This is a genomic window from Devosia epidermidihirudinis (genome assembly GCF_000971295.1).
In the GTDB taxonomy this organism is placed as follows: domain Bacteria; phylum Pseudomonadota; class Alphaproteobacteria; order Rhizobiales; family Devosiaceae; genus Devosia; species Devosia epidermidihirudinis.
Genome location: NZ_LANJ01000044.1, coordinates 170,811 through 228,481 on the forward strand (window position 1 = coordinate 170,811; position 57,671 = coordinate 228,481).

The 57,671-nt window shown below is 62.4% G+C and carries 49 protein-coding genes (1 of these 49 only partly in view); 19 read left to right on the forward strand and 30 right to left on the reverse strand.

Annotation, left to right across the window (positions count from 1 at the left end; translation table 11 throughout):
- Together WH87_RS15270 and adh are read right to left on the reverse strand one after the other, a co-directional pair.
- Positions 1–308: the 5' portion of a DUF779 domain-containing protein gene (locus tag WH87_RS15270; RefSeq protein ID WP_046140722.1), read on the reverse strand. 67 nt of this gene lie to the left of the window's left edge; the window shows 308 of its 375 coding nt (coding positions 1–308); its start codon is at positions 306–308; the stop codon falls past the left edge of the window.
- A 153-nt stretch (positions 309–461) separates the two neighbouring features.
- Positions 462–1,982 (reverse strand): aldehyde dehydrogenase, encoded by a 1,521-nt coding sequence (adh, locus tag WH87_RS15275; protein ID WP_046140721.1) that lies wholly within the window; start codon positions 1,980–1,982, stop codon positions 462–464.
- A gap of 201 nt (positions 1,983–2,183) precedes the next feature.
- Between adh and WH87_RS15280 the strand changes: the two genes are divergently transcribed.
- Entirely contained in the window at positions 2,184–4,019 is a 1,836-nt protein-coding gene (locus WH87_RS15280; protein WP_046140720.1) for a sigma-54-dependent Fis family transcriptional regulator, read from the forward strand.
- A gap of 21 nt (positions 4,020–4,040) precedes the next feature.
- Here the strand turns inward: WH87_RS15280 and WH87_RS15285 are convergent, their stop codons facing one another.
- Positions 4,041–5,513 carry a sensor histidine kinase gene (locus tag WH87_RS15285; protein ID WP_245622439.1) on the reverse strand — a complete coding sequence of 491 codons (1,473 nt, stop codon included), beginning with the start codon at positions 5,511–5,513 and terminating at the stop codon, positions 4,041–4,043.
- Positions 5,514–5,799: 286 nt separating this feature from the next.
- Positions 5,800–6,948 carry a GGDEF domain-containing protein gene (locus WH87_RS19110; protein ID WP_156458252.1) on the reverse strand — a complete coding sequence of 383 codons (1,149 nt, stop codon included), beginning with the start codon at positions 6,946–6,948 and terminating at the stop codon, positions 5,800–5,802.
- 360 nt (positions 6,949–7,308) lie between these two features.
- On the opposite strand from WH87_RS19110, the gene gnd reads away from it, so the two are divergent.
- The 3 genes from gnd to WH87_RS15305 are packed head-to-tail and all read left to right on the forward strand — an operon-like array spanning position 7,309 to position 10,470.
- Positions 7,309–8,379: a phosphogluconate dehydrogenase (NAD(+)-dependent, decarboxylating) gene (gene gnd / locus WH87_RS15295; protein WP_245622440.1), complete on the forward strand. Its 1,071-nt coding sequence runs from the start codon at positions 7,309–7,311 to the stop codon at positions 8,377–8,379.
- 14 nt (positions 8,380–8,393) lie between these two features.
- A complete protein-coding gene (gene zwf / locus WH87_RS15300; protein WP_046140717.1) occupies positions 8,394–9,770 on the forward strand; it encodes a glucose-6-phosphate dehydrogenase in 1,377 nt (458 codons plus the stop codon).
- Positions 9,771–9,783: 13 nt separating this feature from the next.
- Complete coding sequence (locus tag WH87_RS15305) at positions 9,784–10,470, forward strand: ROK family protein (protein ID WP_046140716.1); 687 nt, start codon at positions 9,784–9,786, stop codon at positions 10,468–10,470.
- Positions 10,471–10,475: 5 nt separating this feature from the next.
- Here WH87_RS15305 and WH87_RS15310 read toward each other — a convergent pair whose 3' ends face one another.
- The 6 genes from WH87_RS15310 to WH87_RS15335 form a co-directional block, all read right to left on the reverse strand.
- Positions 10,476–11,531 (reverse strand): dipeptidase, encoded by a 1,056-nt coding sequence (locus WH87_RS15310; RefSeq protein ID WP_046140715.1) that lies wholly within the window; start codon positions 11,529–11,531, stop codon positions 10,476–10,478.
- A gap of 25 nt (positions 11,532–11,556) precedes the next feature.
- Positions 11,557–12,264 carry an amino acid ABC transporter ATP-binding protein gene (locus WH87_RS15315; protein ID WP_245622441.1) on the reverse strand — a complete coding sequence of 236 codons (708 nt, stop codon included), beginning with the start codon at positions 12,262–12,264 and terminating at the stop codon, positions 11,557–11,559.
- An 80-nt stretch (positions 12,265–12,344) separates the two neighbouring features.
- The gene (locus WH87_RS15320; RefSeq protein ID WP_082092729.1) at positions 12,345–13,745 is read right to left on the reverse strand and encodes an LLM class flavin-dependent oxidoreductase; all 1,401 of its coding nucleotides are present in this window, start codon (positions 13,743–13,745) and stop codon (positions 12,345–12,347) included.
- Between the two features lie 8 nt (positions 13,746–13,753).
- Positions 13,754–15,367, reverse strand: coding sequence for an acyl-CoA dehydrogenase family protein (locus WH87_RS15325; RefSeq protein WP_052726655.1), 1,614 nt, complete (start codon positions 15,365–15,367; stop codon positions 13,754–13,756).
- Positions 15,364–16,410 (reverse strand): ABC transporter substrate-binding protein, encoded by a 1,047-nt coding sequence (locus WH87_RS15330; protein WP_046140713.1) that lies wholly within the window; start codon positions 16,408–16,410, stop codon positions 15,364–15,366. The genes WH87_RS15325 and WH87_RS15330 overlap by 4 nt, the downstream gene beginning before the upstream one ends.
- A 2-nt stretch (positions 16,411–16,412) precedes the next feature.
- Positions 16,413–17,498 carry a hypothetical protein gene (locus tag WH87_RS15335; protein ID WP_046140712.1) on the reverse strand — a complete coding sequence of 362 codons (1,086 nt, stop codon included), beginning with the start codon at positions 17,496–17,498 and terminating at the stop codon, positions 16,413–16,415.
- Between the two features lie 221 nt (positions 17,499–17,719).
- Between WH87_RS15335 and WH87_RS15340 the strand changes: the two genes are divergently transcribed.
- Genes WH87_RS15340 through WH87_RS15355 form a run of 4 tightly spaced genes read left to right on the forward strand, consistent with a single transcriptional unit; the run spans position 17,720 to position 21,470 of the window.
- Positions 17,720–18,571: an amino acid ABC transporter permease gene (locus WH87_RS15340; protein ID WP_082092740.1), complete on the forward strand. Its 852-nt coding sequence runs from the start codon at positions 17,720–17,722 to the stop codon at positions 18,569–18,571.
- A gap of 47 nt (positions 18,572–18,618) precedes the next feature.
- The gene (locus WH87_RS15345) at positions 18,619–19,410 is read left to right on the forward strand and encodes a transporter substrate-binding domain-containing protein (protein ID WP_046140711.1); all 792 of its coding nucleotides are present in this window, start codon (positions 18,619–18,621) and stop codon (positions 19,408–19,410) included.
- Between the two features lie 56 nt (positions 19,411–19,466).
- Complete coding sequence (locus WH87_RS15350; protein WP_052726654.1) at positions 19,467–20,360, forward strand: amino acid ABC transporter permease; 894 nt, start codon at positions 19,467–19,469, stop codon at positions 20,358–20,360.
- A gap of 9 nt (positions 20,361–20,369) precedes the next feature.
- The gene (locus WH87_RS15355; RefSeq protein ID WP_046140710.1) at positions 20,370–21,470 is read left to right on the forward strand and encodes an ADP-ribosylglycohydrolase family protein; all 1,101 of its coding nucleotides are present in this window, start codon (positions 20,370–20,372) and stop codon (positions 21,468–21,470) included.
- A 19-nt stretch (positions 21,471–21,489) separates the two neighbouring features.
- Here WH87_RS15355 and WH87_RS15360 read toward each other — a convergent pair whose 3' ends face one another.
- The 3 genes from WH87_RS15360 to WH87_RS15370 form a co-directional block, all read right to left on the reverse strand.
- On the reverse strand, positions 21,490–22,383 hold the full coding sequence (locus tag WH87_RS15360) for an aldo/keto reductase (protein ID WP_245622433.1): 894 nt from the start codon (positions 22,381–22,383) through the stop codon (positions 21,490–21,492).
- 232 nt (positions 22,384–22,615) lie between these two features.
- Positions 22,616–23,629: a P1 family peptidase gene (locus tag WH87_RS15365; RefSeq protein WP_046140708.1), complete on the reverse strand. Its 1,014-nt coding sequence runs from the start codon at positions 23,627–23,629 to the stop codon at positions 22,616–22,618.
- A gap of 32 nt (positions 23,630–23,661) precedes the next feature.
- The gene (locus WH87_RS15370) at positions 23,662–24,852 is read right to left on the reverse strand and encodes an LLM class flavin-dependent oxidoreductase (protein WP_197410824.1); all 1,191 of its coding nucleotides are present in this window, start codon (positions 24,850–24,852) and stop codon (positions 23,662–23,664) included.
- A 186-nt stretch (positions 24,853–25,038) separates the two neighbouring features.
- Here WH87_RS15370 and WH87_RS15375 point away from each other — a divergent pair, with 186 nt between their 5' ends.
- The 7 genes from WH87_RS15375 (at position 25,039) to WH87_RS15405 (ending at position 32,337) form a co-directional block, all read left to right on the forward strand.
- On the forward strand, positions 25,039–25,527 hold the full coding sequence (locus tag WH87_RS15375) for a GFA family protein (protein WP_046140706.1): 489 nt from the start codon (positions 25,039–25,041) through the stop codon (positions 25,525–25,527).
- A 7-nt stretch (positions 25,528–25,534) separates the two neighbouring features.
- The gene (locus tag WH87_RS15380; RefSeq protein WP_197410825.1) at positions 25,535–27,112 is read left to right on the forward strand and encodes an ABC transporter substrate-binding protein; all 1,578 of its coding nucleotides are present in this window, start codon (positions 25,535–25,537) and stop codon (positions 27,110–27,112) included.
- A gap of 52 nt (positions 27,113–27,164) precedes the next feature.
- Positions 27,165–28,121, forward strand: coding sequence for an ABC transporter permease (locus WH87_RS15385; protein ID WP_046140704.1), 957 nt, complete (start codon positions 27,165–27,167; stop codon positions 28,119–28,121).
- Positions 28,122–28,129: 8 nt separating this feature from the next.
- Positions 28,130–28,951: an ABC transporter permease gene (locus WH87_RS15390; RefSeq protein WP_197410826.1), complete on the forward strand. Its 822-nt coding sequence runs from the start codon at positions 28,130–28,132 to the stop codon at positions 28,949–28,951.
- Complete coding sequence (locus WH87_RS15395) at positions 28,951–30,639, forward strand: ATP-binding cassette domain-containing protein (protein WP_052726653.1); 1,689 nt, start codon at positions 28,951–28,953, stop codon at positions 30,637–30,639. Before WH87_RS15390 ends, WH87_RS15395 begins: the two co-directional genes overlap by 1 nt.
- A 118-nt stretch (positions 30,640–30,757) precedes the next feature.
- Positions 30,758–31,498 carry a FadR/GntR family transcriptional regulator gene (locus WH87_RS15400; RefSeq protein ID WP_046140702.1) on the forward strand — a complete coding sequence of 247 codons (741 nt, stop codon included), beginning with the start codon at positions 30,758–30,760 and terminating at the stop codon, positions 31,496–31,498.
- A gap of 113 nt (positions 31,499–31,611) precedes the next feature.
- Positions 31,612–32,337, forward strand: a complete 726-nt coding sequence (locus WH87_RS15405) for a FadR/GntR family transcriptional regulator (protein ID WP_052726652.1) — start codon at positions 31,612–31,614, stop codon at positions 32,335–32,337.
- 16 nt (positions 32,338–32,353) lie between these two features.
- Here WH87_RS15405 and WH87_RS15410 read toward each other — a convergent pair whose 3' ends face one another.
- The 3 genes from WH87_RS15410 to WH87_RS15420 form a co-directional block, all read right to left on the reverse strand.
- Positions 32,354–33,085, reverse strand: coding sequence for an SDR family oxidoreductase (locus WH87_RS15410; protein WP_046139016.1), 732 nt, complete (start codon positions 33,083–33,085; stop codon positions 32,354–32,356).
- A 120-nt stretch (positions 33,086–33,205) separates the two neighbouring features.
- Complete coding sequence (locus WH87_RS15415; protein WP_046140701.1) at positions 33,206–34,039, reverse strand: amidohydrolase family protein; 834 nt, start codon at positions 34,037–34,039, stop codon at positions 33,206–33,208.
- Positions 34,040–34,099: 60 nt separating this feature from the next.
- Positions 34,100–35,215: a mandelate racemase/muconate lactonizing enzyme family protein gene (locus WH87_RS15420; RefSeq protein ID WP_046140700.1), complete on the reverse strand. Its 1,116-nt coding sequence runs from the start codon at positions 35,213–35,215 to the stop codon at positions 34,100–34,102.
- Positions 35,216–35,496: 281 nt separating this feature from the next.
- On the opposite strand from WH87_RS15420, the gene dld reads away from it, so the two are divergent.
- On the forward strand, positions 35,497–37,218 hold the full coding sequence (gene dld, locus WH87_RS15425; RefSeq protein WP_046140699.1) for a D-lactate dehydrogenase: 1,722 nt from the start codon (positions 35,497–35,499) through the stop codon (positions 37,216–37,218).
- Positions 37,219–37,270: 52 nt separating this feature from the next.
- Here the strand turns inward: dld and WH87_RS15430 are convergent, their stop codons facing one another.
- The 14 genes from WH87_RS15430 to WH87_RS15495 all read right to left on the reverse strand — a co-directional run bounded on the left by WH87_RS15430 (position 37,271) and on the right by WH87_RS15495 (position 52,480).
- On the reverse strand, positions 37,271–38,767 hold the full coding sequence (locus tag WH87_RS15430) for a sugar ABC transporter ATP-binding protein (protein WP_046140698.1): 1,497 nt from the start codon (positions 38,765–38,767) through the stop codon (positions 37,271–37,273).
- Between the two features lie 2 nt (positions 38,768–38,769).
- Entirely contained in the window at positions 38,770–39,804 is a 1,035-nt protein-coding gene (locus tag WH87_RS15435) for a sugar ABC transporter substrate-binding protein (protein ID WP_082092734.1), read from the reverse strand.
- 55 nt (positions 39,805–39,859) lie between these two features.
- The gene (locus WH87_RS15440; RefSeq protein ID WP_052726651.1) at positions 39,860–40,855 is read right to left on the reverse strand and encodes an ABC transporter permease; all 996 of its coding nucleotides are present in this window, start codon (positions 40,853–40,855) and stop codon (positions 39,860–39,862) included.
- Between the two features lie 79 nt (positions 40,856–40,934).
- A complete protein-coding gene (locus tag WH87_RS15445; RefSeq protein WP_197410827.1) occupies positions 40,935–41,795 on the reverse strand; it encodes a cyclase family protein in 861 nt (286 codons plus the stop codon).
- Between the two features lie 396 nt (positions 41,796–42,191).
- The gene (locus WH87_RS15450) at positions 42,192–43,163 is read right to left on the reverse strand and encodes an acetamidase/formamidase family protein (RefSeq protein ID WP_046140695.1); all 972 of its coding nucleotides are present in this window, start codon (positions 43,161–43,163) and stop codon (positions 42,192–42,194) included.
- A gap of 5 nt (positions 43,164–43,168) precedes the next feature.
- Positions 43,169–43,918 (reverse strand): alpha/beta fold hydrolase, encoded by a 750-nt coding sequence (locus WH87_RS15455; RefSeq protein ID WP_082092736.1) that lies wholly within the window; start codon positions 43,916–43,918, stop codon positions 43,169–43,171.
- Positions 43,919–43,920: 2 nt separating this feature from the next.
- Positions 43,921–44,676, reverse strand: a complete 756-nt coding sequence (locus WH87_RS15460; protein WP_046140693.1) for a glutamine amidotransferase — start codon at positions 44,674–44,676, stop codon at positions 43,921–43,923.
- A gap of 23 nt (positions 44,677–44,699) precedes the next feature.
- Entirely contained in the window at positions 44,700–45,638 is a 939-nt protein-coding gene (locus WH87_RS15465) for a nucleoside hydrolase (RefSeq protein WP_046140692.1), read from the reverse strand.
- A gap of 3 nt (positions 45,639–45,641) precedes the next feature.
- The gene (locus WH87_RS15470) at positions 45,642–46,550 is read right to left on the reverse strand and encodes an ABC transporter permease (RefSeq protein ID WP_046140691.1); all 909 of its coding nucleotides are present in this window, start codon (positions 46,548–46,550) and stop codon (positions 45,642–45,644) included.
- 9 nt (positions 46,551–46,559) lie between these two features.
- Positions 46,560–47,585 carry an ABC transporter permease gene (locus WH87_RS15475; protein ID WP_046140690.1) on the reverse strand — a complete coding sequence of 342 codons (1,026 nt, stop codon included), beginning with the start codon at positions 47,583–47,585 and terminating at the stop codon, positions 46,560–46,562.
- A gap of 2 nt (positions 47,586–47,587) precedes the next feature.
- Positions 47,588–49,123: an ABC transporter ATP-binding protein gene (locus WH87_RS15480; protein WP_046140689.1), complete on the reverse strand. Its 1,536-nt coding sequence runs from the start codon at positions 49,121–49,123 to the stop codon at positions 47,588–47,590.
- A gap of 152 nt (positions 49,124–49,275) precedes the next feature.
- Positions 49,276–50,277 (reverse strand): BMP family lipoprotein, encoded by a 1,002-nt coding sequence (locus tag WH87_RS15485; RefSeq protein ID WP_046140688.1) that lies wholly within the window; start codon positions 50,275–50,277, stop codon positions 49,276–49,278.
- Between the two features lie 22 nt (positions 50,278–50,299).
- A complete protein-coding gene (locus WH87_RS15490) occupies positions 50,300–51,304 on the reverse strand; it encodes a LacI family DNA-binding transcriptional regulator (protein ID WP_156458253.1) in 1,005 nt (334 codons plus the stop codon).
- A gap of 255 nt (positions 51,305–51,559) precedes the next feature.
- Positions 51,560–52,480, reverse strand: a complete 921-nt coding sequence (locus WH87_RS15495; protein WP_046140686.1) for a LysR family transcriptional regulator — start codon at positions 52,478–52,480, stop codon at positions 51,560–51,562.
- Positions 52,481–52,663: 183 nt separating this feature from the next.
- Here WH87_RS15495 and WH87_RS15500 point away from each other — a divergent pair, with 183 nt between their 5' ends.
- The 3 genes from WH87_RS15500 (at position 52,664) to WH87_RS15510 (ending at position 57,645) form a co-directional block, all read left to right on the forward strand.
- A complete protein-coding gene (locus tag WH87_RS15500) occupies positions 52,664–55,399 on the forward strand; it encodes an FAD-binding and (Fe-S)-binding domain-containing protein (protein WP_245622435.1) in 2,736 nt (911 codons plus the stop codon).
- A 10-nt stretch (positions 55,400–55,409) separates the two neighbouring features.
- On the forward strand, positions 55,410–56,612 hold the full coding sequence (gene lhgO / locus WH87_RS15505) for an L-2-hydroxyglutarate oxidase (protein ID WP_046140685.1): 1,203 nt from the start codon (positions 55,410–55,412) through the stop codon (positions 56,610–56,612).
- Positions 56,613–56,694: 82 nt separating this feature from the next.
- On the forward strand, positions 56,695–57,645 hold the full coding sequence (locus WH87_RS15510) for an ornithine cyclodeaminase family protein (protein ID WP_046140684.1): 951 nt from the start codon (positions 56,695–56,697) through the stop codon (positions 57,643–57,645).
- Positions 57,646–57,671 lie beyond the last annotated feature (26 nt).

Below are 57,671 nucleotides of genomic sequence, written 5' to 3' on the forward strand. Positions count from 1 at the left end.
CGACGCTCGGTACCATTATCCAGACTAAACATGCCCCCGCGCCCCGGAATGGCATCGATAATGAGCTGAGTGTGCTGCCAATACTCAAATTGGCTGGGCGACATGTAAAACGGCGCGCCGCCGATTTCGCCCATCTTCACGTCGCGATCCCCGACGATGAAATCGCCCTCCGGATAGCACATTGGCGATGAACCATCGCAACACCCGCCCGACTGATGGAACATCACCTTGCCATGGCGTTTTTCAATGCTGGCAAGCAGGTCCAGCGCGGCCGGGGTGACGACAACGCGTTCAACGAAATCGGTCATGTTGCCTCGCCTCCTGTCATGCCCTTGCGACCGCAGCGTCATTCCGGTGGGCCCCGCCGGGGAGGAGATGGGGTTGAGGTCGGTGACCCACCGGAATGAAGGATTGTGGATGGGGGCGGCCACGATCCGCCCCCATCCTGGCAGTGAAGAAACTCAGAAAAAGCCGAGTTTCTTCGGGGAGTAGGACACCAGCATGTTCTTGGTCTGCTGGTAATGATCGAGCATCATGCGGTGGTTTTCCCGACCGATACCGGACTGCTTGTAGCCACCAAAGGCCGCGTGGGCTGGATAGGCATGGTAGCAATTGGTCCAGACACGCCCGGCCTGAATGCCACGACCAAAGCGGTAAGCGCGATTGGCGTCACGCGTCCACACACCGGCGCCGAGGCCATAGAGCGTGTCATTGGCAATCTCGAGCGCTTCGGCATCGTCCTTAAAGGTGGTGACCGAAACCACCGGCCCGAAGATTTCTTCCTGAAAGATGCGCATCTTGTTGGTGCCGGCGAACACCGTCGGCTTGACGTAATAGCCGCCCGACAATTCGCCTTCGAGATTGTTGCGCTCGCCACCGGTCAGCACCCTTGCGCCTTCCTGCTTGCCGATATCGAGATAGCTGAGAATTTTTTCGAGCTGCTCGGACGAAGCTTGCGCACCAATCATGGTGCTCATTTCAAACGGCGAACCCGCCTTGATGGCTTCGACGCGCTTGATGGCCCTCTCCATGAAGCGATCATAAGCCGACTCCTGGATCAGCGCGCGACTTGGGCAGGTACACACTTCGCCCTGGTTGAGCGCGAACATGGCAAAGCCTTCGAGCGCCTTGTCGAAGAAGTCGTCGTCTTCGGCGAGTACGTCAGCAAAGAAGATGTTTGGCGATTTGCCACCCAGCTCCAGCGTCACTGGGATGAGGTTCTGGCTGGCGTACTGCATGATGAGGCGACCGGTCGTCGTCTCGCCGGTGAAAGCAATCTTGGCGATACGGTTGGACGAGGCAAGTGGCTTGCCCGCTTCAAGGCCAAAGCCGTTGACGATGTTGAGGACGCCGGGGGGAAGAATGTCTTCGATCAGTTCCATCAAGTACAGGATCGAGGCCGGGGTCTGTTCGGCTGGTTTCAGCACCACGGCATTACCGGCTGCGAGCGCCGGGGCCAGCTTCCACACCGCCATCAGGATCGGGAAGTTCCACGGAATGATCTGCCCGACCACGCCGAGCGGTTCATGGAAGTGATAGGCGACGGTGTCGTTGTCGATCTCGGAAATCCCGCCTTCCTGCGCGCGAATGGCACCGGCGAAATAGCGGAAGTGATCGATAGCGAGCGGAATATCAGCGGCTGTCGTTTCGCGGATCGGCTTGCCGTTGTCCCAGGTTTCAGCCAGCGCGATCAGATCGAGGTTTTCCTCCATGCGGTCGGCGATCTTGTTGAGCATCACGGCGCGCTGCGCCACCGAGGTCTTGCCCCAGGCAGGTGCAGCCTTGTGCGCTGCGTCGAGCGCCTTTTCGACATCCGCGGCTTTCGAGCGCGCCACTTCGCAGATCACCTGGCCGGTGACGGGCGAGGTGTTTTCAAAGGTCTCGCCGTCCACAGCGTCGACCCACTGGCCACCAATGTAATTGCCATATTTGGCCTTATACGGAGACTTGGTCCGCTGGCCGACGAATTCTGGTTTGTTCATGGCATCCTCCCATTTTTGATGCCAACTCCATTGCAACGGCCGTGCCAGAACGCGCCAAGTACTTGATCGCAATGGCGAAGATTTTGTGATCCGCAAGACGCTGGACGCGCGCCGAGATCGGATGCAACACTTTGCAACAACCAGAAGCGATGGCCGGTGCAACACCTGTTGCAAACTGCCACAACTGGGAGGGATGGAGAGATGCAACCGGTGTCCGTGGCCGCCCTGGCCGCAGCGCGCGAAAAATTCTTCTCTGGTCAGTCATTGCCGGACGGGCTCGTTCCCGCACCGATTCTGCGGTCATGGCAACGCTGCGCCGAACAGGGCCTCGACGCCGGAAGTTCCATCCGCGCCGAGCCCATGACGGCGAGTGAGCTGCGCGCGCTGCACGAGCAGAACGAAGCCCTCCGCCTGCTGTCGCGATCCGAGCTGGTGTCATTGCGCACCGAGGCCCGGCTGACCGACAGCGTGGTTATCCTCACCGACGCGAAAGGATTGGTGCTCGACACGGTTGGCAGCCCGGAATTTGCTGGACAGGCGGCCGAGGTCTCGCTGCGCCCCGGCGTCGCGTGGTCAGAAACTTCTACCGGCACCAATGCCATCGGCACCGCACTGGCAGAGCGTCGCGCCATCGAGGTGCATGGCGGCGAGCACTTCTTCGAGCAGGACGGCATCCTGCATTGCGCGGCGAGCCCGATCTTTGACCCCTACGGCAAGCTGGCGGGTGTGCTCGACATGTCCGGCCATGCCTCCACCGAACATACGCACGCCATGGGGCTGGTGCGGCTGGCAGTAGAGCAAATCGAGCACCGCTTCTTTAATCGCGCCTTCGATGAAATGACCGTGGTGCGCTTTCACCGCAGCGCCGACCTGTTGGGCACGACGCGCGAGGGCATTCTGGTGTTCGACGGGGCGCGGCTGGTGGCTGGCAATCGCCGCGCCATGCATCTGGTGGGGCTTGATCGGAAGGCCCTGCGCCAATCGAGCATGGATGCGATCTTTGAGAATGTGGGGCTGGCGGTCGATCATGGTGAGCTGCGTGCCCGCAATGGCGAGCGCTACTTTGCCTCGGTCAGCGCCCCGCGCGCCACAACGCCCACTGTCATTGGCACCCTGCCCCGCGCGCCCAAGCCGCGACGGGATGGCCCTTATTTCACGGCTGAAACGCAAGCCGACCTGGCCAAGGCCATCCGATTGGTCAATGCCGAAATCCCACTGCTCATTACCGGGGAAACCGGCGCGGGCAAGGAAGTGTTCGCGCGCCATCTCCATGGCCAAACGGGACGCGCGGGAAAACCCTTCATCGCCATCAACTGCGCGGCGCTGCCCGAAAGCCTGATAGAAGCTGAACTGTTCGGCTATGAGCCCGGTGCCTTTACCGGTGCCCGCAAATCGGGGGCCAAGGGACTGGTGCAACAGGCCGAGGGTGGCATTCTGTTCCTCGACGAGATCGGAGACATGCCGCTACTGCTGCAATCGCGCTTGCTGCGGGTTCTGCAGGACAAAGAGGTCTCGCCCCTCGGCGGCGGTACGCCAAGCAAGACCGATTTCGTTGTGATCTGCGCCACCAACCGCGAGCTGACCGCCATGGTGGACGCTGGCACCTTCCGCGCCGACCTGTACTTCCGCATCGCGCAATTCACCATCAATCTGCCAACGCTATCGGATATGCCCGACCGCAGCGCAGTGGTGGAAGTGCTGTGGTCACAATTGGGCGGCAGCCACGGACAACTACCGCCGACGACGGTCAATCAATTGGCCGATCGGCCATGGCCCGGCAATTTCAGGGAAATGGCGGGCGCGTTGCGGGCCCTAGCCGCCCTGCATGATCCCGGCGAAACGATCACGCTCCAATCACTCGCGCCTGTTGCGCCCAGCGTGGGGCCGACACCGACGCTCACTGGAGATCTGGGCACGCTGACCGAAACGGCGATGCGTCGAACAGTCGAGCAGCATAGCGGCAATCTCTCGGCGGCAGCGCGAGCGCTGGGCATCGATCGGTCAACGCTGTATCGCCGACTGGTTTGGAAAAACTGAACCCGGCTTTCGGGCCATCGCTCATTCCTCAGGCAGCGGGAACCGCACCTCGACGGTGACACCATCATCGCTGGAAACCATGTCTACCGTGCCATTCAGCTGGGCGGCGAACGCCTTCATCAGCCGTGAGCCCATGCCGGTGCCGGGCGTCGGTGGCAGGGGATTGCCGTTATCGTGGATGACCAGCAGCGCATTTCGGTCGTCATCCAGCGTCAGCAGAATGGTGATGGCGCCAGGACGACCGTCGGGGAAACCATATTTGAGCGCATTGATCACCGCTTCGGTGATCAGCTGACCCAGCGGCATCACGGATCTGTTGGGTATCGTGACCGCCGCAATATTGGTCTGCAGCGTCACGTTTTCCGAGGAGGCATCAACGATCTGCTGCGCAATCGAATTGATATAGTCCGGCGCCGACACGTCGACATAGCTATCGGTGCGATAGATATGTTCATGCACCGCCACCATGCCCTGAATGCGGGGCTGGATTTCTGCAACCGGGTCCGCGCTTTTGGCGTGCAACCGCACCAGCGACAACACCGACTGCAGGTTGTTCTTCACCCGATGGTGGATTTCGAGGAACAGGATTTCATTGCGTTGCAGCGACGTGGCGAGATCGGCAGAGACCTGCTCATGCCGCCGAATAAGCCGACTGTTACGCAGCGCCGCATAGCCCAAAAGGCCCGAAATCGGCAGCAGCACCGCCAGGGTGAACAACACCTTGGCCCAGTACGAATTCAGCATATCATCCGTGCTGATGCCGATTGCGGCAACCAGAGGCGCTCCATCCACCCGCGCAAAGCCGATCGCGCGCTGCACGCCATCAATCGGCGACTTTCCGGCCGAGTAGGCGCCCGTCTCTGCAGAGAAATAGATCGCGACAAAGTCTTCGGGAAGCGGAGTATCATAGACCGCCGTTGGCACTTCGGGCAGACGTGCCGACAACCAGCCATCCTCATGCACGAGGTAGGCATTGGAATCCTTGCCGCCCACACTCAGCCAGGTTTTATTGAACACCTGCATGGGCGCGTAGGCCACCGCCGCACCGACGAATTGATCGCCGCGACGCAGCGCCTGCCCCACCGCAAAGGTCATCTGACCGGTAACGCGGTCCGCGATCAGGTGCGACACGACCCAGTCGGCACCCCCCTTGAGTTCCTGGAAATAGCTGCGATCGCTGATATCGACGACATCAGCATCAACCGCCAGGAACTGCTGCGATACGCCACTGGCGTCATAAAGCACAATGGCGACACCATCAGGCAAATCGTCAATGACGTCGCCCAGTACGACGCCTGTGTTGCCCGCAGCTTGAAGTTCGCTGCTTTGCCGCTCAACGCGCTTCAACACCTGCCGCGCCACATCGAGATACCAGCGCACGTCAGTGGCCATCGAGAGCGCATAAGCGCGGGCGCGATCCTCGCCCTCGCTGGTTACGCTGCGATAATCGGAGATGAATTGCGTCAATGCGAGACCGAAGGTCACAACAATCATGGCCACGGCAATCACCGTCGCTACATGCGAATTGGAGCGCGTACCGGTTGGGCTTGGCGTGGCGTCCGGCTGTCCGCCGGTATTGCTTGTGGTAACTACGTCGGCCTCCTTCAAGCGGCTAGGAAGCCATTTGGAAATACAGAAGTCAAACGCCTTCCCGCACCTTGAAAAAATAGATCAGGCAGCGAGAGGCATGCAAAGATACAAATCGAATGGCCATGATCTAGCATCTTTTGTGCACCAAGCCCAACCATTTCCAAGTTTGGCAAGCGCGGGGCGGCCATGGCTATTGTTCCGCAAAGTAGAGGCTGTCACGCCCCGTCGTTTTACTGTGGTACAGCGCATCATCCGCACGGCGATAAAGCGTATCGAGCGACTCCGTCCCATCAAATACAGCGGCCCCCATGCTGACAGTCATGATCCCGCGCGGAGCCGTGTCATGTGTCAGCGCCAGCTCGCGCACTCCGTTCAGTATTCCTTCGAGCGGAACCTTGGCCCGTGTCACGTCGACATCGAACAGGAAAATGCAGAACTCCTCGCCGCCGACGCGCGCAGTAATGTCGAGTGGGCGACGAGCGGAGTGACGGATAACGTCGGCCACTTTCTGCAGCGCGACATCGCCGCCCGCGTGACCATAGTGATCGTTGAACAGCTTGAAGTGATCCACATCGACCACCGCCAGGATGGCAGGACGCTGCTCGCGTGCGCAATGACGCAAGCCGCTTTCCACCCGCCAGCGAAAGGCCCGACGATTGGGCAGGCCGGTAAGCGGATCGATCGAAGCCTGGGTGGCCAAAAGCTTGCGCAACAGGAATTGTTTGCGTTCCGAGCGTTCGCGCAGATAGCCGCCCATGGCAGCCAGCGGCAGCGCCACCAAAATCGTCAGGAAGAGTTGCAGGCTTTCGTGCAGCAGGGCCGGTGAGAGCACCAGAATCGTGGTGACAATTGACATGACCGCGACGGCCACGGCCAGAAACAGCGCCTGCCTAAAGCGGAGACCGATGGGGAGAAACGCCGCCATCACCACCGCCACCTGCGCACTATCGACGGCAAATGTCCCCATGGTTTTGGCCATGTTTGCCGTCAGGCTCACTGCCAGCCCAAGCAGCAGGTAGATAACCACAACAAGGCGATCATACCGCACAAAGCCGCGCCGGACTTCGATCGCAACCGCGACAAGCCCGCCAAGCACGATGGCTCGGCTGATGAACAGCATGGCCACTTCGAGGCGCCAATCGCCCGGTGGCAGGCCAAGCACCCGGACAATGTCGAAGACAGCAAAGCAGGACCAGATCGCAATGGCGCTGGCCGCGCAGATCAGCGTCGAATTGCGTTGGTCACGAAGCAGCGTGCCGCGGAATTCCTGCTCCGTCTCGGCATCAAATGAGGGCTCAAGATCTTCCTCGCCACCGAAGGAAAAAGGCGCGCCGTTCACAAAAAACACTTTCCCAACATAAATTTAGCATCACTCTGCCTCACGACATCTAACTTTGCGTTACCGCCCACCTACGCATTCGCGGGCGCGACGGAACCGTCTGTCGTTCACGCAAAAAACAACTCCTGGGCAGTGAACCTTTTGCCCCCACGCCAATTCTACTCTTGGACAGTGACGCTCATTCGTGGGCAGGGGACTGTCAGACAGTGGCCAAAAGACATGATGTGCAAGATTTGCTTAAGCGCAGCGAACCATTCCCAGAGTGGTTCAAGTTCTCTTTTCGCGATGCGAGTGCCATAACAGGCAGAGAGAAAACATAAGGCGAAACGCACATCAGGAATACTCTCACGTCATCAATCTATCCCTTCCCATAATCTTGCGAGCAAAACGGGCGCAGCGCCAAGGCGCAGGCGTCATATGGAGGCTGGAATGCAATTAGGTATGGTCGGCTTGGGCCGCATGGGCGCCAACATGGTGCGGCGTCTGATCAAAGCGGGACACCAATGCGTGGTTTATGACGTGAACCCGCAAAGCGTTGCCGATCTGGTTGCAGAAGGGGCGATTGGGGCTGCGACGCTTCCCGAATTTCTGGGCAAGCTCGACACACCCCGCGCCGTCTGGCTGATGTTGCCTGCGGCCATCACCACCCGTATCGCGCTGGAACTGGCCGACCAAATGCAGCCCGGCGATACGCTCATCGATGGCGGCAATTCTTACTATCGCGACGCGGTAGATCTCGCTGCCCAGCTCTCACCCAAGGGCATCAATGTCGTCGATGTCGGCACCAGCGGCGGCGTCTGGGGTCTGCAGCGCGGCTATAGCCTGATGATCGGCGGCAACAAGGACGCCGTGCAGCGCCTCGATCCAATCCTTGCAGCGCTGGCGCCCGGTCAGGACGGCAGCGGCGCGACGCCCGGCACGACCGACACCGCCTCGCAGGGCTATCTCCACTGCGGCCCAACCGGCTCCGGACACTTCGTCAAAATGGTCCACAACGGCATCGAATATGGCCTGATGGCCGCCTATGCCGAGGGTATCAACATTCTCAAGGCCGCCAATGCGGGCGAACACGCGCGCGACGCCGACGCTGAAACTGCGCCGCTGCATGACCCACAATATTACCAGTTCGATATCGACCTGGCCGGGGTCGCCGAAGTCTGGCGGCACGGCAGCGTCATCAGCTCATGGCTGCTCGATCTGACAGCGGGCGCACTCCGGGGCGATCCGACGCTGGCCAATTTCGGCGGCAAGGTGTCCGACTCCGGTGAAGGCCGCTGGACGCTGCGTGCGGCGGTCGAAACCGGCGTACCGGCGCCGGTGCTCTCGTCGGCGCTGTTTGCCCGCTTCTCCTCGCGCGACAATGACGAGTTTGCCAACAAGCTGATGTCGGCCATGCGCTTCGCCTTTGGCGGCCACCACGAAAAATCCTGATCGCGAGAACCGCCATGACCAAGACCCGCGCCGACGCCCTGGTGATCTTTGGGGTCACCGGCGATCTCGCCCACAAGATGATCCTGCCCTCGCTGTACCAGATGGTGCGGCGAGGCCATCTGACCGAACCCGTCATCGGGGTGGCGCTGGATGATTGGACCAAGGACCGGCTTTCTGCCCGCGCCCGCGACGCCGTGACCAACCAGTTTGGCAACGTTGACGAGGCGGTCTTTGCCAAGCTCGAAAGCCTGCTGCATTATGTGTCGGGTGATTACAAATCGGCCGACACCTTCGAGCGCCTGAAGCAAGCGCTGGGCGGTGCGCAACAGCCGCTCTACTACCTCGCCATTCCGCCGTCCCTCTTCGGCGTCGTTATCGATGCGCTTCAGACTGCCGGCATTGCCCGCAATGCAAGGCTGATGGTCGAAAAGCCCTTTGGGCACGATGTGGCGTCAGCCCAGGCGCTTAACGCAGTCCTTCATGCCGTGTTCGAGGAAGATGCGGTGTTCCGCATCGACCATTTCCTCGGCAAGGAGGCCATTCAGAACCTGCTGTATTTCCGCTTCGCCAATGCGATCGTCGAGCCACTGTGGAACCGCACCTATGTCGAGAGCGTGCAGATCACCATGGCGGAAAACTTCGGCGTCACCGGGCGCGGCAAGTTCTATGACGAAGTCGGCTGCATCCGCGACGTCATCCAGAACCATCTGCTGAACGTGCTGCTGTTGTTGACCATGGAACCACCGATCACCAGCGCCTCGGACGATCAGAGCGACGAAAAAGTGCAGGTGCTCAAGGCTATTCGGCAACTGACCCCTGCCGATGTGGTACGCGGCCAGTTCAACGGCTATCGCGATGAGCCGGGTGTTGCTCAGGCCTCGACGGTTGAAACCTTCGCCGCCATTCGCCTCTTCGTCGACACCTGGCGCTGGAAGGATGTGCCCTTCTATATCCGCGCCGGCAAGAACCTACCGGTGCGCGCCACCGAAGTCGTCGTGCGCTTCCGTCGGCCACCCATCGCGCTATTCGACGACGTCTCCGCCGCCGACGCCAATTATCTCCGCCTCCGTGTCGGCCCCGAAGTGATGATCGCCCTCGGGGCGCGTCGCAAAGCACCCGGCGGCGAGATGGTAGGCGAGGACGTGGAGCTGACCGCGGTTGATGACACTGTCGACGACATGATGCCCTATGAACGCCTCATCGGCGATGCCATGGACGGCAAACGGCAGCTATTCACCCGCCAGGATGCGTCGGAACTGGGCTGGCGCGTGTTCGATCAGGTCCTCGACCAAAAAGACCAGCCCGCACCGTATGCGCCCGGCACTTGGGGTCCGGCCGATGCCATGAAGGACTTTACTCCCCTCGGCGGCTGGGTGGATCCCAAGCCTTGATCCGGAGCGCACCATGACTGACCAACAAAATCAACCCGTCGTGCTCGCCGTCGACATCGGCGGCTCCCATGTCAAGGTCTTGAGCAGCGCCGGTGGCGCAGAGCGCAAGGCCGTTTCCGGGCCCAAGATGGATGCCGCCGTTATGGCGGAGGCCGTTGAAAAACTGGCTGACGGCCTGCAATTTGACGTGTTGGCCCTCGGCTATCCTGGCCCCGTCATTCACAACAAGATTCTGTCGGAACCGCACAACCTCGCCACAGGCTGGATCGGCTTCGATTTTGAAAAGCGCTTCGGCAAACCCGTCAAAATCGTCAATGATGCGCTGATGCAGGCCATCGGCAGCTATGATGGCGGACGCATGCTGTTCCTCGGCCTCGGCACAGGTCTGGGCGCCGCCATGATCGTCGACAATGTCGCCCAACCCATGGAAATCGCCCATCTGCCCTATCGAAAAGGGCGCACCTTCGAGGACTATCTGGGAGAGGCCAGCCTCGAAAAACGTGGTTTAGAGAAGTGGACCAAGCACGTCTTCGATGCCACCGAACAACTCACCGCCGCCTTGGAGCCCGATTACGTGGTGATCGGAGGCGGCAATGTCACCCGCCTCAAGACGCTGCCTCCAAACGCCCGCCGTGGCGACAACACCAACGCCTTCAAGGGTGGCTTCGCCCTATGGCTCGACGAGAGTCTGAAGGTCTAGCCGTGCTACCCAATGGTGCGTTCGAGTACCGATAGCCAGTTGGAATAACCAATGCGTTCCAGCAGCGGCTCATCATAGCCATGGCGGCGGAGCAGATCGAACAGCACGGGCAATCCGGCTGCTGACCCGATCGCATCAGGGATCTTGGTGCCGTCGAAATCGGACCCAAGGCCGATCCGGCTCTCACCGACGATCGAAATCAGATGATCGAGGTGCCGCACCAGCAATTCTGGGTCGGATGATGTGTCGAGACGACCATCAAGCCGGAGAAAACCGGTGCCGAAATTTAGACCAACCAGGCCGTCACTATCCCGGATGGCGCGCAACTGTTCGTCGGTCAGATTGCGCGGGGACGGCGAGAGCGCGTAGGCGTTGGAATGCGTCGCGACTAGCGGCGCATCCGAGATTTTGGCCACATCCCAGAACCCCTGCTCGGTGATATGCGAGAGGTCCACAAGGACACGCATGCGATTGCAGGCAGCAACGAGGCGGCGACCAGCATCGGTCAGGCCCGGCCCGGTGTCGGGCAGCCCGGGAAAGCGGAACGGCACGCCATAGCCAAAGATATTGGTGCGGCTCCACACCGGTCCGACCGAGCGCAGCCCGGCAGCGTAGAGCACGTCGAGAAAGTACAGGTCCGGATCAATCGCCTCGGCGCCTTCAATATGCAGCACGGCGGCGAGAGCGCCGCGCGCATTGGCCGCTCGGATCTCCGCCGTCGACCGGCATAGCGCAACCGCGCCATTCGAAGCGTTCGCCAGACGCTGCAGGATGGCGACCTGCGCAATGGTCAGTCGCTGCGCTGCTTCAAGGCTGAGCTCGTTGGGCAGTGGCAGATCATAGGCGTCGGCCTGCATCGCGGCACGATCGATCTCGCCGGGCGATGGACAGAATACCGCGAACAATCCGCCGACCAGCCCGCCAGCCTGTGCCTTGGGCAGGTCGAGATGGGCAGGCGCCTCGCCCGTCAAAAAGCTCTGAACGGGATCAGCCGATGGCTGCTCCAGCAGTCGCAGCAATGCATCGTTGTGGCCGTCGAAAACGGGGATCAGCTTGTTCACGGGCGCGCTCTCGTTTGGGACTGGTTCAATGCAGCACCCGGCTGAGGAACAGCCGCGTCCGCTCATGCTGGGCATTGGTGAAGAAGGCTTCGGGCTTATCTTCTTCGATGATCTGGCCCTGATCCATGAAGATCACACGATCGGCAACCTGACGGGCGAACCCCATTTCGTGGGTGACGCAGAGCATGGTCATGCCGCTATCGGCTAGTGAGATCATCACGTCGAGCACTTCCTTGACCATTTCAGGATCAAGCGAGGACGTTGGCTCATCGAACAGCATGATCTTGGGGTTCATGCAGAGCGAGCGCGCAATGGCGACCCGCTGCTGCTGGCCACCTGAAAGCTGGCCGGGGAATTTCTGCGCCTGCTCGGGGATCTTGACGCGCTCAAGGTAGTGCATGGCGGTCTCTTCCGCCTCGGCCTTGGAGAGCTTGCGCACATAGATCTGCGCCAGCGTCAGGTTCTGCAGGATGGTCAGATGCGGGAACAGGTTGAAGTGCTGAAATACCATGCCGACTTCACGGCGGATTTCGTCGATCCGTTTGAGGTCATTGGTCAGCTCGACGCCGTTGACGATGACCTTGCCGTCCTGATGCTCTTCGAGACGATTGATGCAACGGATCAGAGTCGACTTGCCTGACCCCGACGGCCCGGCAATGACAATGCGCTCGCCGCGCCCAACGCGCAGATTGATGTCCTGAAGGACGTGAAAATCTCCAAACCACTTCTGCATGCCGATGATTTCGACAGCGGTTTCATCGAGAGGTCGTGTGGCTGTGGTCGACGTCAAGGTCTCAATGCTCCTGTTCGTGCTCATACTGTTGCCTCACCAGCGGGTGCGGCCTTCTGCCAGATTTCGGGTTCGACATGACGCTCGGGCTGCGCCACGAAGAGGTTCTCCGGGCGGCTGAGGCCGAGGTTTTCTCGAAGGGTCGTGCCTTCATACTCAGTGCGGAACAGCCCGCGCTCGCGCAGGATCGGCACCACGTCGGCAATGAATTCGTCCAGACCACCCGGCAGGTAGGGCGGCGAAACGACAAAGCCATCGGCCGCGCCTTCCTCGAACTGGTGCTGCAGGATATCGGCGATCTCCGTCGCCGTGCCGACGAAGCGTTCGCCAAGGCGCGTTGCCGCAACATGGGTCGCGATCTGGCGAATGGTCAGATCAAACCGCTTGGCCCGATCGATGACGCCCTGGCGCAGCGAATGCCCGCCCTTTGTGGGCGGAATTTCGGGCAGCGGGCCATCAAGCGGATAGCCCGACAGATCCACGCCACCCAGCGACATTTGGAGCCATGACAACGCCAAGTCGGGATGGACGAGATTGTCGAGATAGGCCGCCTTTTCGGCCGCTTCCTTGGCGGTCGCGCCGATCACCACCTGGATGCTAGGCATGATCTTGAGGTCATCGGCCTTTCGGCCATGCGCGACCACACGCTGCTTCATGTCGGCGTAGAACGCCTTGGCCACGTCGAGCGGTGGGTTGACGGTGAAAATGGCGTCGGCAGTTCGTGCGCCGAGCTCTCGCCCCGCCGGGGAACCGCCAGCCTGTACCAACAGGGGATGGCCCTGGGGCGCGCGACCGACATTGAGCGGGCCATGCACAAAGAAGTTGGGGCCATCATGGCCAAGCGCATGCAGCTTGTCCGGATCGAAATAGCGCCCGGACTCCTTGTCTAGCAGGAAGGCGTCGTCCTCCCAGCTATCCCAAAGCCCGCGCACTACGTCGATGAATTCCTCTGCGCGCTGGTAGCGGGTGTCGTGGTCGTTCAACGTGCGCTGATTGAAATTGTGCGCCTCGTTTTCGCCGGTCGAAGTGACGGCGTTCCACCCTGCCCGCCCCTTGCTGATATGATCGAGCGAGGCGAACTTGCGGGCGATGTTGTAGGGCTCGTTGAACGAGGTTGAAGCAGTGGCGATCAGGCCAATATGACTGGTGCCCATGGCGAGCGCCGCCAGCATGGTGATAGGTTCGAGCTTGCCCACATCCATGCGCGAAAACGCATCCTTGCCCTCGACACGGCGGAACCCCGGGCCATCGGCAAAGAACACCGCATCAAACTTGGCCACTTCGGCGCTGCGGGCCATGGAGAGGAAGTAGTCGATATCGTGCAGCCCGCCCGCATGGGCATCGGGATGGCGCCAGCCACCCATCTGATTGCCGGTGTTCAGCAGATGCGCGAAGAGCTTTATCTGTCGCTTGGGAGCGGTCATGGATGGTCTCAATTGGTCCGGTTGCGGGGCGGCAGGCGCCCGTTGAGCGCGTGATCGCCAATGCGCAAATAGCGCCAGCGACTGGGATCATGCAGGGTATGGGTGCGGGCATTGCGCCAGTGGCGATCGAGCCCGACATGCTCGGGCCGCGCGAACTCGGCGGCAATGTCGACTAGGCCTGCCGCAATGTCGATGGCCAGCTCGCCCGCATGGACTTTGACGATGCTGACTTGGAGCGAAAAGCGCTGCGTGATCTCTTCGGTCAACGTCTGGGTAGCGAGCACACGAAGCGAGGCCAGCGCTTCGGCAAACAGCACTTCGCTGGCCGAAAGCCGCGCCGAGAACACGCCGATAGTTCCGAGGACGTCGTTAGGAACCGGACCATCGATGCTCGCCAGCAGATCCACCGCATCGTTCAGCGCGGCGCGGGCAATGCCGAGATCGATGCCGACATGGGCCAGGTTGGCGGCGGCGTTGCCGGTGCTGGGCAGGTCGGAATTAAGCCAGCGTGGCAGGATTTCATCGGCGGCGACCACGACATCGTCGAGTATGGTCGTCCCGCTGCCCGTGCCGCGTTGTCCGAGGCCGCGCCAGTCATCGAGCAGCGTTAATCCAGCACTGCCCGCCGCGACCACCGCGATGGATGGTTGTCCATCATCGCCAATGGCCAAAATCGAGATGAACTCCGCGCCTGTTGCGCCCGTCGAATAGAACTTGCGGCCATTGAGCCGATAGCCGCCATCGGGCTGCGATGTGAGGCGCGTCGCGGTGACCTTGGCATGGGCAACACCCCGCTCGGCGGCCGCATTGCCGAAGCGCGCACCTTGCACCACCTGCGGCAACCAGCGCTCCAGTTGCGCGTCGGTCGCGGTGCGGATCAGAGATTCCAGCATGGCGTAGTGGATAGTCATGATCTGGCCGACCGAGCCATCGCCGATCGACAGGCGGCGCGACACTTCGAGTGCGTCAGCAAATCCAAGGCCCGCGCCACCGAAGGCGGTCGGGACCGTGACAGCCAACAGGCCACTGCGCGCGATCGCCTCAAGTTCAGCTTTTGGCGTGGCGCGGTCGATATCGCGCTGGGCAGCGCCACGCGCAAATTGCTGGCTCAAAGCATCGGCGCGCCGATAGGCGTCTGCGCGATCAACCGGGACACCGAGGGGAACGGGGTGGACCTCAATGGACGGTCGCTCCAGCGCAGCACGTCCGGCAGCGACCTTTGCAAGCCGGAGCGGTTCTCGGGAGGCAGTCTCCAGAAGCGCGCGGTGGTGACGGCCGAAATCAAGGGGATCGTCGGTCGTGCTGGTGCCGCCAGCTTCAAACAGGAACCGCACGGCACGCTTGGCAACGTCGCCCGCCAGCAGGCGCGCTTCGGCCTGACCAATTGTTTCTGAACGGCGCGCAGCCTGCGCGGCACTCACCTCAACGGCGAGGGCACCAGCGGCGTGCACAATCGTTGGCTCTTCGCGAACCGGCAGGCCATCGGCTTCAAACCATGGCCGTGCGGACGTTGCGAGGAAGGCGACCGCGTCGGCAAAGGCCGCCTCTGCAATCGCGAGATCGGCATCAGTCGCATCGGCGACATCTTCGCTATGCGGCTGGGCTGCGGTATCCGCACTCATGCGGCCACCTCGCCGCGCGCAACCAGAGCCGCTTCAAGCGGACCGGCGTCGATGAAAGCATCAAAGTCGAACGGCGCGATGAACTTCTCATCGCGCAGATGCTCATACTTGGCCTTGAGCAGCGCCACCCGCGAGGCACTCAGCGAGAGATCGGCCTGGGTGTGCAGGCGCGGTGAATAGGCCTTTTCCAGCAGGTCTTCGGGCAGCCCCGTCTCGCGCGCGAACAGGCGCCGTGTCTCATCTGCGTGATGAATGGCCCAATGCTGCGCATCGAGCAGCCGCCCGACCCAGCGGGCCACGAGATCAGGGCGCTCCGCCAAAAGTGGCGCCGACACGGTCAGGATGCAGGGGGTGCCGAAACCATCGCTGTCATTTTCATTGCCGCGCAGGGTGACCACGGGGCGTGCGCCGGTCGTGCCAGCGAGGATCGCGGTCAGAGCCCCATCGCTGTAGATCGCATCGACCTTGCCGCGATAGAGCGCTGCTACCTCGTCGCGCTGCACGGCGAACTGGCTATTGGCGCCCCAAAGCGACTGTCCCGCCGCCGAACCCGCAGTGGCATCAGCCACATATTCGCGGCTGACGGGGATTTCGACTAGTTCGACATCGCTGCGATCAATCACACCGCTGGCAAAGAGCGCCTTGTAGCCACCAAGGACCGAAGCGCGCCACCAATCCACATCGTCATTGAGTCGCACCGGCACGCCGAGCCGCTTGCCCTTGAGATCGGCGGCGGTTGCGATGCCGGAATCCGGCAGGGCATAAATACCGTGCACCCGATCATGCCAGGCAATGCCGATGACCTTGATATCGGCACCGCGCGACTGCGAAATCAGCGGCGGCACATAGCCGCCGAAACGGAATGAATTGGGCTGCGAATGGCGATAGTGTGATAGGTGCACCTGCCGATCGGTGGACGATGCCAGCGAACGCACCTCAATGCCGTCACCGGCAAATTCGGTATCGAGCCAACCCTCGCGGATCGCGATGGTGGCTGCCGTTGGCGCAGGGCAGCGCGTGTACCAGAGAGTATCGATAGCCATGTTTATGCCTCCACGCCGATGGATTGCTGAATAGCCAATGCATCCCGCGCCAGCCCATGCTTTGCCAAAAGGTCTGCGACTTCCGGGCGCTCAAGGAACACAAAACGCCCCCGATCCCAGAGGATTTCGTCGTCGAAACGGATGGTCGCATTGAACAGCGAGCCGCAGATTTCGCCGGGATCGGACCCGACAATATGGAAGTGGGTGTAGCTGGGGCTTCCAAAGGCGACCGAACCCCAACGCCCGAGATCGTCAATGGCGCGACCGGCAAAGAAGGTCGCGGGATTGATGCCGGTGTGCCAGGAATTGAGCGCGCGCGCGTCTGCATCAAACAGCGCCGCGACGCGGTCGAAATGCGCTTCGGCCCGTGCCGCCTGAACCGGTTCGCCGCCGAACTGGGTGATCTTGCCGTCTGCGATATCGAGCAGCAGCGGGCTATCGAGCGGCACGATCGGGTCGTCATATTGATGGATCGATGTCGATAGCAGCGCCAACGTCAAAGCGAGCCGTCCATTGGCGCGGGCGCTCGAAATCGGCGGGAAGATCATCACCGGAAAATTGCGTACCGCAAAGGGCGTGAGTTCTGCTGGCTTGCCGGTGTCAGCAGGCTCCAGCGCCATGCGGAGGTCGCTGCCATTGGGGCAGGTGAGGTGATAGCTGCGCGCCGCGCCGATCCGCTGGACCACAAGATCATGCAATTCGGCGACAAAGGCATAGGGCAGACTGCCGAACGGGGCCGCGAGGCTCTCGGCGTCGAGCACATAGGACACGGTCTTGGTGCCCGGCCCCGGCAATTTCAAAAAGCGCGCCTGCGACCCCAAACGACTAAAGAACAGCGTGTGATCGGACGCTGCGATTTGCTCAAGCACATGGGCAGGGAAGTGTTCGGGGCCAATCGGGACTGGTTCAATGATCAGCTTGGCATCGAGCCCGCGCGCCTGCGCGGCGTCCACGACATGGCGACCCAGCGCGCCACGATAGAAGGTCTGATCTTCGGGCTCGGCCACAACCAGAAGTGACTGCCCGGCGACGATGCCGATGCAGCCGTCGAGCACGTTGGCGATGCCTGCAGCGAGTTCTGCGCTCATCTCAAACCCTTCCAAACCAGCTTTGCGCCGCACGTCTCGTGATCGATTTCGTGGGATTTTCGATAACGCCGTTTCGATTCAGCCCAATTTGACAGCAGCCATTTGGCGCGAAATGCGTCGTCATCAGAATTTCCTTGCGAAGATAAAACCATTGAATTTCAATGACTTGCCATTTCTATATAGAATTCATAGACATTATCAAGCTTCTCATGGACCAGCAGATGACCCTCGCAACCTTGCAGTTGGACGCGCCGAACGGCACCGCGATTTCATCGCTGTCGCGCCGGCTTTCCATTGCGCGCAGCAGCACGGTCAAATCGGTCGGCACCTATGGTCTGGTAACGGGCGCGCTGCTCTACGCCATCTGGGCGGGCGCGACGGCCATGCCTTACAAATGGCAGTGGGAGCGCGTGCCGCAGTTCCTGTTTGTCATCGACGAAAATGGGTTTCGCTGGGGCACGCTATCGCTTGGCCTCGTCGAGACGCTGCGCATTTCGGCGCTGGCCATGGTCATAGCCGCGCTGCTCGGCCTCGTCCTCGCGCTGCTGCGCCTCTCCCCCTCATGGTCGGGTCGGGCGGTCGCGAGTGGCTTTGTCGAGCTGGTACGCACCACACCGCTGATCGTTCAGGTCAGCATGTTCTATTTCGTGCTGGCGCCGACCATCGGCACCGACCGGTTTTGGACCGGCGTGCTGGCGCTGGCGCTGTTTGAAGCGGCTTTTGTCGCTGAAATCATCCGCTCGGGCATTTTGTCAGTGCCACAGAGCCAGTGGGAAGCGGGCACCAGCCTCGGGCTCTCGCGCTTTGATCTTTACCGACACATCGCCCTGCCGCAGGCGCTCCGCCTGATGCTGCCACCACTGACCGGCGCGGCGATTTCGCTGATCAAGGACAGCTCAATCGTCAGCGTCATCGCGCTGTTCGAGCTGACCACCGCAGGCCGCGACGCCATCTCGCTCACTTACATGAGCTTTGAGATTTGGCTGACCGTCGCCGCGATCTACCTCGCCATCACCCTTCTGCTTTCCCTCGCTGCGCGTCGTTTCGAGCGGCGTCTGAAAATTCGTGCCTGACGCCTGAACGCATTCAAAAACCAACAACAACACCTGAAAGAGCTGACATGAAAAAATCCCTCTTCGCCAGCGTTCTGGCGCTCGCCCTGAGTGCTTCCACGCTTGCCTATGCCGCGCCCGTCATCGAGGAAATCAAGACTGCTGGCGTCATCCGCGTTGGTCTGGGCACCTTCGTGCCATGGGCCTTCCCGAACAAGGATGGCGAGCTGATCGGCTTTGAAGTCGATGTTGCCAACAAGCTGGCCGAAGACCTGGGCGTGAAGCTGGAACTGGTGCCGACCGCATGGGACGCGATCATTCCATCGCTGGTGTCGGGCCAGTTCGACGCCATCATCGGCGGCCTGACCATCACTGCAGAGCGCGCCAAGACCGTCGACTTCACCATCCCTTACGAGCACTCGCAGGTCTATGCAGTGGTCAACAGGAAGGTCGCTCCAGATATCACAACGCTTGAGCAGCTGAACAATGCCGACGTGACCTTCGCCAAGCGTCGCGGCTCGGCTGCAGCTGCGGTCGATCTGTTCCCGCTGTCCAAAACCGTGCTGTTTGACGACGAGAACACCCAGCAGCAGGAATTCTTCAACGGCAACGTGACCGCGCTGACCGTCGCCACGCCGACCCAGGCCATTTTGGCCGAACAGTATCCAGAAATCGTGCGCGTCATCGAGCCTGCCACCGAGCAGACCGACGAAGGCATCGCCATCCGCAAGGATGACCCGACCTCGCTCGCTGCGTTCAACGAGTGGATCCAGAAGCGCACCGACGACGGCTGGCTGCAGGAGCGTTTTGACTATTGGTTCAAGGGTCGCGCCTGGGCCGATCAGGTCGCCTCGAACTAAATCTTCCCTCTGTGGTATCCCGGCCTCGGCCGGGATACCGAACCGGACATTGCCCCTTGCTTCCAGGCTCCCGCAAACCGCGCTTCGGCTGGCTAGACGCCCTGATCCTCGCCCTTGTGGCGGGCGGCATTGGCTATGTTTTTTTGCAGGTTGGGGAAGTGCTCAACTACCAGTGGAAGTGGTCAGCGCTGCCGCGCTTCGTGCTGCGTTATGACGAAGCGACCGCCAGCTGGATTCCAAACCTCTTGTTGCTCGGCGTCCTGACGACATTGCGCCTGTCGATCTGGGGCAGCCTGATCGGGCTGGTGCTGGGCGTGCTGGTCGGGCTGTTGCGGGTGTCGCCAAATCTGGCGCTGCGCATGTTCGGCACCAGCTATGTCGAGACCATTCGCAACATCCCGCCGCTGGTTTTCCTCTTCATCTTCTTTTTCTTCTTTGCCAGCCAGCTCATCCCGCTGACCGGTATTGCGCCAGCTGTTCGCAGCGCCAGCCCGGAAACGCTGGCCGTGCTCAATGTCCTGTTTGGCGAACCGCGCCAACTCACCTCGTTTCTGTCAGCCGCGATTGCGCTCGGCATGTTTGGCGCCTCCTACGTGGCCGAGATCATCCGTGGCGGCATCGAATCCATCGAGCCCGGTCAATGGGAAGCCGCCAAGGCGCTGGGGCTGCGGCGCGGCGTTACCTTGCGCAAGATCATCCTGCCGCAAGCGCTGGCGCGGGTCTGGCCACCGCTGGCCAATGAAGTGATCCTGCTCGTCAAATTCTCGTCGCTGGCCTCGCTGGTTTCGGTGCCCGACCTCACCTTTCAGGCCAATCAGGTCGGCGTCACCACGCGCGGCATGTTCGAGGTCTGGCTGGTCGTCGCAGCCATTTACTTCGTCATCTGCTTTGGCCTCGCCTCGACGTTTTCGGCGCTGGAAAAGCGCTCCAATCGCCACCTAGCCCGCTGAGACCCATTCATGACCTCGACTACGCTTGCCGACCGTGCCGCTGGAGCTGTGCTTGGTGCCCTGATCGGCGACGCCCTCGGCGTTGGCCCGCACTGGTATTATGACCTCGACGAACTGCGCCGCGAATACGGCCCGTGGATCGACGGCTACACCGCCCCGCGCCCCGGCCGTTACCATGATGGCCTCAAGCCCGGTGATCTGTCGCAGGCCGGGATCATCGCCGAGCTGTTGCTCGACGCAGTACTGGAAAGCGGCGGCTATGATGCGGCGGCCTTCACCGCAAAACTCGATGGCGATCTCTTCCCGCAGCTGGATGGCATCCCAACCCACGGTCCGGGCGGCTATACCAGCCAGTCTATCCGCGAGACTTGGCGCAAACGCGTGCTCGACAAGCGGGAATGGGGCGATGTGGCCGGACTTGCTGACACCACCGAAGCCGCCGAGCGCATCTTCGTTGTTGCATCGCTCTACGCGACAGACCCATGGCGCGCCGCTACCGCCAGCCGCGATAACACCCTACTGACGCAAAACGACACGACTGTTGCCGCCCTCACCACCGCCTTTGGCAGCGTGATTGCAGCCTTGGTGCGCGGAGAGGCCCTCGACGCCGATATCAGCAGCCGGCTCTTCGCCCTGGTGCATCAAGGTCGACTGCCCTTCCACCATGTGACGCGCCCCGGCAGTACACCACCGCTGGCTGGGAGTGTCGAACTGGCGGTCGGCGCGAACTTTCCTTCGCCCGATGCACTCTCTGGCGTGTCGACCGCCGTCCGTAGTGCGCTTGACCCTGCAATCACCATCGAGCCAGCCTCAAAGATCGCGCAGGTCTATGGCCTGCCCTGCGCCATCTATTACCAGCTGCCCGCCGCCTATTACCTCGCGGCGCGCTTCCCCAATTCCTTTGAAAACGCCGTGCTGCACGCCATCAATGGCGGCGGGCAAAATCAGGCGCGGGCAATTTTGACGGGGGCGCTGGCGGGCGCGCAATTGGGCATTGATGCCATCCCAAGACGCTTCATTACCGGGCTGAGTAGCGGCGCTGAGCTGGAGCGCAAAGCGCGAGCACTTGGTCGTCTGGCAGAAAATCTAGCAGGCGCTGCAGCGGCTTAACCGCAGCGCCTGATCGGGATCAAGGCAGCGTGTGGCCGGCGGCGCGGAACAGGCGATACCATTCCTGACGCGTCAGGGTGACGTCGGTGCCGGCGGCGGCATCGGCGACGCGGCCTGGATTGGTGGTGCCGAGCACGACCTGAATATTGGCCGGATGGCGGGTGATCCAGGCCACGGCAATACCGGTCGGGGTCACGCCATACTGCTCGGCCAGCTCATCGAGCGCGTCATTCAGATCAGCGAAATTCTCGCGATCGCCGAGGAAAACCCCGTCGAAAAACGCCTTCTGGAACGGTGACCAGGCCTGCAGCGTCATCTTGTTGATGCGGGAGTAATCCAGCAGCCCGTTGTCACGGGAAATCGATTGATCGAGCCCAGCCATATTGGCCGCGACGCCCTGTGCGAAGAGCGGAGCGTGGGTGATGCTGAGTTGGACCTGATTGAACGACAGCGGCACCGTAACGGCCGTTTTGAGCAGGTCGATCTGGCCCGGCGTGTGGTTGGACACGCCGAATTCGCGAACCTTTCCAGCAGCTTGCAGCTGATTGAAGGCTTCGGCGACTTCCTCGGGTTCGACCAGTGTGTCGGGGCGGTGCAACAGCAGCAGATCGAGGTAATCGGTCTTGAGCGCGGCCAGAGATTTGTCGACCGTCGCCAGGATGTGCTCCTTGGAGAAGTCGAAATAGCCGGGGCGAATGCCGACCTTGGACTGGATGGAAATGGCTTCGCGCTCGGCGGCGGAGAGCACGATGGCCTCGCCAAAACGCTTCTCGCAGAGATGGTATTCCCCGCCGTAAATATCGGCATGGTCTACAACATTCACGCCGGCTTCACGGGCCGCGCCGAACAGGCGCTGGATCTCGCCATCGCTCATCTTGGCAATGCGCATGAGACCCAGAACGATACTGGACACGGAACGCCCCGACTGGGGCAGAGTGAGGTTTTTCATCTTGGTACCGGCTTGCTGAACTGAGGAAATCGACACGACAGACACGTTTGGCGGACCACAAACCGGTAGCACCACGGTGCATTCGGTTAGCAGACTGTCACCCTAGCGGTTCACCAATAGGGTCGAAAAGGTGAATGTTTTGCAGGCCCGGTCAAAACAGGCCACCGCCACTACTTTCGAGTGTCTAGCGACGCGTTCAGCCCTGCGATGACCCCCAGCGCTCGGACCATGTCGGCACCTTGTCGCCGGGTGCGGGTTGGGCGAGATAAATGGCGCGCGCGATGGCGCGGGAAAGACAGACGGCGGCAGCATGACCGAGGCGGATGCTGTCGACGGCATCGGGGCCAAGGGGCCGCGCGCGGGTCGAGACCGAGAAGATCAGATCGCCATCGACGGGGGTATGGGCCGGGCTGGCGCCACGGGCAATGCCATCCTGCGCGGCGACGGCAAAGCGCTTGAGCTGGGCTTTGGTCAAGATCGCGTCGGTAGCGACAATGGCGATTGTCGTATTGGCAATCGCCTTGGTGCCATCGCGCTTGGAGCGGGCGGTGTCCTCAAAGCTGAGGGGACCGGGATAGGACCCGAGCCCACCAAACTCATCGTCGACCTCAAAGGGTGCGGCCCAGAAATGGGGATTGTCGCCCATGGTGACGCTGCCGGTGGGGTTGGCCACTACAACAGCACCAACCGTGTGACCGCTGGGGAGAACCAGCGACGCCGAACCGAGACCGCCCTTGAGATTGGCGGTCAGAGCGCCAGTGCCGGCGCCATGGGTGCCCAGAGCGAAATCAGGACCGGCCGCTTCTAGCGCCAGACGGCCGAGTTCGGCATAGGGATTGCGGGTCCAGCTCTTGTCGCCGCCATTGGAGAGGTCAAACACAATCGCGGCGGGCACGATGGGCACGGTGGTGCCATTGACGGCAAAGCCGCGCCCTTGCAGGCGCAACGCATCGACGACGCCAGAGGCTGAATCGAGCCCGAAAGCCGAGCCACCAGACAGCACCAGTGCGTCGATATCCTCGACGAGTTTATCGGGCGCCAGAAGCTCGGTTTCACGCGCGCCGGGGGAGCCACCCATCACATCGACCGAGGCCAGAAACGGGCGATCGGCGGTGAGCACGGTCGCGCCGGTCTTGATGTGATGATCGGCGGCATTGCCCACCAAAAGACCGGGGACGTCGGTGATGAGATTTCGGGGGCCAGCACGCATGGATTGAACTCGGTTGGAGACGGCGGGGGAAACTAAAGATCGGACGAAAACTCAAAACGCAGACCCGCTTCTACCATCAGCGGCAGGACCCGTTCGCCAAAGAATGCCAGATCGGGCACGAAGTCGTAAAAGGCGATGTGGAAGCCATCGACACCGGCATCACGCAGCCGCACCATCTGTTCGACAATGGTCTGGGGCGAGCCGATCAATTGCAGATTGCCGCCGATGACGGCGCTGGCATCGGGCTTGTAGTTGCGCCAGGCGTGGGCATCGCTGCTGAACTTCTGCCCGCCCGCCAAGGTTTCGAGATCGGCATGGGCAACAATAGCATCGGCATAGGCGCGCGCCTCGCTGTCGGTCTCACGCGCGATCACCATGGGATTGATCAGGGTGCGAATGCTGCGGCCCTGTTCGCGCGCAGCCTGCTTGATGCGACTGGTGTGCGCGGGGAGGCTTTCGATGGCAGCCTCGATATCAGCCCCGGCCGGGCTGGCGATGAACACCACATCGGCGTGCCGGGCAGCAAAGCCGATGCCGGCCGCAGAGCCCGTCGCCGTCATCAGCACCGGGCGATGGTGCAGCGCCTTGGGTGAGACATAGGCATCCTTAAAGCGCCAGCTGGTGTTGCTGTCATAACTGAACGGCTGATCGTCGTGCCACAGCTGGCGCAGCACCGAGACCGCCTCATCGGCCAGCACATAGCGCTGATCATGCTCGATCTGGGTGCGCCCGAACAGTTCGTGCTCGGCGGCGCGGTGCCCGGTGACGATGTTGAAGCCCCAACGCCCCTTGGAGATATGATCGAGCGTGGCGCCAAACTTGGCCAGGTGCAGCGGATGCCAGGGGCCATAGAGCAGGTGGACCGTGCCAACGATGATGATGCGGTTGGTCAAGGCGCTGAGCGCTGCCGCACTGGTCAGCGATTCCAGCCCAAGATCGGTGCGCGTGGGCCCCTCGCCGCCCTTGGGCAGCCAGAGCGAATAGCCAAAGGCGAGATCAAAACCCAGCGCTTCGGCAGACTGCACCAGAGCGGCATTGTAGTCGAATGACCAGTCGGTGCCGCGCGGCAGGGTCGAAGCACTCCAACCACCGTGGAAGGTGGGCAGGAACAGGCCCAGGAGCGTCGGCTGCGCCAGCGCCCGCGCCCAGGGACTGGTGGGATCATCGGCCGGACCGGGCAGGTTTGCAGCGGTTTTCAGCAGGTCGTCTGGCTCGGTCGCCATGGTCATCTCGTGTCTTTTCGCGGCAGGCAAAGCCCTCCCAACAGGGTCTCTGTCAACCGCCTTCAAACCGCGCTGAATGAATTTTCCATTTCAGAACAAGATACTAGCATCACGTTTTACTCTATAGAAAAACTCGATAATTGCCGATCTTGTCGTACAATGTGCTTGGTCCTACGGTCCGCCCCCATGACCAATACACTGACTGGCGGCTGCCAATGTGGCCGCATCCGCTACACCATCACCCCCACCGAGCACAGCGACGAACCCGAGGGTTTTTCGGGCGTGCACATCTGCCATTGCCGCATCTGCCAGCGCGCCTTGGGGAACCTGTTTGGCGTGTGGCTGCCCGTCGACAAGGCGGCGCTGACCCTGACCGGCACGCCCAAGGCCTATCGCTCATCGCCCTATCTCGAACGCTTCTTTTGCGACAATTGCGGCAGCCCGATTGGCTCGCGCTACGTCAAGGGCGTCGAATGGGAATTCAGCCATCTGGTCGGCATTCTCGTGGGCACGCTGGATGATCCCGAGCAGGTGCGCCCCAGCTTCCAGTTTGGCGTCGAAAGCCGCATCTCCTGGGCAGATGTCGGTCACGGCCTGCCCGAAAAACGCACAGAGGACCTCCCCGGCCTGGCCGACCTCTGGAAACTCCCCCTCCCTGACACAAACCAACCATAGGTTGACCATGCTGAAACACTCTACACGTTCGGGCTGGATCGCCCGGCTCGGCGCGCTGCTGCTGGGCGCCGTCGCGAGCCTGAGCGCCCTGCCCGCCTGGGCCGCCGACAACGCCATCACCTGGGGCAAGCCATCAGAAATCTTGGGCTATGACCCCCATGTCGAGACCAATGGCGTCTCCTGGCAGTTCCTGTTTCTGACCTATGAAACGCTGGTCACGACCGGGCAGAACCTGGACGTACAGCCGCAGCTGGCCGCATCGTGGACGCAGGATAGCCCCACCAGCTACACCTTCACCCTGCGCGAGGGCGCCAAATTCTCCAATGGTCGCGCCGTGACGGCCGATGACGTGGTGGGCAGCATCCAGCGCGTGATCGACCCGGCGCTGGCCTCGGTCTGGGCGGCCCAGCTTGGCCCGATCAAGGACGTGGTGGCGCTCGACGCCCACACCGTGCGCATCGACCTCGCAGAACCCTATGCACCACTGCTGGCGGCACTGGCCAATATTCAGGCCGCCATCCTGCCCATCGCCGAGCTGAAGGCGGGCACATTTGACCCCAGCAAGACCCTGCTGGGGTCGGGCCCCTATATCGTGGAAGCGCACAATCAGGATCAGTCCTGGACCTTTGCCGCCAACCCCGATTATCCCGAAGCCCTGCGCCCCAAAGTGCCGACGCTGAACGTCGAAATCATTCCTGATGACTCGGCGCGCATCGCCGCCCTGCGCGATGGCCGCGTCGATATCGCGACGTTTGAATCCCCCGATGTTCCTGCCCTACTGGCCGGGATTCCCAATGTGGAAACCGTGGTGCAGGCGACGACCAATTACTATCGCCTCGACGTCAACGCGCTGGGCGAAAACTCCCCGTTCAAGGATGCGCGCCTGCGCGAAGCGCTGACGCTGGCGCTGGATCGCGATGCCATCGGCGATATCGCCCTGGCGGGCACGTCGCAGGCGGATTATCCGCTGCCACGCGCCTTCCCGCAGTCCGATGCCTGCGCCGCCCTGCCGAGCTATGTTGGTGACCGCGCCACGCGGCTGGAAAAAGCCAAGGCACTGGTGGCCGAGGTGGGCAATGGTGCGCCCGTCAAGGTGCAGCTGATTGCTTCGCCGAGCGTTGCCACCTTCCCGCTGATCGCCCAGGTGATCCAGTCGAGCCTGGCCGATGCCAATATCGAGGTGGAAATCCTGCAGCTGCCAGCCGCCGACTGGCTGGAGCGCTCCTTCACCACCGGTGATTTCGACTTCGCCGTGTCCTGGTTCACCGGCTATGCCGATCCATCCCTGGTGCTGGGCTGGTGGAACCCTGACTTTGCGCAGTGGAACAAGGTGTTCCTGCCCGCCGACGCCGATCTCAGCGCGCAGATCAGCCTCGCCAAGCAGACCGCGGACGGCCCAGAACGCCAGGCGCTGTTCACCTCGATCTGCGAAACCATCGACGCACAGGCCGGGATCATCTCCCTGGTCGGCAAGCCTGATATTGTCGGCATCCGCACCGACCAGATCAACGCAACGATCCAGCCAGCCGAAGGCTATTTCCAGACGCTGAAGAACCTGCCGAGCTTTACCCGCACCGGCAACTAAGACGACAGGGAAGGCCGCTCCGGCGGCCTTCCACTTTCAAGGATCCGCCCGCGTGCGACTGCTGCAATTTCTGACGCAAAGGCTGCTGATCTCAGCGGTGACGCTGATCGGCGTTTCGCTGCTGATCTTTGTCGCCATGCGGCTGATGCCGGGCGGGTTCGAAGACATCATTCTGGGCCCCTTTGCCAGCGACGCCGCCCGCGCCGCGACACGCGCCCGCTATGGGCTCGATCAGCCGGTGCTGGTGCAATATGGGCTCTGGCTCAAGGCGGCGCTGGGCGGTGATCTCGGCAGCTCGATGATCAGCCAATTGCCGGTGGCCGACGAAATCCTGCGCCGGGCCCCCGCCACGATCCAGCTGGCGGTGATGGCGCTGCTGATCGCCATTATTGTCGGCGTGCCGCTGGGCGTGGTGTCGGCCGTGGGGCGCAAGGGCAATCCGCTGGTGCCGCTGGCGCGCGGGGTTGGCGTGTTTGGGCTGGGCGTGCCCGACTTCGTGCTCGGGGCCATTCTGGTTTACCTGTTCAGCCGCTTTCAACTTGGCCTCAATGTCGGGGGCTTTGTGCCCTTGGCGGCCGACTGGCAAGCCAATCTGCGGGTGATGACCCTGCCGGCGATTACGTTGGGCGCGTTTGGCGCGGCGCAGTTGCAGCGCGTCACCGATGTGTCGGCGCGTGAGGTAATGACGCAGCCCCATATTCTGGCGGCGATTGCGCGCGGCGATGCGCCCGGGACCATCATTGTGCGCCATGTGCTGCGCAATGCATCGATCCCGGTGTTGACGGCGGCGTCGACGTTTTTCGGCTATCTGCTGGGCGGAACCATCGTGGTCGAGCAGTTGTTTTCGGTGCCCGGCATCGGCCAATATGTCATCACCGCGCTGACCAATCGCGACTATGCCGTGGTGCAGGCGGGCGTGTTGGTGGGCGCGAGCTTTTTCCTGGCGATCTCCATGATCGCCGACATTGCCTATGCCGTGCTCGATCCGCGCGTGGGCGATCCCTCATGATGGCGCGGATGTTGCAGCTCGACCGCCGCATTCTGATCGGCGGGATTATTTTGGTTGTGCTGGTGGCGCTGAGCCTGTTGACGCCCATCCTGCCGCTGGGCGATCCGGCCAAGGTGGCGGCCGGGCCACGGCTGTCGCCGCCCTCATGGCTATTCCCGTTCGGCACCGACCAGCTTGGCCGCTCCAATCTGCCGCGCGTGCTGCAGGCCATTCAATCGACCTGCATTCTCAGCGCGCTCGCCATTGCCTTGACCATGGTGGTGGCAACGCCGCTGGCGCTGTTTGCCGCCTATCGCGGCGGGCTGATCGATCAGGGGGTGATGCGGATTGCCGATGTGCTGTTTGCGCTGCCGCCCATGCTGATGGCCGTGCTGGTGGCCGCCATTGTCGGGCCGGGCTGGCTGGCCTCGGTTGCGGCGATCGTGATGATCTCGCTGCCGCTGTTCCTGCGCATCGTGCGCTCAGCGGCGCTGAGCGTGGCGCGGCGCGATTTCGTCACCGTGGCGCGGCTGAGCGGGGCGAGCCCGCTGCGCGTGGTCTTTGTGCACCTGCTGGGCAATATCATCGGGCCGCTGACCGTGCAGTTTGCCTATGCGCTGTCGGTCGGCATGCTGATCGAAAGCACACTGAGCTTTTTGGGCATGGGGATGCAGCCACCGGCCGCCTCGCTCGGCTCGCTCCTCTTCACCGGCACGCCGTTCATCGCCATTGCGCCCTGGCTGGTGCTGTTGCCGGGGCTGGTGCTGACACTCATCGTCATCGCCATCAACCTGCTCTCGGACGGGCTGCGCCACGCCATCGACCCCATCGAACAGCAGGGGATCGCGTGATGGCTGTGCTTGAGATTGATAGCCTCACCATTCGCTATGGCGGCGCTACAACACCTGCGGTGAACGACGTGACGCTCGCGATTGCGCCGGGCGAAGTCTATGCGCTGGTCGGCGAAAGCGGCTCGGGCAAGACCACGCTGGCCAAATCCATCGCGCGGCTGCTGCCGCAGTCGGCGGACTATGCTACCGGCAAAATCACGCTGGCGGGCGAGGATGTGCTGGGGGCGACACCGGCGAAATTGCGGGCCCTGCGCGCGCGCGAGCTGGCCTATGTGTTCCAGAACCCGATCACCAGCCTTGATCCGACCATGCGGGTCGGCAAGCAGCTGGGCCTGTTGCTGGGTGGTGCGCCTGAGCGCGTGCATGCGGCGCTCGATGCGGTGCGGATTGCCGATCCGGCCAGTGTGGCCAGCCGCTTTCCCCATCAACTGTCGGGCGGCATGGCGCAGCGCGTGGGTGTTGCAATGGCGCTGGCGCGGCGGCCCAAGCTGCTGATCGTCGATGAACCGACCTCGGCGCTGGACGCCTCGCTGACCGCCGAAATTCTGGCCTTGCTGATAGAGCGGCGCGCCAGCGACGGCACCGCCATTTTGCTACTGAGCCACGACCTGCGTTCCATCGCCAAAATCGCTGATCGTGTCGGGGTGATGTATCGTGGCGCGCTGGTGGAACAGGGCGTTACGGCAGCGGTGTTCGCTGCGCCGGAACATGAATATTCGCGGCGACTGCTGAAGCTGGATCACCGCGACGTGCCATCTGCTCCGACCATAACAGCCGATCAGCAAGTGCCCGTAGCGGCAGAGCTGGCGCGCGTCAGCGTTGCCTTTGCCGGACGGGGACGGACCCCGGCGCGGCTGGCGCTGCGCGATATCGACCTCACCATCAGACAAGGCGAAGTGCTGGCTGTGGTGGGCGAGAGCGGATCGGGCAAGACTACGCTGGCGCGGTTGCTGTTGGGGACGCTGCGCCCCACGTCCGGAACGGCGCGTATTCAGGGCATTGCGGCGAACAAGGTGCGCCCGGGCAGTGTCGCCGTGGTGCTGCAAAATGCCGACTGGGCGCTCAATCCACGCCTGCGCGTGGCGAGTTCGCTGCTGGAGCCATTGGGGCGCGGACGCAAGCTCGGCAAGGCCGAGCGGCTGGCCAAGGCACGGCAGGCGATGGAAGCAGTCGGGCTGGCGCCAGACTTGCTGACCCGCTATCCCGGTGAACTTTCTGGTGGACAGCGCCAGCGCGTTTCGATTGCCCGCGCGCTGATTGCCGACCCCGGCTTTATTGTGCTCGACGAGCCGCTGAGCGCGCTCGACGCCGATACGCAGAACCAGGTGTTAGAGGTGTTGCGGGAGACGCAGACGCGGCGGGGCTATGCCGCCCTGTTCATCACCCATGATCTCTCCGCCACGCGCAATTTCGCGCATCGCATTGTGGTGCTCTATGCGGGATCAGTGGTTGAGATCGTGGAGGGCTCGGCGCTCACAGCTCAAGCCCGCCACCCCTATTCGCAGCTCCTGGCGAAGGCTGCCAATGGTGATCTGGCGCCAACCGCACCGATGGCGGCGATCCCTCAGACAGGCTGCGCCTTCGCACCGCGCTGTCCTCTGGCGATTGATCGGTGTCGGGTTGAGGAGCCGGTGCTGCGCCCGATGACAACCGGAGGCGTCGCCTGCCATCGCGTCCATGCAGCCTAAAAGCGGGCCACCGCAATCGGCCATTTCGTCCGCTTGATTGATCGACCTGCCGCTGGCCTATATATAAAGGCAAGTCTTGGAGCGGTTATCGTCCGCAATCGGCAGGGTTAGGAAAAACGTGGCACCGGCAAATTCAGCACGCAAACCCCAGCTCGGCGCGCGTTTACCCCAGCTTGAGTCGACCCGCCTTTATCGCCGCATCGCCGAACTGCTGGAGACGCGCATCAATCAGGGTCTGTTCCCGGTCGGCACGTTCTTGCCTGCCGAGCGCGAACTGGCCGAGCAACTGGGTGTCAGCCGGACATCGGTGCGCGAGGCGCTGATTGCGCTGGAGGTCAATGGCCGGGTAGCCATCCGCCAGGGCCATGGCGTGCAGGTGCTGGCGGGCCCCGACCTGGCTGCGCCCACCACCCCGCCCGATGTCGATATCGGCCCCATTCAGGTGCTGGAGGCGCGCCGCCTGATCGAGCCGCGCATTGCCGAACTGGCTGCTGCCAACCACACCCAGCAAAACCTTGAAAACATGCAGGCGGCCATCAAGCTGCAAAACAGCGCCGCAACCTGGACCGTCGATGCCTACCGTCAGGGCGACCGCGACTTCCATGTCGAAATCGCCCGCGCCAGTGGCAATGCCGCGTTTGAAGTGCTGGTGTCCAAGCTCTGGGAATATCGCACCAAGCCCCTGTTCGAGCGCTTTGAAAACCTGCTGGTCGGCTCGGATCGCCTGGGCAAAACGGCGAACGAACACGACATCATCTACGCAGCCATTGCCGCCGGCGACGCCGCCGAAGCGGGCAAAGCCATGCGCATGCATGTTGAAGCCGTGCTTAGCTCCTTCGTTAAAGGCGACCGCGCCTAACAAAAGCTGTGGCCAAGTGCTCCGCTCTGGTCTGCACGCGCGTACTGGCTAGACCACTAGTCCACTTGCCTTATACGATAGGCTAGTGATGAACCAGTGCAGGTCCGAGCTTCATGTCCCCTCCTGATCCAAGCGCAGCGCGTCTGCCTGTTATCGAGCCCGTGCGGCTCTATCGGCAGATCGCGACGCTGCTGACCGAGCGGATTGCGCAGGGCCTGTTTCCCGTGGGCAGCTTTCTGCCGGCTGAGCGGGCGCTGGCGGGGCAATTGGGCGTCAGCCGCACCTCGGTACGCGAGGCGATGATTGCGCTGGAAGTGGCGGGCAAGGTCACCATTCGTCCCGGCCACGGCGTACAGATCCTGCCGCAGGTGCAGGAGTTTCCCCTGCCGGTGCCGGGTGATGTCGGCCCCATTCAGGCGATGGAAGCACGCCGACTGATCGAGCCGCGCATTGCCGCCAAAGCCGCGACCAACCGCAGCGAGGCCCATCTTGAAGCCATGCAGCGGGCCATGGCCTTGCAGGCGCAGGGCGACACGCCCAAGGATCGCACCTATCGCCAGGGCGACCGGGGATTTCACCTCGAGATCGCCCGTGCCAGCGGCAATGCCGCCTATGAAATCATGGTGCAAAAGCTATGGGACTATCGCGATACGCCGCTGTTTGAGCGGTTCGAAAGCCTGCTGATGAAGCCCGAGCGCGCCGCCGACACGCAGGCGGAGCACGCCGAGATTTTCGATGCGATTGCCCAGCGCGACAGCGCCCGCGCGGCAAAGACCATGCAGCACCACATTGATGCGGTGCTGGCGGCGTTTGTCGCCGGCAAGACCGATATCGGCTAACCGGCGACAGCGTTCGTCAGGCGGTCCAGCCGCCGTCGATGATGTGCACCTGACCGGTGGTGTAAGTGGCGCCGGCGAGATAAACCGCAAGATCGGCAACTTCCTCTGGACGCGCGATACGGCCAATCGGCTGACGCGCGATGAACGCCTTCTGGGCACCTTCAAAGTCGCCGGTGGCGTGCCAGCGCTCGTGCAGTGATGGGGAATCCACCGTGCCCGGGCAGATGGCGTTGACGCGGATATTGGAGGTGGTGAAGTCCGAGGCAATCGACTTGGTCAGCCCGATCACCGCAGCCTTGGAAATCGAATAGGCGGCGCGGTTAGGCACGCCTTTGATGGAGGAAGCGACGGTGGCCATATTGACGATGGCGCCGTCCTTGCGCTCCAGCATTTGCGGCAGGATGGCCTGAATGGTGCGGATCTGCGCCTTGACGTTGAGGTCGAGTGCGAAATCGAGATCCTTATCGCTCATTTCCAGCACATTGCCTGAGTGAACCACGCCAGCGCAGTTGAACAGCACATCAATGCGGCCGATTTCGGCCACGGCCTGCTTGACCGCATCGGCCGACAGCACATCGAGGATACGCGTCGTCACATTGGGCAGACCATCGAGCTCGGCCAGCTTTGCCGCATTGATATCGGTCGCGATCACCTTGGCGCCAGCGGCGACAAAGGCGTCGACCGAGGCGCGGCCAATGCCCTGGGCCGCGGCGGTGATGAGGACGATTTTTCCGTTCAGGTCAGCCATGCGTGTCTCCAACACAATACGATTTGCGGTACGACGCCGAACCGCCAGCCTCTTGGGCATTGCAGCAGAGGACATCGCATATTCTTGGGCCCGATCAATTGGCCAATGGTTCAACCACGGCTAGAGGCCGTAGAAACGCTCGGCATTGCTTGCCCAGATCTTTTGCTGATCGGCTGCGGGCAGAGCCTTAAGCGCCTCGGTGACGACACCGATCCACTTGCCGTAATCGGCAACCAGATTGACCACGGGCCAATCGCTGCCGAACACCAGCCGGTCTGGCCCGAAAATATCGATGATGGTTTCGAGATAGGGCATGACACGCGCAAGCGTCCAATCGGGACCATCTTCGGTCAGGATGCCGGAAAGCTTGCAATGGACGTGGCTGAGGGAGCGGAATTGCTCCATGTCGCGCGCCCAGCTGGCATGCTCGCCCCTGTTGATCATCGGCTTGGCCATGTGATCGACAATGACGGGCAGGTCTGGATAGCGTTCGACGAAGCGGACAGTATTGAGGATGTGGCGCGGCTTGATCAGCACGTCGAAGCGCAGGCCCAGATCGAGCATCTGGCGAATGGTGGGATCAAGATCGGGACGCAGGATCCAGGCATCGTCGCTCAGGTCCTGCAGATAGGGACGAATGCCCTTGAGGCGCGGATTACGCGCCCATTGGGCGAGATCGCGGGCAATGTCAGGGCCAACCATATCGACCCAGCCGACCACACCCTTGATGAAATCATGGCCATTGGCCAGACCGAGGAGATAGCCAAGCTCTTCGGGGGTCGAGCCGGCGGCGACCAGCACGCAACCGTCGACGCCATTGGCGTCCATCAGGGGCTGCGCATCGGCCGGACCATAATCGCGATAGAGCACGGCCTGCTCGGGCGACATCCACAGCGCATAACTGCGCTCCATCGCCAGCGTCCAGAAATGCATATGTGTATCAATGCGCCGCATCAGGGTCCCCTCCCGCTTTGTGGTTCTGGCGGCCTCACAGGTCGGCCGCCAGATCTGTGCTTAGCAACGCTGGCTGAAGGACGCTATGGCGCTTTCGGTCAGTGTGGTGCCGGCGCCGGGCAGTTCGGGGCGCACATAATGGCCGCCCTCGACCTTGATCGGCTCGACAAAGCAATCCTTGATCCATGGAATGTATTCCAGCATCGTCGTGCCGGGATGCCAGTAGGACAGATGCACATGCACCTGGCCCATATCGCCGACATGGGCAACGACAGGCAGGCGGCGGGCATGGGCGCTGTGGGCAACCTGGATATATTCGGTGATACCGGCAACGCGGGTCACGTCGGGCTGCACATATTGCACGGCCTTGGCATCCATGAAGCTGTTGAAGGTCTCAGCCGTGTAGACCTGCTCGCCCAGCGCAATCGGAATGCTGGTGGACTGCGCCAGCGTGGCGTGGGACGCAATATCGTCATACCACATCGGCTCTTCCAGCCAGAACACGTCCAGCGGCTCGGCCCGGGCACAGAAGCGCTGCGCGGTCGGCAGATCCCACTTGCCATTGGCGTCGATGGCAATGGTGACATTGGGGCCAACGGCCTTGCGCACGGCCTCGAAGCGCTCGATATCGACCATTGGATTGGCATGGCCAACCTTGATCTTGAGGCGCTGGAAGCCATCGACTTCGATGGCGCGCTTGCAGCCGTCGATCAGCTTGTCCTTGGGCACAGAGAGCCAACCGATATCGGTATTATAGGCTTCGAGCTTTTCGGACGTGGCGCCGCCCAGAAGCTTCCACAGCGGCAGGTTGGCGGCCTTGGCGCGCAGATCCCACAGCGCAATGTCGATTGCCGAGAGCGCGATATGGGTGACGCCAGCGCGGCCAACCCACTGAATGGCGGGGTAGCGCGCCAGCTTCTGCCACAGCCGGTCACCGTCCTGCGCATCCTCGCCCATCAGCAGCGGGCCATAGGACTTGTCGATGCAGGCCGTCACCAGGCGGTCGGTCTCGAGGTGGGCATGGGTGCCGGTATAGCCATAGCCGAACAGGCCATTGTCGGTGCCGATTTTGACGCCGACCACGCCCCAATGAGTGATGGTGTGGGTGGAATCCGAGATCGACGGCACGTTGACCGGCACATGCAGGATGAACGGCTCAATGGAGGTGATTTTCATGACAGACCTTAGCGATGACATGTTTGCTGCGCGGCTGCGCTGATCGGATGTCCGCCAGCGCCACCAAATTCCTCTAGACCACCAGTGGTCCAACCACTAAACCAATACGCAACGCAATGAAGCCGGTCAATGGTGGATCGGATGCGGTGGCGGGCTCTGGCCGAATGTCCAATTGTGCCGAAACCAGGCAATCGGCAGGGTCCGCACCCAAGCCAGCCATTGCCCGGCGCAGCCAACATCACCTAAACAAGTGCCGCCCTTGCCTATCGGAAGTGAATCCCATGCCTGCTGCCGCCGCAGATGCCTCGACCCAGCTATTGACCGAACTGACCCGCGCGGTCGGCTCCAGACACGTGCTGACCACAGCCCTGCGCACCGAGCGCTACCGCAAGGGGTTCCGCAGCGGCGAAGGCGCGGCGCTGGCCGTGGTGCTGCCCGGCTCGCTGCTGGAAATGTGGCAGGTGCTGAAGGCCTGCGTCGCGGCCGATGTCATCGTCATCATGCAGGCGGCCAATACCGGGCTGACCGAAGGCTCCACCCCCAGTGGCGACGACTATGACCGCCCGGTGGTGATCATCAACACGCTGCGCATGGACCGCATCGACCTGCTCGACGAGGGCAAGCAGGTGCTGAGCCTGCCCGGTGGAACCCTGTATCGACTGGAAGATCTGCTGCGCCCGCTTGGCCGCCAGCCCCATTCGGTGATCGGTTCGTCCTGCATCGGCGCCTCGATCATTGGCGGCATTTCCAACAATTCCGGCGGCTCGCTGATCCAGCGCGGCCCCGCCTTTACCGAACTGGCGCTCTACGCCCAGGTCGACGCCAATGGGGTGCTGTCGCTGGTCAACGAGCTCGATATCAATCTGGGCACCACGCCAGAAGAAATCCTCGGGCGGCTGGATCGGGGCGATTACACACCAGCGGATGTGGCCGCGAGCACGCGCCGCGCCAGCGATGGCGACTATAGCGAACGCGTGCGTCAGATCGATGAGGCGAGCCCTGCGCGCTTTAATGCCGATCCACGACGCCTGTCGGGCGCATCGGGCAGCGCGGGCAAGCTGGCGATTTTTGCTGTGCGCCTCGACACCTTCCCGCAGGACGGCAAGGATCAGGTGTTCTACATCGGCACCAATACCCCTTCGGTCCTCACCGATCTGCGGCGTCACCTCCTGGCAGAATCTGAGCAATTGCCCATTGCCGCCGAGTACATGCACCGCGACGCCTTCGACATTGCCCGCATCTACGGCAAGGACACGTTCGTCCTGATCAACACCTTCGGCACCGGCGTCATGCCGCGCTTTTTCACCCTCAAGGGGCGCATCGATGCGCTGCTCGCCAAGGTGCCGTTGCTGCCGAGCAATCTGCTCGACAAAGTGGTGCAGCACGCTTCGCGCCTCTGGCCCGAAATCGTGCCCAAGCGGCTGATGGAATATCGCGACCGCTACGAGCATCATCTGCTGCTCAAGGTCTCGGCGGGTTCCGCCGATGCGGTGAAAGCCTATCTCACAAGCCTGCCGACCGACCAGAACGGCGGGGCCGACTGGTTCGCGGCGACACCAGAGGAAGGGCGCAAGGCGTTTCTGCTGCGCTTTGCGGCGGCGGGCGCGGCCATCCGCTACGCCATCATGCATGAAAACACCGTCGAAGACATGGTAGCGCTCGATATCGCCCTGCCCCGCAATGCCCGCGACTGGCTGGAAGAGCTGCCCGAGCCACTGGCCAGAAGCTGCGAGACCAAGCTCTATTACGGGCACTTCTTCTGCCACGTCTTCCATCAGGATTATCTGGTGCGCAAGGGCACGGACCTGAAGGCCTTCAAGGCCGATATGCTGGCTTTGCTCGATGGGCGCGGCGCGGAATATCCCGCTGAGCACAATGTCGGCCATGTCTACGCCGCCAAGCCCGAACATCAGGCTTTTTTCAAAAGCACCGATCCGACCAACAGCTTCAATGCCGGCATCGGCAAAATGTCCAAGCACAAGCACTACGGTTGCGACTGCTGAAACGCAAAAGGCCGCCGGTTTCCCGGCGGCCCAGCAACCCTTCGACGATGGATCAGGCCGCGGCGACGCCCGATACGGTGCCGAGAAGGCTGAGCTTGTTGAAACCGGTGCTTGGACCATCCGCCACCACCCTGCCTGCGCGGAAGCAGACCACACGGTCAGCAACATCGAGCAATTCCTCAAGATCGGACGAGCTGAGGCAGACAGTGATGCCCTCATTGGCCAGCGTGCGCACCAGCTGATGGATTGCTGCCTTGGCCTTGACGTCGACACCGCGCGTAAAATCGCTGAGCAGCAGAATACGCGGGCGGGATTCAAGGTTGCGCCCCAGCAGGACGCGCTGCTGGTTGCCCCCCGACAGCCTGCCGACCCGCTCATACAGCGCATTGGTGCGCACACCCACCTCTTCGAGACGCTTTTCGGCGATGCCATCCAGCGTGCTTTTGCGCAGCCAGGAAAACGGCCGCATACGCCCGACGGCAGCCGTCGCGATATTGTCGCTGACCGAGCGATCCAGCCACAGGCCACCCTTTTTGCGATCGGGCGGCATGTAGACGATCCCAGCGCGAATGGCGTCGATGGGATGGCGGAGGCGCAGGGCTGTGCCGCCCAGATCGACTGAACCATCCACCGGCACGACACCGCCAAGCATTTCCATCACCGTGGAGACACCCGAGCCTTCGAGCCCGGCCAGCCCCACGACCTCGCCCTGTCGCAGGGACAGATCGAGGTCTCGGACGCCCGGCGCCGAGCCCCGCAGCGTGAGCGCCACCGGCGCCTTGAGCGGGGCCGCATTGGCATTGACCCGGTGCTGGGCATATTGCCCGACCATGGCCTCGGTCACGGCGGCAATGTCGGTGTCCGCCGTCGCCCAACGACCTTCGACCCGGCCATCGCGCAGCACGGTAATGCGGTCGGTGAGCTTGAACACCTCATCGAGCCGGTGCGAGACAAAGATCACCGCCGCATCCTTGGCCACGATGGAACGGATGGCTTCGAACAGGCCCTCGGCCTCGGGCTGGGACAGCGAGGAAGTTGGCTCGTCGAGCACCAGCACACGCCCGCCTGAGCAGAGCGCGCGGGCGATTTCAACGATCTGCTGCTGCGACAGCGGCAGGTCGCCGACACGCCGCCGCACATCGATATGGGCCCCAAGCCGATCCAGCACCGCCTCGACGCGCTGCCGACGATCCTTCCATGGCACGAAGGCAAACGGGGCTGCGGGCAGAACGCTGGCGAAGATGTTTTCCTCCACCGAGCGATCAGGGAACATCATCAATTCCTGATGCACCACCGCCAGGCCCGCCTTGCGCGCCGCCTGGAGAGAACCACCCTTGATGGCTGTTCCGGCCACCGCGACGGAGCCGCTATCCGGAGCGTGAGCCCCGGATAGCACGCCGATCAAAGTCGACTTGCCGGCACCATTGGCCCCCAACAGGCCGTGCACTTCCCCTGCCGCAATGGACAGGGAGACGTCATCGAGAGCCCGGAACGCGCCAAAGCTCTTGGAGACGTTCTGTACGGCCAGAAGTGGTGATGCCTGTGTCATGCTTAGCCGCGGAACCGTTCTTCGCGAATGAGGAACGTCTCGACGTTGTCCTTGGTGACGATCTCATTGGCGAGGTAATAGTTGCCGCCCGGCAGATCGAGCTTGGGCGCGCCGAGCACCACACGCTGGAAGCCGTACATGATGGGCATGTAGCCCTGCATGTAAGGCTGCTGACCGACGGTGGCGTCGACATAGCCATCACGGATCAGCTCAAGCGTCTGGTACAGCATGTCCGTGCCCACGATTGGCAGGGAATGACCCGAGCTCTTGCGCACCAGACCTGCCGCCGCCGTATCAGGACCGCAAAGCGGCATGATGGCCGCCAGATCTGGCGTGGCGCGCAGGATATCCTGCATGGTGGCGATTTCGCTGGCCATGTCGGCTGGGTTGGTATTGTAGACGCCAACGTCTTCGAGACCACCGGCGGCAGTGCCGAGACGGGCACCCTGCACGCGCTGGTCAAGACCGAGCGAGCCGGGAGCGCAATTGGTCATGGCGACCTTGCCCTTGCCGCCCGCGAGCTTGGCCAGCAGCTGCCCCTGCACTTCGGCGGCGCCAACGAGATCCTGACCGAAATACAGCTCACGCGCGCTATCGGGGGAATCGTTATTGGCGGTCAGCACCAGAACGCCGGCCTCCATGGCCTTCTTGATCGGCGCGATCCAGGCATCGGGTTCAAACAGGATCACCACGATCACCGAATAGCCGGTGTTCACCAGCTGCTGGAACTGGGAGATCTGGTTGACGGTGTTGCCATCTGGCACGCCGGTCCACAGCACTTCGATGCCCAGCTGCTTGCCGGCGTCCTCGGCGCCTGCCTTGAGCGGTGCAAAGAACGGATTGGTGGTGCCAGCGCAGGACACGGCCATCTTGATGGGCTTGTCGTAATAGCTGTCGCGCCAGGTCTTCCACTCGGGCGCGTCTTCAGCGCGCGCAACCTGGGTACCTGCTGCGGTGGCGATGCCTGCCGCACCTGCAAGGCCCAAGAGCCGTGCAAACTGGCGCCGGTCCATGCCGGACTTCTCCGATGACGTCATAGTTCTTCTCCCTTTTGATCGTTTTCAGGCTTTTGCCCCGAACTTGTCGCGGCCCTTAATGGGCACGCCCTTCATTGCGCCTGGTCAGCCAGGTCAGGGTCATCGCGGCGATCAGCACGAGGCCGGACACGCCCTGCGTCCAGTTCGGCGACACGCCCCACAACACGATGAGATTTTGAATGATGCCGATGACGCAGAGGCCGAGCAGCACGCCGACGATCGAACCGCGACCTCCGCTGAGGCCCACGCCACCAATGATGGTCGCAGCCAGCGCACTCAGCTCATAACCGGTGCCGCCCGTGGGGCCAGCCGTGTTGAGATAGGCCACTGAGCAGACACCCGAAAGACCCGCAACGAGGCCGGAAAAGGCTAGCACCAGAACGCGGGTGCGCTCGACGCGGAACCCGATCAGCGTTGCGGCATGAGGATGGCTGCCGATGGCGAGCAGGCGATAGCCCGACGAGGTCCAGCGCAGCACAACTTCGGCAATCACGGCAACGACGAGGAACAGGATGGTGATGAACGAGATGGGCCCGATGCCGCCCTGACCAAACCAGTCAAAGAACTCGGGCAGCGCGGGCAGACCGCCGACCGGCGAGCCATTGGCCAGCGCCAGCGCAACGGCGCGATACACACCCAGCGTCGCCAGCGTGATCACCACCGCCGGCACCTTGATGGCCTGAGCCAGAATGCCGTTGATCAGCCCACAGATGAGGCCCGTCGCCAGACCACCGCCAATGGCGAGGACCAGCGGGAAGTCATTCTTGAGCATCAATGCGGTAACGACCGAGGCCAGGCCAAAGATCGAGCCGACCGAAATATCGATCTCCCCCGCCATCAGCACCAGGCCAACGCCAACGCACAAAAAGCCGAGGAACGTGATGTTTTGCAGCACGCTGGCGAGGTTGTTGACCGTCAGGAAATAGGGGCTGGTGAGGCTGCCAATGACCATGAACAGCACCACGGCAACCAGAATGCCCAGCTCATCAAAGCCCAGCCTCCGGCGCTGACGCGGCACCGCTCCCTCGGAGGCAGTCGTCACATTATCCATTGTCGGCATCCTGAATTTGAAGGCGGTTACTCTGGCTGCAAGGCCAGCCGGACTGGTGTTTGAAAGGCTGAAACGACGCCTAGACGATGAGGACGGGACGCAACCAGGAGCCGGTGGCCCCGGTCAGCTTGAGCGGCAGCGCCACAAACAGCCCCTCGGACACATTGGCCGCCGAGACCTCTTCGAGATTGACGTTCTCGATCAGATGCACACCCCGATCGACCAGCATGGCGACATGGGTGGTGGAGGCGGGATCGGGGAAGGGCAGCGGCTCGGTGCCGGTGGTATCGGTGCCCAGCACGGCCATACCCTGATCGTGCAGCCACAAGGCAGCGGCGCGGCCCACACCAGGCTCGGCTGCCTGGAAGGCCGCCTCGTCGCCGAAATCCTGAATCTTGCCGGTGCGGATCAGCACCACATCGCCCGCGCGAATGGTCTGACCGGTGCGAGCCAGTTCGGCCTCGAGATCGGCAATGGTGACCTCATAGAGGTCGGGCAGACGGCCAAGGCCCTTGAGCTTGGCAATATCGAGGATCACCGCGCGGCTGACGATGGGCAGCACGGTTTCCATGCCGTGGCGCGTCCAGCCTTGATCGGTGCGGGACTCTGCGGCCTTGTGGCCACCATAGATGCGGTCCTGATGCTGCACATGCACGAAGGCATCGATATGGGTGCCGATATGCTGCGCGCCAAAGGTAGACTCAACGGCAAACTGGAAGGGACCCGCAGCGCCAGTGCCCTCGGGCGTATGGGTGAAGGCCAGGGCAAAGCGCACGAAATCAGGATTGTGCGGAATGCCCGAATTGATCTCGAGCCCCAGATCGAAAACCTGCCCGCGCTTGGGAATGGCCAGCGCGCCCAGCACGGTTCCCTGATCGATCCGCGACAATGCGCCGATCTCCTGCTCGCTGCGCCCAGCTGGCGCCACACCATCACTCACGGCAAATCCTCCTGCTCCTCGTGGGCCCCGCGCGACAAGCTGCGGCACCCTGCGCCGGGGAATGGAGAGGATCGTGCGCGATATCATTTCGGCGTCACGACCACTGCCATTCGGCGCGTCAGTCAGACCAGAAACCAACTGGTCCAACCACCGATCCACTAGACCATTTTGATTTTGGCGTCAATTGCGACGAAGGATAAGTCGAGGCGTGGCGCGCGCGAAAAACCGCAGTCGCCACCCGCACTTACGTGGCAGCGGACTGGTCGAGATAAATTCGTGTATCGAGGAAAATTGCTGCAAAACCAGCGCGGCCAGGGCGCGAAAACCGCTGCAGGGGCCGGAAAATGGGTCGCACGCCGTGTCGGAACAGGGCGTGCGGCCGGGGCGTTGTTTGGGTCAGGCCTTCGACAGTTTTGCGTGCAGACCATCCATCACGGTGACGTCGCCCAGTGCCGATTTGGGCAGCATGGCTATGACGGTGAAGGATGGATTGACCAGATTGCCGATGCGCAACGTGCAGGACTGGCTGACTAGTTGATGGGCGTCAGCCAGGGCAAGCCCGGTGGCTTCGACAACCCAGCGGATGAGGCCATTGAGCGCGATGCGCGCCGCATCGTCGACCGGACGAGTTGCCCCGATGACGCCGATATGGCTGTCCGTCTCCAGCCGTGGCCAATCGAAGGCGGCATCGGCCGCGCAGCGATCCACCACCAGGGTCGTGTTGAATGCCCCCTCGATGGCCGTGCCCGAAATCTCGCCGTCACCCTGCGCGAAATGGCCATCGCCGATATAGAGATGGGCCCCATCGACATTGGCGCGCAGATACAGCGTGGCGCCCGGCCCCAGATCGGGAAGGTCTAGATTGCCGCCAAAGTCACCCGGCACGACGCAGAGCCGGACTTCGCCATTGGCCGGGGCAACCCCGAGCGTGCCGTGGAAGGGGCGGTAGGATGTCTTGAGCTCACCCCGCCCGTCGGTGGTGGGGGTTGTCAGAAACTGGCCGTCTTCGGTGAAGCGCCAGATCCAGACATGCTCATCCTGTTCGGGCTGCAGGTTCGGCGCCAGGCGCGTTCCCGACAGCACGCCGAAATTGGGCGAGATGGTCGCAACGCCCCAGTCCCGCGCGGGAACCAGGGATTTGAGATGAACGGCAACGACGTCCCCTGCCCGCACCCCATCAATGGCGAAGGGGCCGGTAAGCGGATTGACCCGCGGAAAGGGCGCAAGCTCGCGTGGCTTGCCATCCACGCTATCGAGCACGCCGCCAAAGCAGTCTTCGGTGAAGACGGTGAAAGGCTGGCCGCGCTCAACCGTGCGGTTGGGCTCATGGCCGCCCAGATGGAAAACGAAATCGTCGATGCCGTTCATCGGTGTCAGCGTCCCTTGCTCAGGTGTTCCACAATCTCAACGAAACGCGCGGTGGCGTCACGGTGAATGGAATGGCCGACGCCTGGAACGACGACGACAGCCTCTTCACCAGCCTCCTGGCGCAGGCGGGCAACGTCAGCATCCGGAACGAACCGGCTGTTCTCGGGCAGCACCCAGACCGTGGGCAGCATGGCGACAAAGCGGGCCGCATCGTCACGCAGATCCCATGGCGCATTGCCCGAAAATGCCGAACGGGCATCATCAAAACTGATCTGCTTGAGCGAGAGCAGCTTCCAGGCCGCATCCAGTTCCGACCAACCCGGATTGAGCGTGAGGATACCCTCAACGGTCAGCGGGATATTGGCTTCGTCCCAATCCAGCATGGCCTTGGGCGTTGCCTTGTCGGCAAAGTGTGACACGGGATCTTCGAGTAGCAGGGCGCGCGGGCGGAAGATGCCGCGCAGCACGCCCAGCTGGGCCAGCGTGCCGCCGAAGGAATGCCCAAGCAGGACATCGCATTCGGCTGGCAGCGATTCAGCCATGTCAGCCAGAAGGCTGTCAAAGCTGAAATCGCCATTGGCTCTTGTGCTCTCGCCATGGCCGCGCATGTCGGGAGCCAGCACCTGCCAGCCCTTTTCGGCCAGCGGGCGCGCCAGCTCGGTCATCGCGCCGCCATTGGCGGTGATACCATGCAGTGCAACCATCGTCTTGGATGCGCTGGGGTCTCCCCAGCGCATGACGTTGAGCCTTGCCACGCTTACTCTCCTGCGGACCAGCTGACCATCTGCTGCCACAGTGGGGCATAACCAGCCCAATCCACAAATGGCGGCGGAGCCCAGTGTGGGCCGCAATCGGATGCGAAGGCCACGGTGCGGCCCTTGCCGAAGGTGCCGGCAACGATCAGTGGGTCATTGCCAACGCTGGCGACCAACTGGCCTTCTGCGCGCGCGGCAAAGCGGTTGTAACCCAGAAGATCTGGCCAGGAGGTTTCAAGGCCGGCCACGATCGGGTGGCTTGCATCGTCAACGGTTGGCGTGATGCCCTGTGGGTATTCAGCGCGGTCGTCCACGGCCTGCATAGTGATCGGCAGGATCTGCTCGATAGCGGTGTCCTTGTAGCGCGCCTTGGCGTCAATGCCTTGGAACGTCAGGTAGCCACCAACCATGATGAAGCCGCCGCCCTGCTCGACATAGTCACGGATGACGTCGAGACGGTTTGGCAAAGCCTTGCCCTTGGTGAAGGTATCGGGGTGTAGCAGCAGAGTGTTGGCACCGATATCGCTGAGGATCACGCTGTCATACTGCGAGAGGCTTTCCACATCGAACGGGAACTCGCGCGCCGCAACGTGCGATGGCTGGAAGTCGACTTCCCAGCCGCCAGCAACCAGCGCATCGCGCAGCCAGCGCACGCCTTCATTGTATTCGGTGGTGGTGAAGGAATCGAAGCCCTTCTGGTGGATCGAGTGGACAGACCAGGATTCCCCGGCGATCAGAACACGGCGCTTCGTTGTCACGAGCGATACTCCTTATTGAAAACTTACGAATGGGCGAGGCGCGTGAGCGCATCAATGAAGGCCTGTTCGACGCGTGTTGCATCGAGGCCCAGCACCACATCGGCATTGGCCGGAAGGCCATTGCGCAGGGCGACATCGACGACCGAACGACCATAGGTGTGCTTGCCTGCCAGCTCGATATCGACGCGCGCCGGAACGGTGCGGGCAAGGCTTGGATCACCTGCAACCAGAGTTGCGATAGGGTCATTCAGAGGCATGAAAGCCGGGGAAAATACCCCCGGGCGGAAAGTGGTCACCAGCGAGCGCAACAGCTCGGCGGCAAACTGCCCGATCGGGCCGGAAATGGCCTCGGTGCGCGCGATGAGCTCGGGGCTGATGCCGACATCAGCCGAGCCATCGACCGGGATCAGCGTGATCGGCGCACCAGCGCCAAAAACAATCGAAGCCGCTTCGGGATCGCACAGGATGTTCCATTCGGCAGCGGCGGTCTTGTTGCCAAGGCCGAGCGAGCCACCCAGAATGACCACGCGGTCGATCTTGGCGGCAATATCGGGGGCACGGCGCAGGGCCAGCGCAAGGTTGGTAAGCGGCCCGGTCGTCACGACCGTGCTGACGGCTCCGGAGGACACCATATCGACGATCAGCTCAGCCGAATGGCGTGGATCGAGTTCGCGTGCAGGAAGTTCGGGGCGCTCGGGATCGAGCGCGGTGTCGAGATCAAGAATACCCGCGATCAGACGCTCGCGCACCAGCGGCAACATGGCGCCCTTGGCGACAGGAACGTCCGGACGATTGGCGGCAGCCAGGGTGATGGCGCCATTGCGCGCGGTGCGGTCACCGGCCAGATGGCCGGCGCCCGTGGTCACAGCCTTGAGTGCGATATTGGCGTGACCGGCAGCCACGAGAATGCCGAGAGCATCATCATTGCCGGGATCGCAATCAAGAAGGATAGGAAGTGTCATAGTCTATTCCGTAATCTTGGCAGGACGATTGCGCATGACGGTGCGCCAGCGTGCGAAGGTCAGCCCCAGCAGCGCCGCCGCATAGGGCAGCATGAGGATGAACTGGGATGGGATGTCGAAGGCCTGCAGGCGATCGCCGAGCGCGCCGAAAATGCCGAACAGGAAGGCCGCAGCAGCGGTCATCCACGGCTGACCACCGCCAAACAGGGTTGCGGCCAGACCGATAAAGCCACGTCCGGCGGTCATATCGGGCAAGAAGAACTGCAGCTTGTCCATCGCCAGCTGGACGCCGGCAAGACCCGACAGCAGGCCGCTGATGGTTACGGCCAGCGCCTTCATGCGATCGACGCGAATACCGGCGGAGCGAGCGGCATGCTCATCTTCACCCGCCGCGCGCAGATAGCTGCCCACGGGAGTACGATAGAGAAACACCCAGCACAGCGGCACGGCCAGCAGCGCCAGCAGCACGACAATGCTTTGTCCCTCGAACACCGGGCCGATGACCGGCAGGAAAGCCAGCGAGCCCGCAGGCACATGCCAGAGTTCGGGGAAGCTGATGGGGCGCAGGCCACCGGGGCTGTTGTAGAGGCGCTCAAGCATGAACAGCGTCGCGCCACCAGCCAGCAGGTTGATGCCAAGACCGGCCACGACGAAGTCGGCATTGAACTTGAGCGTCATGATCGAGAGCAGCTGCGAGGCCAGCACGGAAGCCAGCACGCCGGCAAAGAACGCCAACCAGATATTGCCCGTCGCGCCACCAACAGCGATGGCGGTAAAGGCGGCGACCAGCATCATGCCCTCAACAGCGACGTTGAGGATGTTGGCGCGCTGGGTGATCATCGCGGCCAGCGCCGCGAGCAGGAGCGGCGCGGTTTGCTCCAGCACCGAAGAAAGGAAGGACTCGAGTACCATTGTGGCCCCCTATGCTTTGCGTCGAGAGATGACGACGCGAGCGGTCATCAAGAGCACGAGCAGACCGGTCAGAAGATCGACCAGCGAACGCGGCACATCGGTGGAAATCTGCATATAGGCAGCGCCATTCAGCATCAGTGCATAGAACAGGGCCGTGAACAGCGCGCCGATCGGATGGATGCGGGCCAGCAGCGCGCAGGTGAGCGCGACAAGGCCGTAATCGGGCGAAAAATTCTGTTCGAACCGGTGACCAATGCCCAGCACATAGAGCGCCCCGGCCAGACCGGCACACCCACCAGCCACCAACATGGCGCCAATGACGCGGCGACCAGCGGCAATGCCGATGGCCTCGGCATAGCGCAGATTGGTGCCTGCGGCGCGCAGCTCTGCACCCCATTTGGTGCGGAACAGCACAACCCAGCTCACCACCGCCAGAACGACAGCCGCCAGAATGCCGCTCGACGCCTTGGGCACGCCCGGCAGCGATGGCAACCAGATCTCTTTCGGCACCAATTGGCTAACCGCACCATAGGCCGCCGTGTCACGAATGACCTGGTTGACCAGATAGGAGGTGAACAGCAGCACGATGGTGTTGAGCATCAGGGTGACGACGACCTCGTCAACGCCGAGCTTGACCTTGAGCACGCCGGGGATCCAGCCGAGGAACGCACCTGCGGCAATGCCGCCAATGATGACGATGGGAAACAGCAGAACCGGCGGCAGACCCGCCAGCGCCACACCCAGCATGGTGGTGGTGATGGCGCCTGCAAACAGCTGGCCCTCGCCACCGACATTGAACACGCCAGCGCGGAAGGCAAAGGTGATGCCGATGGCAATCAGCGCCAGCGGCATGGCCCGGTTGAGGAACAGGCCAAAATTGCTCCAGGAGTCAAAATTGGCGAGCAACAGATCACGATAGGCCAGAACCGGCTGATCGGTGATCATCATCACCAGCAGGAAACCCAGCAGCAGGGTCAGCGTGATAGCGCCGAGCGGTGCGCGGACGGCGCGCAGGAAATCGTTGAAAGCGGTCATGGTTATGCGGCCTCTTTGCCGGCGCCATTCATCAGGGCACCAACAGTGACTTCGTCGGCATCCGCACGATCCAGAATGGCCATGATGCGGCCCGAATAGATCACCGCGATGCGGTCAGAGAGTGCGAAGATTTCCGACAGTTCGGAGGAAATGAGCAGGACGCCCCGCCCGGCATTGGCCGAAGCCAAAATGCGGTCGTAGACGAATTCGGAAGCCCCGATATCGAGCCCGCGCGTGGGCTGGCTGACCAGCAGGAGGCGCGGTTCACGCTCGAGTTCGCGGGCAATCACCACCTTCTGCATATTGCCGCCCGACAAGGTGCCGATCGGCGTCTTGGGCTTGGCCCCGCGCACGTCGAATTCCTTGATCTTTTCGGCTGCAAACTCGGCAAGCCGCGCGCTGCTGACGAAACCACGGCGCAGGATATTGGCGCGCTCGTAATTGGTCGCCGCGACGTTTTCTGCAACGCTCATGGTCTTGCTGATGCCGCGATCGAGGCGATCTTCGGGCACAAAACCCAGACCAAGCGCCTGCCGTTCTGCGACGGTCATGTCAGAGATATCGGCGCCGTCAAACCAGATATTGCCGGCCTGCATGGTGCTGAGCCCGGCGATCACTTCAGCCAGTTCGGTCTGGCCGTTGCCATCGACACCGGCAATGCCGAGCACTTCGCCGGCGCGCACTTCCAGCGAGACGGCATCGAGCAGACGGCGACCGGCCGCATTGGTGCGGGTGACGCCATTGAGCTTGAGCACGGCGTCGCCGAAGCTGCGCTCGACATCGCCCTTGCGGCCGACGAGGAACACATCGCGCCCCACCATATCGCGGGCAATGTCAGCTTCGCTCACATCGGCAGTATTGTGGATCGACACGCTCTCGCCATGACGGATGACGGTCACCCGGTCGGACACGGCTTTCACCTCGCGCAGCTTGTGCGTGATGAACAGCACGGTGCGGCCGCGCTCGCGCAGCGTGGCGATAATTTTGAGCAGTTCTTCCACCTCGGGAGGTGTCAGAACTGCTGTCGGCTCATCAAGGATCAGCAATTCCGCGTCAAAGGCGAGGGCCTTCAGGATTTCGACGCGCTGGCGTTGACCAACCGACAAACTGGAAATAGCGGCCTGGGGATCGAGCCCGAAATTGTAGGCCTCGATCAGCGCGCGGGCCCGATCCACCATCGCCTGGCGATCGGAAAACAGGCCGAACTTCTTGGGATGACGCCCAAGGAACAGGTTCTCGGCCACACTCATCGATGGCACGAGGGTAAAATGCTGATGCACCATGCCGATGCCCAGACGACTGGCGGCGATGGGATCGGAAATCTGCACCTGCTGGCCGTTGAAGCGGATCTGACCGCCGCTCGGCTTGTGAATACCCACCAGAATATTCATCAGCGTGGATTTGCCCGCGCCGTTCTCGCCGCAGATCACATGGACTTCGCCCCGGCGCACGGCCAGGTCGATGGACTTGAGGGCAACCTTGTCGCCAAACGTCTTGGCGATGCCGCTCAATTCAAGAATATTCTGAGGATCGGTCATTCAACCCCTCCAGCAATGGCTGCGTGCCACCCCGGCGACAGCGTGCAGGGAAAATCAACGGGACATCAGGCACCGCAATCATGCGCGGCCTGCACATTGCGCGAACGGGCGAAGAGGGAGGGTCTCCGCCCGCTCACAACAGAAGTGGTCGCTTAGAGAGCGGTTACCACTTCAACTTCGCCGCTGATGACCTTTGCCTTTTCGGCATCGATCCGGGCCTTGACCGCGTTGGAAACCAGCGCGTCGTTGTAGAGGAGGGCCACGCCGTCATTGGCCAGGCCGTAGACCTTGAGCGTGCCGAACTCTGCCGTGCCTGCCTTGATCTGGTTGATCGAGTCATAGACCGAGTTACCGATCTGCTTGAGCATGGAAGCCAGCACGTAGTCTGGGTGCAGCGCGTTCTGGTCGGAGTCCACGCCAATGGCGTACTTCTTGGAGTCGGCAGCGCCCTTGAGGATGCCCAGACCTGCAGGACCGGCCACGTTGTAGACGACGTTGGCGCCGTTCTCGATGGCGGTCTTGGTCAGATCATAGGCCTTGGGGGCATCGTTGAAGTTGCCGATGAAGATCACCTGGATTTCGACCTCGGGCACGACGCTGGCTGCGCCCTGCTTGAAGCCGCCGATGAAGTCCTGAATGATCGGCAGGTCCATGCCTGCGACGATGGCCAGCTTTGGCGCGCCCGAAGACAGGGGGAAGGACTCGGTGTCGGTGGCAGCAATGGCCGCCAGAACGCCAGCGAGATAGGAGCCTTCGTTCTGCGCATACTTGACCGAGAGCACATTTGGCTCAGCCAGCTCGTCGTCAAAGAAGACATACTTCTGGTCTGGGTTCTGCGGCGCAACGGCAGCCAGGTTGTCGTGCATGTTGGGGCCGGTGAAGACCACGCTCCAATCACCCGAATTGGATACGGCTTCCAGGTTCTGGCGCCACAGCTGCGGATCGGTTGGCGATGCCTGCAGCATGCGGACGCGGACGCCCTCTTCGGCTGCGCGGTTGAAACCGGTCGCGGCGTTGTCGTTAAAGCCCATGTCGCCGAGGTTATCGCTCATGACGTAGACGGCGCTGAAATCGCTGTCCTGCGCCATCACGGCGCCGGCCATCAGACCGGTCAGGGCGACCGAGACGGTCAATGCCTTGGTAAACGTGTTCATTATGGTTCTCCTTCCACTTGCTTCACTGCGCCTTCGGCGGACAGACCGACTGCCGCTCGATCAGGGTCACGGGCAGACGGGTGACCGCCGGAGGCGTTTCCTTGTTGATGATTGCCAGCAGCGTAGCCAAACCGGCTCGCCCCAGATCCGCCGTAGGCTGGCGAACAGTGGTCAGAGCGGGCGCCAGAAGATCGGCAAACATCATGTCGTCGAAGCCGACGAGCGACAGCTCGCTCGGCAATTGCAGGCCGGCTTCGCGCGCGGCCTGAAGCACACCGACAGCGATGAAATCACTGCCAGCGAAAACTGCGGTGGGGCGTTCGGGCTGGGCGAGAAGCTCGTTCATCGCCAGCTTGCCGAATTCGCGGGAATAGCTGCCCTGACGGAGCAGAGCCGGATCGGCCACCAGACCGGCCTCGCGCATGGCATCCCAATATCCGTCACGCCGCTCGACGGCGCTGAACAGGTTTTCGGGGCCACCGATATGGGCAATGCGCGTGTGACCGGCATCCAGCAGGCATTTGGTCGCCAGGTAGCCGCCGCGACGGTTCTCCACGAACACCTTGGGCACGGTGACGCCGGGGACGTCTTCGTCGATCAGTACGATCGCATCATGCTGATTGATGTTCTGCGCCAGCGTGCCGTCGTCGGGACCGTTGGTCATGACGATCAGGCCATCCACATGCCGATCATCGAGGCGCTGCAACAAGGCGACTTCGCGCTTGTGGTGCCCACCCGTGCTGTTCATAAAAACGGTATAGCCTTGCCGTTCCGCTTCATCCTCGATAGCGGCGGCCAGCTCGGCAAAGAACGGATTGCCGATATCGGGTGTGAGCAGACCAACCGCTTCTGAACGGCCAAGGCTGAGGCGCTTGGCCAGGACATTGGGACGGTAGTTGAGCTGCTTGATGGCGGCATTGATCCGCCCGGCGGTTTCGTCCGGCAGATCAAGTCGGTGATTCAGGTAGCGCGAAACTGTGGTCGCGGAAACGCGCGCCACCGCTGCTACATCCTGAATAGTCGCCATCCCTATACCTCCTGGCTTTAGCATAGGCACGCACAACCGGTTTAGTAAAGCGGTTTCGTAATTCGGTTTACAAGAGTGAATTGCGTCGGCGCGACTGACCTTAACGTGATGTTTTTATGTGGTTTTTTGTGACCGTTGGGCTGTGGGTATCCAGACCGTCTGGTACTGAGCAAATGTCCTGGCAATACTCGCCGAGCGCAAAAACGAGATCGCCTCTGCGCCCGAAAATCCTGATTCAGCCAAGGGCAAAACGCGTCAGTCGCGCAGCGTTTGCAGACACGCCTTGATATGGCCGATCAGCGCCGCGACGGCCGGACTTGTGCTGGCATGAGCCCGGCTGACAATGCACAACTGCCGCTCCAGGGAGAGATCGGCCAACGCGACCAGGGCAATGTTGGGTGACCGCAACACGGAGGCGGCAAGCCGGGGCATGAGCGACAGCCCCATCCCCTCCGAGATCATGATCAGGAGCGAGATCGTGCTGTGGGCGCGCATCTGGCTATGGCGCAGGCGCTCGGGCAGAACGCCGGGTCGCCCGATCAGCTTGCCGGTGCCCGTGCTGTCATCGAGCAGCATCATGTCGCCTTCGGGAATGTCGGCAAGCAGGACGCTTTCCCGCGACGCCAGGGGATGGTCCTTGTGACAGACCAGCACGAAGGGATCATTGAGCAGGGGTTCGTAGGTCAGCTCATCGGTATCGTGCCAGCGCTCGGCCAGGGCAAAATCCACTACCCGGTCCAGAACCATCGTTCCCAGCCGTTCGGCAATGTCGTCGAACACAGTGACATCAATGCCCTTATGCTGGGCGGCCAGATTGCGAATGGCCGGCGAGAGGGGAAACCCGACCATGGAGGGCGCGGCGCCCACCCGGATGGACCCACTTTCAAGTCCCCCGAGGCGGCGCAGGTCCAGCATGGCCAGATCGAAATCGGCCACGATGCGCCGCGCCCGCACGATAAGCTCGTCACCGGCAGGCGTCAGGGTCACGGGCCGTGCGCTGCGGTCAAACAATTGCACGCCGCTCTCGGCCTCGAGCTGACGAATGGTTTCGGTCAGCGCCGATGGCACGACATGGAGGTGCTCGGCGGCGCGTGCGAACGAGCGCATATCGGCCACAGCAAGGGCCGCCTTGAAGTGGCGCAGGCCTATGTTCGTTTTTGACGAATAACCATTCATAACATTCAACTTCTACGAAGTTATGCGCCGTGGTTCAATTGCATCATGTCGACCGCCCTCAACCTTTCCCGCCCTCTGCCCGCCGCGTCTGACGCAAAGGGCTCTTTTGCTGCCCTCCGGGCGGCTGTGTTGCAGCGCGGGTTTAGGGGGGACATCAGCCTTGACCGCGCCGCGCGCGCAGCCATGTCCACCGATAATAGCGTTTACGAGCTGACGCCGGACCTCGCGGTAGCGCCGCGCGACGAGGCCGATGTGATCATGCTGCTCACCGTCATGGCGGAGCCCGAATTTGCCCACCTGCCCATCACCCCCCGTGGTGGCGGCACCGGCACTAATGGGCAGAGCCTTAATCGCGGCGTGATCCTCAATTTCCAGCGCTTCATGACAAGGGTGCTGGAGGTCAACGTTGCCGAGGGCTGGGCCGATGTGGAGCCAGGCGTCGTGCTCGACGAACTGAATAGCGTCCTCGCGCCCGAGGGCCTGTTCTTTGCGCCCAATACCTCAACCGCGAGCCGCTGCACCATTGGCGGCATGGTGGGCACCGACGCGTCGGGCAAGGGTTCGCGCATTTATGGCAAGACAGGCGACAACATTGTCGGCCTCAATATCGTCCTCGACGGCGGCCGCCATCTGTCGAGCCTCGCGCCGGCGCCCGATTGGGCCGAGCCGCTGCTCGCCGACCTCGCCGCTGCCTGTGACGCTGGACGCGATGCTCTGATCGCCAATACGCCGCGCATCAACCGACGCTTTACCGGCTATGATCTGGAGCGCGCGCGCCCCAATGCGCAGACCCTTGACTGGTGGCGACTGTTTTTGGGCGCAGAGGGGACACTGGGCATTGTCACCCGCATCCGGGTCAAGCTGATGCCTGTGCCGCAGCACAAGCGCCTGGTCGTTGTGGCCTTTGAGAGCTTTGACCACGCGCTGCTGTCAGGCGCGCCGGCCCTGACACATGATCCACTGGCCATCGAAATCATGGATGGCTGGGTGGGCCGACTGGCGCGCGAGGCCGGACTAACCGACGCACTGCCCCAGGATGTGCGCGGCGGCGAAGGCCAGAACCTCTCGCATATCTTCGTCGAATTCGTTGGTGATGACGCGGCGGACGTCGACGCGCGCGCCACGGCCTTCGGCAGTTTCGCCCGCCAACTCCCCGGCGCCACCGGCACCTATACCGCGCTTGACCCCGACGAGCAGAAGCGGCTTTGGGGCATTCGGGCGGCAGCGGTTGGACTGCTCAGCAAACGCGACGGGCGGCGCCGCCCCATCGCCTTTATCGAGGACAGTGTGGTCCCGGTCGAAAACCTTGTGCCCTTCGTTGCCGGGTTCGACGCGCTGATGCGCCAGCATGGGCTGACTTATGGCATTTACGGCCATATCGACGTCGGATGCCTGCATGTTCGGCCAGCGCTCGATCTCGACGCCGAAGCTGATCAGGCGATGTTCTCAGCCATTTCCGACGCCGTCTATGCCCTGTGCAACACCCATGGCGGCATCTTTTGGGGCGAGCACGGCAAGGGCATCCGCGGCGCTTATCTGCCCGATTTCGTCGGGCCAGAAGCCTATGCCGCCCTGCAATCGGTCAAGCGCGCGTTTGACCCGGCAGAGCGCTTCAACCCGGGCAAGCTCGTTGTGCTGCAGCAGCCACGCCTGGGCATTGCCGACCTGCCGTTCCGCCGCGGCAATGCGCCGGGTGACCTGTTCGAAAAGAGCTTTCACTGCAATGGCAACGGCGCCTGCCTGTCCTTTTCGCGGGCCACCCCGATGTGCCCGTCCTATCAGGCCACCCGCGACAACAGGCAATCGCCTAAGGGGCGCGCCGACGCCATCCGCCAGTGGCGGCAGGGCCAGATCGACGGGATCGCCGATCTTGCCGCCTTTGAAGAAGACGTGTTCGACACACTCAGCACTTGCCTCAGCTGCAATGCCTGTGCCGGGCGCTGCCCGGTTCAGGTCAGCATTCCGGCGATGAAGTCATCCTTTCTCGAGCACTATTACAAGTCCCGACCCCGCCCCCTGCGCGACCACTTAGTGACGACGCTGGAGGCGGCGGCCAATCTGGTCGACAGAACCCGGCCGCTGGCGCGGCTCGGCATGGCGCTGGTGGGCAAGTGGGGCGCGGCAGCGATCGGCATGCTGGATGCGCCGGCCATTTCTCGGCGCGGCCTCTATCACCTCGGCCATCCCGTGGCCCATTGGCGCAGCTTCGACAAGGCCATTGCCGGCAGCAGCGATGTGGCGGTGCTCGCCGATCCGTTCACCACCATGTTTGACACCGAAGCCATTGCCGACATCTGCAATGGCCTTGCCGCGCTTGGCTATCATCCCGTAATCGTCACGCTCCCTGCCGGAGCCAAATCGAGCCATGTGCTCGGGCTTGTGGCCCGCTATCAAAGCCGCGCCCGCCAGCAGATTGCAGCTCTGCACAAGATCAGCCAGAGCGGGTTGCCGCTCGTTGCCGCCGATCCGGCCATGGCCATGCTGGCGCGGCAGGAGTACCGCCATCTCGACGCAACGACGCCGCATCTCGCGCTAGTGCAGCACTTCCTCGCCGCCCGGATGGCGGCAGGCGATCGCTGGCCGCGCGCCGCGGAAGTGGCCAGTCGCAAGCTCATGGGCCATTGCACCGAAATGGCCGCCGCCCCAACCGCCCTCAAAAGCTGGCAACAGGTGTTTGCCGCCCTGAACATCCCCGTGCAGCCGGTTGAAACCGGTTGCTGCGGCATGGCGGGCCTATTTGGCCACGACATCAACAATCAGGAAATGTCGCGTAATCTCTTCAACGCCAGCTGGGCCAAGCCGGTCAGCGGCGAACCGGAAATCCTCGCGACCGGCTTTTCGTGCCGCTGTCAGGTGGAACGCCTGACCAAGACAAAGGCCCGCCATCCCATGGCTCTCATCGCCGACGCGCTCGGCTAGGCAGGACAACATGCTCTACGATTATTGCATCATTGGCGGCGGCATTCTGGGGCTGGCGACGGCACGCGACATTTTGCGGCGAACCCCGGACGCCAGCGTTATCCTCATCGAAAAGGAAACCATGCTGGCCTGTCACCAAACAGGGCACAATAGTGGCGTCATCCATGCCGGGGTCTATTACAAACCCGGCAGCCTCAAGGCCCGCCTCTGCAAGGCCGGGGCCGAGGCGACGCGCCAGTATTGCACCGAGCACGGCATCGCCTTTGAAACCCGCGGCAAGCTCATCGTGGCAACCGACGCCATGGAACTGGCGCGCATGGACAAGCTGGCACAAACCGCCACCGAGAACGGCATCGCCTTCACAACACTGTCTGAAGCGGCATTGCGCGAACGCGAACCCAACATCAGCGGACTTGGCGCCCTGTTCGTCAGGGATAGCGGCATCGTCGACTATCGGCAGATCTGCGTGGCCATGGGGACAGAGATCGAGAAGGCCGGGGGCACCATTCTGCTCGGCCACGCCGTCACGCAATTGCGCGAGACCGCCGACCGCGTCGACATCGTGGCAGGCCAGACCCGCATCACCGCTCGCTATGTCATCGCCTGCGCCGGCCTGCAGTCGGATCGCCTGGCGCGTCAGGCCGGGCTCGATATCGATCACCAGATCATCCCGTTCCGCGGCGAGTACTACGATGTCAGCCCCGAAAAACGGGACATCGTGCATCACATGATCTATCCCGTACCCGACCCGGCCCTGCCTTTCCTCGGCATTCACCTGACACCGACGATCCACGGCGAACTCACACTGGGCCCCAACGCTGTCCTTGGCCTTGCACGCGAGGGCTATCCCAAACGCTCCTTTGATTTCGACGACGCCTTGGCGCTGGCAACGTTCCCCGGCTTCTGGAACGTGGCCAAAAACCAGTGGCGGTCCGGGCTGGATGAATTTGCCAATTCGATCTTCAAGCGCCGCTATCTCAAGGCCTGTCAGAAATACTGCCCCGGCCTCGAGCTGAGCGATCTGGTGGAGCGCCCCGCCGGCATAAGGGCCCAGGCCGTCGCACGCGATGGCACCATGGCGCAGGATTTCCTGTTCAACCAATCTCCGCGCACGCTCCACGTCGGCAACGCGCCATCTCCCGCCGCGACTTCCGCCATTCCCATCGCTGAAATGATCGTCTCCAAGGCCCTGGAGAGCATGGCGGCGCGGTAAGCCGAGCATGCCCATCGTCGATCCCTTGGCGACAAACGCTGCCAAAGACCCTATTTAGGGAGGCAGGAATACGGGGGAGACGATGCAGGTTCTGACCTATGCGGCGTGCGCGCCTGCACTGAGCTGGCCGGGCGCGATCGAAGCATTGCGCGCGGGCCACAGACTGCCGCGCCCCCAACAGGGAGACGTGCTTCTGGGGACGGCAAACGCCAGTATCGTCAGCCGCACCGCGCATATCGAGGGGCTGGGCTTCGCGATCAAAGGCGAAACTATTTTTCCCGCAAACACCCAGAACAACCTGCCATCGATCCAGGGTGCCGTGCTGCTGTACGCTCCCGACAATGGCGCACTGCGGGCTGTCATCGAGAGCCGACTGATCACCCAATTCAAGACCGCCGCTGACTCCGTGTTAGGCGCACGGTGCCTGGCGAGGCCGGACAGTCGTCACCTACTTATTGTCGGCGCCGGCATGGTCGCCGCGACATTGGTGCAGGCCTATTCGGCCGGCTTCCCCAGCATAGAGCGGATTTCAATCTGGTCCCGGCGCCCGGAACAAGCGCAGGCGCTCGTCGCTGGGCTTGGCGCCCTCGGCCCCATAGTGACGGCCGTTACAGACCTGCCGGGCGCCGTCGCAGACGCCGATATCGTCTCGAGCGCCACCATGTCGACTACACCGCTGATCTACGGACAATGGGTGCGTCCGGGCACACATATCGACCTCATCGGCGCATATACGCCGGAAATGCGGGAGGCCGACGATGCGCTGATCGCCAAGTCCCTGGTCTACGTCGACTACCGCGACACGACGATTGATCGGATTGGCGAGTTGATGGCGCCACTTGCGAGCGGGGCGATCAAACGGGATCACATACGGGGCGATCTCTATGATCTCGTTGGCGCTGCGGGAAGCAGTCGGCACTCTGAAGCCCAGGTCACGTTGTTCAAGAATGGCGGCGGCGCGCATCTTGATCTGATGATTGCAGCCTACGTTTCGGGTTGTTTTGGCCTTGAGTTGCGGCATGAGCATGTCTGAATGCTCATTGAGGTCAACCCCGCACT

Excerpts from the sequence above, each read along its gene's own strand:
- WH87_RS15340 (WP_082092740.1), top strand. The coding sequence starts at position 17,720 with ATGACCCTCGCAACCTTGCAGTTGGACGCGCCGAACGGCACCGCGATT.
- WH87_RS15375 (WP_046140706.1), top strand. The coding sequence starts at position 25,039 with ATGACCAATACACTGACTGGCGGCTGCCAATGTGGCCGCATCCGCTAC.
- WH87_RS15370 (WP_197410824.1), bottom strand. The coding sequence starts at position 24,852 with ATGGCGACCGAGCCAGACGACCTGCTGAAAACCGCTGCAAACCTGCCC.
- WH87_RS15435 (WP_082092734.1), bottom strand. The coding sequence starts at position 39,804 with ATGACGTCATCGGAGAAGTCCGGCATGGACCGGCGCCAGTTTGCACGG.
- WH87_RS15420 (WP_046140700.1), bottom strand. The coding sequence starts at position 35,215 with ATGAAAATCACCTCCATTGAGCCGTTCATCCTGCATGTGCCGGTCAAC.
- WH87_RS15390 (WP_197410826.1), top strand. The coding sequence starts at position 28,130 with ATGTTGCAGCTCGACCGCCGCATTCTGATCGGCGGGATTATTTTGGTT.
- WH87_RS15330 (WP_046140713.1), bottom strand. The coding sequence starts at position 16,410 with ATGGCTATCGATACTCTCTGGTACACGCGCTGCCCTGCGCCAACGGCA.
- WH87_RS15305 (WP_046140716.1), top strand. The coding sequence starts at position 9,784 with ATGACTGACCAACAAAATCAACCCGTCGTGCTCGCCGTCGACATCGGC.
- WH87_RS15490 (WP_156458253.1), bottom strand. The coding sequence starts at position 51,304 with ATGGCGACTATTCAGGATGTAGCAGCGGTGGCGCGCGTTTCCGCGACC.
- WH87_RS15430 (WP_046140698.1), bottom strand. The coding sequence starts at position 38,767 with ATGACACAGGCATCACCACTTCTGGCCGTACAGAACGTCTCCAAGAGC.
- WH87_RS15475 (WP_046140690.1), bottom strand. The coding sequence starts at position 47,585 with ATGACCGCTTTCAACGATTTCCTGCGCGCCGTCCGCGCACCGCTCGGC.
- WH87_RS15365 (WP_046140708.1), bottom strand. The coding sequence starts at position 23,629 with ATGCGTGCTGGCCCCCGAAATCTCATCACCGACGTCCCCGGTCTTTTG.
- WH87_RS15405 (WP_052726652.1), top strand. The coding sequence starts at position 31,612 with ATGTCCCCTCCTGATCCAAGCGCAGCGCGTCTGCCTGTTATCGAGCCC.
- zwf (WP_046140717.1), top strand. The coding sequence starts at position 8,394 with ATGACCAAGACCCGCGCCGACGCCCTGGTGATCTTTGGGGTCACCGGC.
- WH87_RS15335 (WP_046140712.1), bottom strand. The coding sequence starts at position 17,498 with ATGAGCGCAGAACTCGCTGCAGGCATCGCCAACGTGCTCGACGGCTGC.
- WH87_RS15325 (WP_052726655.1), bottom strand. The coding sequence starts at position 15,367 with ATGAGTGCGGATACCGCAGCCCAGCCGCATAGCGAAGATGTCGCCGAT.
- WH87_RS15355 (WP_046140710.1), top strand. The coding sequence starts at position 20,370 with ATGACCTCGACTACGCTTGCCGACCGTGCCGCTGGAGCTGTGCTTGGT.
- WH87_RS15415 (WP_046140701.1), bottom strand. The coding sequence starts at position 34,039 with ATGCGGCGCATTGATACACATATGCATTTCTGGACGCTGGCGATGGAG.
- WH87_RS15440 (WP_052726651.1), bottom strand. The coding sequence starts at position 40,855 with ATGGATAATGTGACGACTGCCTCCGAGGGAGCGGTGCCGCGTCAGCGC.
- WH87_RS15285 (WP_245622439.1), bottom strand. The coding sequence starts at position 5,513 with ATGATTGTTGTGACCTTCGGTCTCGCATTGACGCAATTCATCTCCGAT.
- WH87_RS15345 (WP_046140711.1), top strand. The coding sequence starts at position 18,619 with ATGAAAAAATCCCTCTTCGCCAGCGTTCTGGCGCTCGCCCTGAGTGCT.
- WH87_RS15280 (WP_046140720.1), top strand. The coding sequence starts at position 2,184 with ATGCAACCGGTGTCCGTGGCCGCCCTGGCCGCAGCGCGCGAAAAATTC.
- dld (WP_046140699.1), top strand. The coding sequence starts at position 35,497 with ATGCCTGCTGCCGCCGCAGATGCCTCGACCCAGCTATTGACCGAACTG.
- WH87_RS15380 (WP_197410825.1), top strand. The coding sequence starts at position 25,535 with ATGCTGAAACACTCTACACGTTCGGGCTGGATCGCCCGGCTCGGCGCG.
- WH87_RS15320 (WP_082092729.1), bottom strand. The coding sequence starts at position 13,745 with ATGACCGCTCCCAAGCGACAGATAAAGCTCTTCGCGCATCTGCTGAAC.
- adh (WP_046140721.1), bottom strand. The coding sequence starts at position 1,982 with ATGAACAAACCAGAATTCGTCGGCCAGCGGACCAAGTCTCCGTATAAG.
- lhgO (WP_046140685.1), top strand. The coding sequence starts at position 55,410 with ATGCTCTACGATTATTGCATCATTGGCGGCGGCATTCTGGGGCTGGCG.
- WH87_RS15510 (WP_046140684.1), top strand. The coding sequence starts at position 56,695 with ATGCAGGTTCTGACCTATGCGGCGTGCGCGCCTGCACTGAGCTGGCCG.
- WH87_RS15480 (WP_046140689.1), bottom strand. The coding sequence starts at position 49,123 with ATGACCGATCCTCAGAATATTCTTGAATTGAGCGGCATCGCCAAGACG.
- WH87_RS15470 (WP_046140691.1), bottom strand. The coding sequence starts at position 46,550 with ATGGTACTCGAGTCCTTCCTTTCTTCGGTGCTGGAGCAAACCGCGCCG.
- WH87_RS15500 (WP_245622435.1), top strand. The coding sequence starts at position 52,664 with ATGTCCACCGATAATAGCGTTTACGAGCTGACGCCGGACCTCGCGGTA.
- WH87_RS15395 (WP_052726653.1), top strand. The coding sequence starts at position 28,951 with ATGGCTGTGCTTGAGATTGATAGCCTCACCATTCGCTATGGCGGCGCT.
- WH87_RS15410 (WP_046139016.1), bottom strand. The coding sequence starts at position 33,085 with ATGGCTGACCTGAACGGAAAAATCGTCCTCATCACCGCCGCGGCCCAG.
- WH87_RS15450 (WP_046140695.1), bottom strand. The coding sequence starts at position 43,163 with ATGAACGGCATCGACGATTTCGTTTTCCATCTGGGCGGCCATGAGCCC.
- WH87_RS15485 (WP_046140688.1), bottom strand. The coding sequence starts at position 50,277 with ATGAACACGTTTACCAAGGCATTGACCGTCTCGGTCGCCCTGACCGGT.
- WH87_RS15315 (WP_245622441.1), bottom strand. The coding sequence starts at position 12,264 with ATGCAGAAGTGGTTTGGAGATTTTCACGTCCTTCAGGACATCAATCTG.
- WH87_RS15465 (WP_046140692.1), bottom strand. The coding sequence starts at position 45,638 with ATGACACTTCCTATCCTTCTTGATTGCGATCCCGGCAATGATGATGCT.
- WH87_RS15495 (WP_046140686.1), bottom strand. The coding sequence starts at position 52,480 with ATGAATGGTTATTCGTCAAAAACGAACATAGGCCTGCGCCACTTCAAG.